The following is a 56,631-nucleotide window of genomic DNA, read 5'->3' on the forward strand; positions in this document are numbered from 1 at the left end:
CTGCGAATACCGAGGTTGAGATCCATTCACTCGATGGCACGGTGGGTGGCGGTGTTCCATACAGCCTGGTGGGCAACAAGCCTTCGCGCTGGATCATCGACACTAGCCGGCTCGCTGGAGGCAACATCCAGTCCTGCGGGATCGGGTGGTGATCGTGGGGTCAGTGTTCTACTGGATCCGGCCACGAATGGACGGGTACTGCTGGCCAATGGCAAGGGCGAAGTGCGCGAAGTCGATTTCACCGACCTGAGTGCTCGCGTGGTGTCCGAGGATGCGAGCAAGTGGCAAGCTCCCGGCCAGGGAATAGAAAAACATCTGAAGGATCTGGCCAGCGCGCATCAGTTACATGGGCAGTACGTGGTAGTCGATAACTACCAGCACAACGGGCGCAATCTTGGACGCGCTTACTACGACGTAGCCAAGGACCGCATGATGTTCACCGACACCTCCGAAGTGAAGGCCGGGAAGGCTCAGCTCGGCGCGGTGATAGGTGACTACGCCTACTTCCACGATGACGAGAGCGCAGCGGCATGGCGCGTCGATATCGCCAGTGGCAAGGTCGACGCGCAGTACACGCCATGGTTCAACGACAGCGTGGGCAAGATCAGTCGATTGTGGGCGGAGGGCGGAGAGGTCTATCTGGCGCGTCGGTATCAGATGAAAGACGGCGAGGGCGAACTCGGTTACCGCCTCGTTGGTGATCGTATGGAACTGGTCAGCGCTGTCGGCGACGATGCTCTGCTCAAACTGTTGGCGCGTACCCGTCAGCATGGCGATGCATTCGTGAACTTGCTGCCAAGGCTACGAAAGCTTCAGCACGCAGCGCGAAACTCCGGTTACAAGGTCGGTGGGCGGCTGATTCATCCGGTTCCCGCCGCCTTGTCACGGTGTATGGAACCGATGCGGCGGGCGTGGCGCATCGTTATGGATACGCACCGCCGATGGCACGCTGATCAAGCCGAATCTGGCACCGCCGGCTGATCATGTTCTGCGTTTTGAAGCGCACGAGAGCACCCGCAGTGCCTGGACAATTCCGGCCGATCTGTATTGGCGGGCAGTATTCCCCAGCCCGGCGGGCAGGAAGTGTTTTTCTTCTACAGCAGTCGCAAAAGGTCCTGTTCCGCCAGAACGGAGCAGGCCAGGCGATTCTCGATGCCACTCATCCAACGGCCTTGCGCATGGATATCCCGGAGCTGGCGAACGTGTTGGCGCTGGAGGGCCAACTGCTTGTGGTCACTGTGGACGGGCGTGTGGCCCGGCTTGATGCGCAGGGCTCGCTGAGCTACGAGGCGTCAATGAGCATTGGCTAAAAGGGCGTCCGACGTGGTGGCTGGACTTGCCCAAGGTCACCGCACTGACGCCACCCTGGCCGTGTTCGGGGTCAAGGATCGCGACGGCCAAGGCGCGCTGTCGGTGTGGTACCACAGTGGTCGTGTGGTGGTTGCTGCGTCGTCATTGCAGGGCAAGCCATTGCAATTTGTCGGCTTTGAAGACGATGGGTCACGGCACGGCTGTTCGAATCCGGCAGCGGCAAACTTTATCTCCAGCCCTCCATGGCTGCGGATGCGTTGGCCACGGCATTCGGCAACGATGCAGTGCTGGATGCAGCGGCGAAAATTCCTGTCGTGAGCGAACTGACACCGACGATGCAACTCAAGTCAGTGCTGCAAGTCGAGAGTGGATTGCGTCTGACAACGCACAGCGGCGAGATTTTGTTGCGCACCAACAAGGGCAACTTACAGCTGGTGGCAGTCGATGAAAAATGGCAGCAGGACAACCTGACGCGCTTGCCAAAAGCCCTTGCCGAGTTGGCCGGGCAGTGGCGGGCGAAGGGTGTGCTGACCTTGCAGGCAAAGCAAGTCGAGGCTGGTTCGATATCGACAGTGGCCAGATGTTCTCCGGCAAAGGCATCGCTGCCACGGACAACCTTGATTTTGTCGGGGTAGGCGAAGGCGAGCAGGCGGCCTATGTGTACAGTTCGACAGCCCAGGTTCTTTATCGGGTCAACAGCGAGGGCGCGCAGGCCTGGAATCACTTCACCGGGGTCGACCGTACCGATTCCTCCCTGTTGCTTCAGGGCACGGGGGGGGCAAGCGGCACAGACGAACTGGCACCACCGCTGCTCACCGGGATCGCTACGCTGGTGCTCCATGGTGGCGGTGGTCACGATACTTACCGTCTGAGCGAGAAGGCTTGGGGCACTACCGAACCATCGTCATCGACAATGAAGATTCAGGCCTGGCACTGGACCGCCTGATTCTGCCGCCGACCGTTTCGCCAGACATGCTGGTCAGCCGGCATGGCGACGACCTGATTCTGACTGACTCAGCGACGGGCACCGCACTGATGATCCGTAAGGTGCTCGGCGAGCAGGCAGCGGTGCATCGTCACCTGCTGATTTCACTGAAAAGCAACTGGGACGTGATCGACATCAATCACCTGGTCAAGCACTTCGCTGAAAAGGAAAGTCTTCAGGACGGACTTGTCCAATTGTCCTGGAGCAAGCAGCAGTCCGCCAAGCCGTTAGATGAGGGGGGTGTTTTCGCACACACGAAGAGTCCAAATCTGGCCAAGTTAAACGGTGTCATGGCGGCTTTCCCTGATGAGGGCGGTAGCCGCGAGAAACTGCCGATGAACCGCCAGAGTGTACCAAGCGTTCTGGTGCCTTCCATGTCTTGATGGCGCAGAGGAGTTGACAGGAGGAGCGCAATGCTCCTTCTGTCGCTGGCGTACTTTCGATCCTTTTTTTGCGGAACAACCCAGCATCATGAACCGATCAATAATTTTCTCACGGCAAGCCGTTGCCGGCTGGCTGCTGGTCGCTTGGCTGCCCGCCGCGCCAGCCATCGCTGCCACCAGCGATCTCTGGCAGGTCTACCAGGATGCTCAACAGAACAACTCCGAACTGGCCGCCGCCCGTTTTGACCAGGCTGCCCGGGCCGAGGCTGTGCCCCAGGCAAGGGCCGCATTGTTGCCGACGTTTTCGGCGGGTGCGGAGATCAATAACAATGAGACCACACTGCAACAGCCTGCGCAGCAGACCGGCGCAGCCGGTACCAGTTATCAAGCGACGTTGAATCAACCACTGTTTCGCATCGATCGCTGGTTCAGCCTCAAGGCTGCCGAGGCGCAAAGTGAACAGGCATTGCTGGAGTTATCAGCGGCCGAGCAGAAGCTGATGCTCGACAGCGCTCAGGCTTATTTTGGCCTGCTCAAGGCGCAGGATGGTCTTGCCGCGAGCAAAGCCGAGGAGGCGGCGTTCAAGCGTCAGCTCGAACAGGCTGACAGAGGGCTGCAATTGGGGGTGTCTGATCGCACCGATGTGCTGCAGGCCCAGGCCAGCCATGACACGGCACGGGCCAGTCGAATCGTCGCGCAGAAACAACTGGACGATGCCTTCGAAGCCCTCGATACCCTGAGCCATCAGCAATATCCGGCAATCCAGGGCGTGCGCCACGATATGCCAGTGTTGCTGCCCACACCCAACGATGCACCCGCCTGGGTCAACACCGCCATGCAACAAAACCTGACACTGCTGGCGAGCCGGCAGGCCCTGGAAGCCGCGCAGCAAACCCTGAGCGCGCGCAAGGGCGGGCATGCGCCTACCCTGGATGCGGTGCTGCGTTATCAGACCGGCGACAACGATAACCTCGGCTACGGTAACAGCAGCCTCAGAGGTGGCGGTTATGGCGGTGATGTCGAGCAACGCTCGATCGGGCTGCAACTCAATATCCCGCTGTTCAGCGGTGGCCAGGTGAGTTCTCAGGTGCGCGAAGCGCATCACCGGCTGAACCAGCGCGATGCTCTCAACGATAACCTGCGTCGCCAGGTGGTCGAGCAGACCCGAAATCTGCACCGCGGTCTCAACAGCAGCGTCGAACAGATTCAGGCACGTCGCCAATCGATCATTTCCAACCAGGGCGCGGTGCTGGCCTCGCAGAAGGGTTTCCAGGTCGGTACGCGCAATATCGTCGATGTGCTGGAGGCCCAGCGTCAGCTCTACAGCGCTGTGCGCGAGTACAACAACAGCCGGTATGACTACATTCTCGATACACTGCGCCTAAAGCAGTCGGTCGGAACCCTGGCCCCTGAGGATCTTCGAGCGCTCTGCGACTTCCTCAAGCCGGACTACGATCCGGATCGTGATTTCCTGCCGCCGGAGTTCCCCCGCCAATTGGCGAGACGCTGATCGAGGCGCAGCAGGTGGTGGAGGGTTACAGTGACGGGCAGGGTGATCAGCGGGGGATCCGATGTTGCATAGATTAATGACGTTCTTTGATCGCCATAAAGTGTTTTGCTACGCATTGGGCATAATCCTTTCCGTCGGTGGTGGGCTGCTGCTGGGCAATCTCTACCGCGCACAGGCCGAGCAGCGTTACCGGATCGATACCCAGGCCATGACTGAGGACTATGCCGCGCGCCTTGGCACCTGGAACGCTGACGGTTTCGCCATTGGCGCACTGTCGATGCTCGGGCGGCATGCGCAGTCGCTTAAACAGGTGATCAGCGAGCCTGCGCCTTCGACCGCTTTGAAAGTAGAGGCCGCCACTCCATTGAAAAGCCTCGCCTTGGTGGTTGGCGCAGGTCATGCCTATGTCGTCAATCAGCAGGGTGTGATTGTGGCGGCGTACGATAGCCTTGGACGTTCGGTGGAAGGTTTGAACATAGGCTTTCGCCCCTATTTCAAGACCGCGATGCAGGGCAAGCCGACTGTCTACGGTGCCATCAGCCGCACACTGGGCCAGCGCATGTTTTTTATGGCGGCGCCGGTGTATGCCTCCAGCACCAGCCAGGATAAAGCTATCGGCGTGGTGGTGGCGGGCTTTGATGCACGGGTTCTGGACGCTGAGCTGAACAAAACCTCCCGCCACCATCTGCAGATGATTCTCTCGCCTGGTGGGGTCGTGCTGTCCTCCAATCTTTCCTCGCTCTTGCTCAAGTCTGATCGGTCGTGGTCACCTGAGACATTTACCGGTGATGTGCGCCAGCAATTTGGCAACTACCCATTCACCAACGGCGTACCTGAACGGCTGCCGTTCGATGTCGAGCAACCGGTGGTGTCATTCGAGGGGCAGCGCTACGCCGTGTCCCGGACCAGTTTCGACTGGAACGACCCGAATGGTTCCTGGGCCGTTATCAGGCTGGACAGCCTGGATGCAGTCCTTTCCGAAGGTCAGTTTCTGTTGATCGAAGGCGCCAGTGCGCTGTTGTTATTCCTGATGTTTTGGGCTGGCCTGCGGCGGCTGACCGATGCTGTGCAACACAAGCGTGATATGCAACGTATCGAACAGAGTGAGCGGCGCCTGGACCTGGCGCTGCAAAGTGGCGCGTTGGGCTTGTGGGACTGGAATGTCAGCCTGGGCACTATCATCAACAACGATGTCTGGATGCGGATGCTCGGCTACAGTCAGCCGGAGCTTGATCGGACATTTGGCAATGGTCTGGAACGCTGGACCTGCCTGGTTCATCCCGAAGACCGTGAACCGACCATGACGAGGCTGATGGACCACCTCAATCATCGCGTCGGCGAGTATCGCGCCGAATACCGGATGCGTCACAAGAGCGGGCGCTGGTTATGGGTACTGGACATCGGCAAGGTCATGGAACGCGACGCTCGGGGAGAGGCCATTCGTGTGACCGGGGTGCTGCAGGACATCACCCAGTCAATCGAAGTGCAGCGATCCATCGTGGACAGTCAGACCAAACTGCAGTCGATGATTGCGAACATTCCCGGCGTTGTGTTTCGCAGTCTGCCCAGTCGTGAGCGCGAGATGGTATTTCTCAGCGATGCCATAGAAACGCTCAGCGGCTACCCCGCGCACCATTTCCAGTCCGGGCATGCCTATCGGGAAATCGTTCACCCTGATGACCTGGAGATTTTCAACCGCAGCCTGGACAGCACCAGCTATATCCTCGAATACCGGATCATTATGGCCAGCAACGAAGTGCGTTGGGTCTATGACAAGGGCCAGATCATCCAGAACAATGGCTTGCCGCAGTACCTGGACGGGGTTATTTTCGATATCAGCGAGCGCAAGGCAGTGGAGGCGCAAGTACAGCAGTCACGCCAGGAGGCGGAGCTGGCGACCCAGGCCAAGTCCGAGTTTCTCGACAACATGTCCCATGAAATCCGCACGCCGTTGAACGCCATCATCGGCATGGCTCATCTGGTTCTGGGCATGCCATTGGAGAGGGCGCAACGACAATACATCGAGAAGATGGATCGCGCGGCCAAGGGGTTGGTGAGTGTCGTCAACAGCGTGCTGGACCTGTCCAAGATCGAGGCCGGCAAGTTAAGTATCGAACAGGTCAGCTTCGATCTTCATGAGATGGTTCAGGATGTGCTCGGCCTCATGAGTCAGCGCGCCCGTGAGCGGAACATCGAGCTGCGGCTGGATATCCCTTCACACTTGAGTCGCGTCTATATTGGCGATCCATTTCGCCTCACTCAGGTGCTGATCAATCTGGTGGACAACTCGATCAAGTTTACTGACGTCGGGCATGTGACCCTCGGTGTGCGCCAACTGAGTCAATGGAGCGACACCGCGATGCTGTGCTTCAGCGTCGCTGACACGGGACTGGGCATGAGTGAGGAGCAGCGCATCCGCTTGTTCAGCGCCTTTGTCCAGGCCGACCCGTCCATCAGCAGACGGTACGGCGGCACGGGGCTGGGATTGACGATTTCCAGGCGCATTGTGCGTCTGATGCAGGGCGATATCTGGGTCAACAGCATCGAGGGGCAGGGCAGTGAGTTCAAGTTCACGGCCCAGTTGAAGTTGGCGCACCCTGCGTCGACCAAAGAACTGTCGCCCAGACCGGTTTGCTGGGCGGGTAATACCGGTGGTGTTACCACGCTCACTGATTCGGGAATGTCCACCTGCGACTATGCGCAGCTATTAGCCGGTGCGCGAATCCTCGTGGTGGAGGACAACCTGTTGAACCAGGAAGTGGTGGACGGGTTACTGCAACACGCCAAGGTCCACGTGGTGATGACGGAGAGTGGCGAAGAGGCGCTTAACCTCTTGATGCGCGACACACAGTTCGATGCTGTGCTGATGGACTGCCAGCTTCCCGTCATGGATGGCTACGAAACGGCCAGGCAGATTCGCCTTCATGCTCATTTGCAGAGGCTGCCGATCATCGCGGTCACGGCCAACATCCTGGCGGATGTGAAGGGCCGAGCCTTATCTGCCGGAATGAACGATTGCATTACCAAGCCGTTGGAGATCAAGGCTTTCTACCGGACTCTGGTGTGCTGGATCAAAACGCGGGAATTGCAGGTGCTGCCGTCGGTCATTGAGTCACCGTCGGCGGCAATGGTGTCCCCCCCGGAGTCATTGCTGGCCCTCGACGGCTCGTCGATCAACACCGCACTTGGCCTTGCGGTGGTCAATCAGGACGAAGCGCTCTACGCGCATCTACTAAGGATTTTTTATGCGGATAATCAGCAACTGCTTGAGCATCTCTGGCTTGCTCATGAAGCTTTGGACACGACCGCCATCGGCCGTCTGGCCCACAGTCTGAGGGGGTGTGCCGGGCATATCGGGGCGACGGCGCTGCAAGAGGCTGCAGGATTGCTGGAAGAAGGCTGCACGCGCGAGGTTGATACCGCGTCGTTGATTCACCGCGTGGCTGACTGTCTACGGCCGGTGCTCGCCGATCTTGCCGATTTTACCGCCGAGGCGGTGCCCCCAACGGCTGTCAGTCGGCCTCTGATAAATGACGAAAAAGATCTGCAACTGGATCGACTTGCTCGTTTGCTGGTGGAGGACAATGCCGAAGCCCTGAGCCTGATTGATCGACTGTGCCAGCAAGACGACGGCGCCGGTTTGTGGGTTATCCAGGAACTGATCTATGACCTGGAGTTTGCCCAGGCCCACGCTTTACTGGTGCACTACCGCCAGTCGGTCACCGACCGCATGCAGTGAGGAGCGCCTGACAGGCCGCCACACGCTCCTCACATACTTGCACCAGTCGACGGTGCAGGGCCCGCAACGGTTCGCAGATCTGCGAACGGTGCGACACCACCAGGTTCAGCGGGGCCGGATCCCCCAGCCAGCCGCCCAATAATGGCAGCAGGCGGCCGGCGGCCAAGTCGTCGGCGACAGTCAACAGCGGCAGGTAGATCACGCCATGGCCGGCCAGGGCCCAACGGCGGGCGGCGTCGCCATCGTCGCAGTGGAAGAGTCCCTGCACCCGCACCTCTTCGACCTCGCCCTGGGCATGGAAACGCCAGCGCGATTCCGGCCGGCCGATGCTATGACTGATGATGCAGTCGTGTTCGCCAAGTTGCGCCGGGGTGACGGGTGCCGGGTTTGCGGCCAGATAAGCCGGGGCGGCACAGACAATGAAATGGTGGTGCTTGAGTACCGGCAGTTCCACCAGATCCAATGACAGGCTGCGGCCAAAGCGCAAGGCTGCGTCGAACTTTCCTTTGAGCAGGTCTTCTTCCTTGTCGCTCAGAGACAGCTTGATGTGCAGTTTCGGTTTCTCCTGCTTCAGTTGGGCCAGCAGGTCGAGCAACAGATGACGCCCCAGGTCTGAAGACACGGTGAGTTCGAGCATGCCGTCATCATGAGTCAACGAGCGCTTGCCCATTGCGAGGATCTTCAGAGCATGCTGCGCGCTTTCCAGATAGCGTGCGCCCTCGGAGGTGAGTTTCATGGTGCGGGTGGAGCGGGTAAACAACCGCACGCCCAAGCGGTTTTCCAGACGCTTGAGCGCCATGCTGGCAGCGGCGGGGGTGATGGACATGGCACGAGCAGCAGCCGACAGGCCTTCCAACTCGGCGATGAGTACAAACAGCTCTAGATCTTCCAGGTTGGCCATAGTGAATACTCGCTGTTTGCTCAGAGGCCGGGAAAGTTAGAGGAGGCGGTGAGCATCGCCGCTGACAGTGCCTGCTGGTCACTGGGCAGGCATGACATCAGTTGCTGGTGATCGAGCATCTGCCTGAAGGCGTGGGCATGCCGTTGGGGTAGATCGATGCCGGGTTGCAGAAGCGCCAAGTGATAGATCAAGGCCAGGGTGAACAGGCGTGTCGACAGTGGCGTGGACTCGAGATCTTTAGCGCTTGCCCGACTATCGAGCAGAACGCTGGCGTGGCTGATGCTCCAGGCCTGGTTGAGCAAACGGTCTTCCGGGTCGACATGGTTGAGTATTTCCTCAATCAGCAACCGGCTATTGACGAGCGCCTGGGAAAGACTGGCATAGGGCTGATTGAGGCCGATCAACGCCAGGCAGGCAGCGCTGCGAAACTCCGCCGGGTCGCTTTCGACGACGCTGTTGTCGAGCAGGATCGTCAGGGTATCGAGGAGCGCATCCAGGCGAATGTGCGGGTTTTGCGCCAGCTGCAGCGCCAGTGCGCAGGTAAAACCGTCACGCATATTGCTGCCCGCTGACGGCTCGGCGGCCGGCTGCGGGCTATGTAGCGGTTTGTCCCGGTACCCCAATTGCGCCGCCACCCGGGCCAGCACGACTGGCGGCGAAATCGGCTTGGCGATGTAGTCCGCAGCGCCAAGCAGCAAGCCAAGACGCTCGTCCTCAATGCTGCTGCGCGAGGTCAGGAAAATCACCGGAATGGTCGCCGTGGCCGGATGGTTCTTCAACTCACTGAGCACCTGGAAACCGTCCATGCCCGGCATGGTGATATCGAGAATGATCAGGTCAGGTCTGGAACTATGAGCCAGCTCGATCCCGCGTTCGCTGTTCTTGGCCAGCAGCACCTCATATTCAGTGGTCAGCGTCTTTGACAGCACGATCAGCGATTGCGGATCGTCGTCGATGGCCAGAACTGTATAGGAATTGGAGAGGCGCGCAGAGTGCATGGTATGTTGGCCTGTGCAAGGTAGGAGCGCAGTCTAGCCTATTTAACTTGAATCAATGAATCGCCCCGGATTTTCTAGACACCTTGCGAGCTCATTGCATAACGTTTTTCAAACTCCATCGGTGACAGCTGATTGTTGAAATATTCCTGGGCAGTAGAACGTTCGCAACTGAGCTGGAGAAAATTGAGCTCGTGGAAGCACTCGATCAGTAAGCGCTCAACGAGTGCTTGTAGCGCAATACATGATTTAACAAGTGGGCGATGTCAGATGTTCATAAGCAGCTCACGAGCCTGAGATTACTGGCTCAATGCTCTCGAAATTAACGCGCCTGTTCATCGATTGATGTTCATAGAGCCAGTATTCCCACCCGCTTTAGCCTCACTGTCCCAACCAATGACGATCCAATCAGGGAATGAGGGATGCTGTTTTTCAGAAAACACACTTTGGGTTCAGGATTGGAAAACAATGTTGCAGGGCGCACGGCGTAGCTAGGTAAGCTGCGCGCACGAAATTCAAATGCGCCCCTGCCCCCGGAGTGGTAGCGTGACCGGCTATTTCCAGCGGCGCAAGGAGGCATGGGGTGGATACGGCACGTCTCATTCATGATCTCGAGAAGAAACTCGACTTTTACGAACGTCAGAATCAGGGCGAGCCCGACCTCATCACACCCCTGCATGGCTATATCGCTGAGTTGCTGGCGGCCAGCACTGTTTATCCTCGCATACTGAACCGCACCACGGTGTTCGGCCTTTTGCAAGAGCAGGCAACTTGGTTGCATGACCTGGAGGGCTGGCAGGCGCTGAAAGACCCTGTGCCGCTGGCCGAACTTGAACAGCAGCGCGTGGTGACCTTCAAAAGTGGGCTGCTGGAGGTGGTCAGGCCGGTTCCCGTCGCCGACGACATGCCGCAAAAGTTGAAGCAACAGCTTGCGACAGTGGCGTCTCTTTATAACATCAGACACGGAGTCGACGGCTGGGTGGCGCCGCATGTTCGTGTCGATGAGGACCGTGTTACTGACGTGGGCTACCTGCAAGCACGCGACAAGTTGTCTGCGTCACACGGTGGGTATGAGGTTTCCTTCGAAGACGACGACCTTGTCGGGGTCGGCACGCTGCTGTGGGAACAATTGCGGGCCTCGAGGGAAACCCCGGAAGTGGCGTTCGAGGAATGGTGGTTGAAAATGGTACTGGCTTACAGGCGGCCGTATGTTTTTCACCTGAAGTTCCGCTCTTCAGAGGCGCGCGAGGATTTTCTAGCCGGTGCATTCCAGTACGTGATGGCCGATGACTCTCTGCGGGATAGTTGGGAGCAATGCGCGGCCGATATCGCACTGGCCGCGAATCGCATGAATGCCATCGTGCGACCTGCACGGCGGGATTCAGCTGAGGTGCTTACCGGCTCCGAGCAGGAGGCCTATTGCCCAGCACTGGACCTGTCCCAACTGGGCGACGTGATCGAGCGTTTTCGGCGCCTGCGGAGCGCGCGCTTTTTTGATTGTTTCCAGTGGTGGAAAGGGGCGGGGAACTATTACGACTACGAGACGACCCATCATCTCGTGGCCGGCATCGTGAAGTACGAATGCGAAGACGGCGTACGGCGCGACAGTTTTCCTTACACGCGCCGTTTGTTGCAGCACTCGGCGCAGGCGCCGCACCTGGCAGAGATACTGTTCAGGAAAATTCACCTTTCACCCTATTTATGCTTGCTGCTGTCTGACAGGGCAACCAGTCATATCGGCTTGATCAAGGTCCACCAGCGCCTTAATGGTGCCTCCCAGCGCTTGTCGGACCGTTACGACTACGACAGGGCGTGGCAGCAATTGGTATTCGCCCAGGCGCTGGAGGTGTATGCCATCGCCCACGATGAGCCGATTGACGCCGAGGCTGCGCGCGACACGGTGCTAGCGATTGCAGAAGTGTTCGCGTGGCTGGCGGAACGCGAGACCGCCCCTCATGCCGAGGGCAAAGGCCTGGTGCTGCTCCAGGGGCTGAAGCAGGCGGTCGAACGTATGGAGTATCACCGACCCGAAGGCGGCAGAGCTTTGCCTCTTTTCAAGGACCATTGCGCCTCGGCGGCTGATTTTCTGGTGGCTAGGCACAAGCAGTTGAATGACAGGCACGACGAGTTGCCGCTTGCGCAATGGATGTTTTCGTTCTGGTGCATCGAAGCGTTGTCGGCGGGTTTCATGGGCAAGGGTGCGCCGGAAACAGCGCCCGCCGGACACGTCGCCACGCTATTGGTGAACGACTATCTCTGGCTTCTGCAACAGCGCTTCACGAGCGTGCATGTCGATATAGACGACGGCCCGGTCTTCGACAGCTTTGACTGGAGTGGGCTGCTGCGCCTTTGCAACAAGCCCCTACGGCGAAAATTGATTCATGCGTTCGATGATTTGGTTGTTGACGAGCCTGAAGGCTCTGAAGCAGGCCGCAGAGGTTTTTTTGGCGCGGTGAGGACGCACTTGCGCCTTCTTCTAGCGCTGGTTGTCGATGCTGAATCAGGCTTCAAGAAGGATGTCGTCGAAGCCCTGCTGGCCTTGATTCGGGAATTCGGTTTTGCCAATGATCGCCTAGCGGGGGTGTTCGAGGTGCTCAAGGATGGAGCTGGGCACGGCAAGGTTCAGTTGTGGGCGCGGGTGTGCCAGGCCAGCAACCTGTTCGCGGAGGATGATTTCACGGCGTTCCTGAGCATACTGCGAGAGCGGCCAACACCCATTGGCGGCTTGCTTGAGCTGTTCGAAGCAACGCTATCGTCTGCCAGGAAAGCGCGCATCCTCGAGCACGTGATCACGCTGGACTTCGAGGCTGAAAGGATTGTCTGGATTCCAGAGATTTTCCGGGTGGCCATGATGGCGGCCAATGCCGGCCAGTTATCGCTTGCACGGCATCTGGCGAAATATGGCGCATCCGTTCGACGCAGCCACTCTTCTGTCTCGTTTGAGCCGCTGGCCGAGTTGATCGAGCTTAAAGCGATTGCGGAGGACGCGGCCCTCAACGATAAGCAACGGATTGACGAGCTGGAGCTGTTCCTTGACACCGCCACGCAGGCCAGTGACGAGGCCCACCAGTATGCTCGACAGCTAATAGCGAACTGCTGCTTGACGGTCGATGCCCAGCGTGCGCTTCACCTGTTCGATGCCCTGTTGAAAGAGCGTAAGCAGCTCACTTACGCGACGGGAAGACTCAAGGCGAGTCGGATCCTCGGCAAAAAGAAAAAGACGGGCGTAGACATCGATCCTTGGCAACTGTATGGGCAGTGGTACGAGGTCTATCGTGCTGTTGGGTTGAAGCAGGTGGATGCCAGGGATTTAGAGGAAGCACTGGGGCTTCTGGTCGAATGTAAGAGGTGGGAAGAACTGGATCGTGTCTGGCGTGAACTGCCCGATCGCTTCCAGCGGTCTTGCGAACTTGCGTCTATCCGTTGCTTGCACCTTCAAGAACAGGGGCGGGTGGACGATGCGCTGAAGCATTTGCATGAGGTCGAGAACCTTCATGGCGAATTCCCGGCCGTGCAGAAGGGGGCGTTCGAAACCCTGGAAAAGCGCCTGAGAAACAGCAACGTCGTGCGGTTGAAAAGTTCCCCTCATGTGACGGACCTGTACATCAAGCCTGACCATACCCACGCGAGAGTCATGTGGCGGGAGATCTGTGCATTGGCACCGCACGACCAGAGTCTGGTGTTCGGTCAGGCGACGGACGCAGATGCCTTGGAACAGTTTATCTCCAGCAATATCTACAGCGTTACCCTGGAACTTCTAACGCGTAAAAACAACCTGTACCGCCCTACGGACCCTGACGCACAAGCGCTGATAGATCAGGAAAACTTGATCAATGACTGGTTGACTTCGCTGCTGGGCCACCGCTTGGATTACCTGAACTGGACGGTGAAAGACCAGGCGAGGATAGGTAGCTCTGCTTCGAAAAAAGGGGTAGGGGAAATTGATGGTGGCATCTACGCACGCACGAACTGCATTTCGATTGTCGAGGCCTTCCGCCTGCACAATTTCAAACGCAAGACGATCGAGGACCATCTCAACAAGGTCGCGGGGTACAATTCGCCGGGTGTTAGGGAAACTCTGAAGAAGCCTTCCAAATCTGGTGAAATACCCGCCCGACCCGAACACGACGGTTGAGTCACGATGAAACAGATGTCCTTCGCCGATGCCGAGTACGCCGGCAAACGTAAGCAGACCCGCCGCGAGCGCTTTCTGATTGAGATGGATCAGGTCGTGCCTTGGAAGGGCTTGATTGCCTTGATCGAACCACACTATCCGAAGGGCGACGGCGGTCGTCCGGCTTACCCGCTGATGGCGATGTTGCGGGTTCATCTGATGCAGAACTGGTTCGGCTACAGTGATCCGGCGATGGAAGAAGCGCTCTATGAGACCACGATCCTGCGCCAGTTTTCGGGGTTGCACCTGGATCGGATTCCCGATGAGACCACGATCCTCAACTTCCGGCGTCTGTTGGAAAAACACGAGTTGGCCGGCGGAATTTTGCAGGTCATCAACGGTTATCTAGGCGACCGTGGCCTGATGTTGCGCCAGGGTACGGTGGTCGATGCAACGATCATTCATGCGCCGAGTTCGACCAAGAATGAAGACGGAAAACGTGATCCCGACATGCATCAGACGAAGAAGGGGAACCAGTATTTCTTCGGGATGAAAGCGCATATCGGCGTTGATGCCGAGTCGGGTTTGGTGCATAGCGTGGTGGGCACGGCGGCGAATGTCGCGGACGTGACGCAGGTTGCTCAGTTGCTGCATGGCGAAGAGTCGTACGTGTCTGGCGATGCCGGTTACACCGGCGTGGACAAGCGTCCCGAGCATCAGAACCGCAAAATGATCTGGTCAATTGCCGCACGGCCCAGCACGTATAAGAAGCACGGCAAGAAGAGTTTTATTGCTCAGGTGCGTCGCAAAATCGAATACGCCAAGGCCCAGGTACGCGCTAAGGTTGAACACCCGTTTCGGGTCATCAAGTGTCAGTTTGGGTATACGAAAGTGCGCTTTCGCGGCTTGATGAAAAACACCGCGCAACAGGTCACGCTATTTGCGCTGTCGAACGTGTGGATGATGCGAAAACGGCTGCTGGTTGCGGGAGAGGTACGTCTGTAATGCGCAAAAAGCGCCTTGAAAAGGCGCCGCGCAAGGGTGAAACGATGAGTGAGTAACAGGAAAGGTCTGTTTTCTGACCCTGCCAGCGTTTTTTTGATTGACCAATGAGGGCATCAAAAAATCGCTGACTACTTCAGACCTTCCTTAAGTCACGTTTAGTCCAGTCTTTGAGCATGGGATCATTTCGGCGGTAGCTGAGTTCAAACGGGATCTGTTGATCGAACGCACGAACGCTCGGCTGGCCCGTACGCGAGCCCAAGGGACAAAGCGGGCCAGGTGCTGCAATCCATCTCGACAGACCATTACCAGGATTCGTGAAAAAGCCAACCAAGCCCTACCACTCGGCCTAAGTGAATCGCCCCCAGTACTGGAGACACCATGAGTGCCGAAAAAACCGAACAACCCACGCCAAAGAAACTCCGCGATGCGCGCACCAAGGGCCAGGTAATCAAAAGCAAGAAAGTGGTGTCGGCCATACTGATACTGTCGTCGTTCGCCACGCTAACGAGCTTTTCCGAGTACTACATGGAACACTTGGAGTAGCCACGGCAGGCTTCCGACAGTGCTCAAACGCAGCGTATTGCGCCAGTTTTTCCAGGCAAGCCCCGCACACCTCTGGACCGCCCGCAAAGACTTGCTCGGGCCGAGCATTCGGCGGCTGCTTGAACAGGGCCTGCCGAGTGCCTTTGAGGAACACCAGCTCGAGATTTGGCTCTGGGCGCAAGCACCTGGATCAGGCCAGATCCAGGCCACGCAGCCTCAAGCGCGGGTCCTGATTCAGCGCATCACCTGCCTGCGCCTTCGGTCCGGCAGGTAAGTCCAACGCTTCTAGCAAACCCTTCTTACTTCCGCTGTCTGCGGACAACGCAGATTCCTCCAGCACGCGTTTGGTCACGCCCTGGCTGTCCGTTGTGCTGAATAGCACGGTCATCTCGGTATCCTTGTTGTAGAGGATCTCTTGTTCGTTTGCCTCGATCGAGACGTCGCTGACATCCAGCCCGGACTTGCCGAACACGGTCGACTGGGTGCCATAGCTACCAAAATCCTTGGCGGTTTGCGCATTCATGGACGTCGACAGGTAACCCGCGTCCTGGCCTTTCTGGCCCTCTGCAACTGCGCTGAACGCATCGCCACCGCGGGTGCCTCGGAAGGTCTTGACGACGGTCTCGTCAGCGTCGACCTTGTCGAAGGCCGAGCTTAACCCCTCAACAATTGCCGATTGACCCTGATTCAGCGCCTCGTCGGCCCGCAAAGCGCGGTTCAACGGCTGATATTCACCATTGGTGTAGAGCCCGATGGCCATCACTTCCCCATCGCTGAAGGCAGGCGTCTGGCCATTCTTGGGTTCATCCAGGTACTGTTCGGCCTCCAGACCGAAATGCTCGAGCAGCGTATCGGCCAATTTATCGGCGGGTGGCGGGGTCACGGGTTCGCCCCTCAACTCCCGACCGACCACCTGCTCCAAATGGCTGACATCGCTGGCCAATTGATTGAGTTGCTGCGCGGCTTCCGCCAACTGCGGCGCGGTCGCCTCTTGCAACCAAGCGCTGGCGTACCCGCCGACCGTGGCCCACTGCTGCAAGGAAATGCCTGCCACTTTCTGATCCAGCAGCGTGGTCGCCGCCAAACGATTGTCAGCACTCTGCGAGTGGTCCTTGACGGCTTTCAACGCGGTAGCCACGGAGCGCAAGGCGCCATTGCCGGTGGCAAGCGCGCTGCGTTTTTCAAGCAGATTCGCGGCAGTGACATTAGCCAATTGAACCGCCTTGGCCAAGCCATTGGGGGCTTCTTTGAGGGCAATCTGCTGCATCATCAATTTGAGTTCCGCCGTAGAAACGGGCGGCGCCTGGAGCCGGGATGCCACCTGCGGGGCACGAGGGGTGTTGTGACCCAGCAAGTTGCCGATCCACTCCCGCACCGCCGCAAACGGTCGGACGATCTGGGTTAGGATACGTGAGAGCAGGCCGCCTCCCTGAGGTGACTCATGGCGACCTGCGAGCAGTTTTGCAGCCGGGTCGGTGTCGACCGGACGAGCACTCAGGTTGCTGGACCGAACTTCCTGTATGCCAGGAGCGGGGGTTGGGAATGCGCCGTAGCTATGAGCGAACGAGTTGATCTGCAAGATGACTTCCTCCTGTATTGCCTTGACGAGAAGTCTAGGGATATTTACAGCGGCGACCTATCAGGATTGGTCGTAATTTTTTACAGAGGTGCCAGTTCGGCAAAACTCTTCATAAAAAGTTAAAAACTCCAACCGTGGTTGATAGTTAGCGATTTTTCGTACTGCTCTAATGCGTTCTTTTAGCCCTCGGAAATCATCATGACCGTGCACTTTCAAGCAGCGATCAAACAGCTCTATCTCTCACTGTCACTGCCGGCCCCCTCGACCATCGATCCGATTACCAGCCTGCAATTTGACAGGCATGTCTGCCATCTCACTGAGCACCCCGTCGGTTACCTGCTGATGTTCGTCAACGTGACGCCGGCCGAACACGCCCCGGTCGAAGAGCAAAACCTGTTCAGTCAGGACACCTGCAAACCCGTGCTGGGGCTTGATTCCGTAAGTCAGGACCGGGTGTTGTGGAATCGCCAGCCCCTGCTGCAAATGGACCGTGCCATGGTCTACCATCAACTGGAACAACTGGTGTGCGCGGCCCGTCAGCTGAGCAACATTGCCTGAGTGGGGTCGATAGAGAAAACGGACAAAACCGTACGGTAAGCATGCGAGCTGTCAGGTTGAAGCCATAGAGGCTGGCCGTGAGGTGTCAGAAAATGCCGAAGCCAGCTCTAGCTTGACGTTGTACAGGCTGCCAGCCTGACGCCGTGTTGAGGTGTAGCCCAAATTGACACGTAGCTGCACCTAAGAAGTCATGTGCATCTTTTGCAGAGTGGAGTAGGATTAAATCCTATCTTGTCCAGGAGGTTCGTTATGCGAAGCACTCAACAATTCAGTATCACTCTGCCCATCCAGATGGCCGACGTAGTGAAAGCCAAGGTCGCTGCCGGTGAATATGCCACTGAAAGCGAAGTGATCCGTGATGGCCTGCGGGCGCTGCTAGCCCGTGATCGCGCCTTGGAAAGCTGGCTCGTTGGCCAAGTAGCCCCGGCTTACGATGCCTTGAAAGCAGACCCTTCGCGTGCGATGAGCGTCGATCAGGTGCGTGCCCGGTTGTCGGCAGAACACCAGAACGCCACTGCAAAATCGTAATGGCGTATACCGTCGAGTTTGCACCGGAAGCCCTAGAACAGTTGGCTGCGCTCTATCGCTACATTGCCACGGCGGCGTCGCCGGAGACTGCCCAGCGTTATACCGATGCCATCGTGAGCCATTGCGAAGAGCTACGGACGTTCCCGCATCGAGGGAACCAAAGGGACGATATACGCCCAGGTCTGCGTATCACGAACTATCGCAAGCGGGCTGTAATTGCCTTTGCCGTTGATGCCAAGCAGGTTGCCATCCTGGGAATTTTTTATGGAGGGCAGAACTTCGAGGCTGCTTTGCAATTAGAGCTGGACGATTAGGTTTACGGCTGGGCACCGGGCTTAAGTGCACTTTCTGCTCCGTTGCTCCCTCATCCCTAATATTCACAACCCGAACGTGAGGCCGTGATTATGTTTCCGAAAGAGATCAAGGCAGATCGAGAACTTCTTGACGGCGGTCGCTTCGCTTTCAACGTTCAACACGACACGCTGGGCAAGCTGGGACGAATCATCCTGCAACCCGCTCAGCAGGGCGGCAGCCAAGTCACCTACGAGGTCATAGATCTGTCTGATGGTCGCTTTGATCAGCGAAAGGCATTGATGGAGTCGTTGGCTAAGATTGTCACCGCTGCGTTCGAAAATGCCCGGCGCTAGTGGGGTAAAAACCTTAGCGTACGATTTTTTCCGAATTCTCTAGGGAAACTCTGAAGAAGACTTCCTGATTTTGGCAAAATACCGGGACTCCACCCGCCGAGCTTTCCGATGAAACAGATGACCTTCGCTGACGCCGAGTACGCAGGCAAGCGTAAGCAGACCCGCAAAGAGTTGTTCTTGATCGACATGGATCAGGTGGTGCCGTGGAACGGCTTGATCAAACTGATCGAGCCGTTCTACCCGAAGGGTGAAGGCGGTCGTCCGGCTTATCCGTTGATGACGATGCTGCGTGTACATTTGATGCAGAACTGGTTCGGTTACAGCGATCCAGCGATGGAGGAAGCGCTGTACGAGACCACCATCCTGCGGCAGTTCGCCGGGCTGAATCTGGAGCGTATTCCCGACGAAACCACCATCCTCAACTTCCGCCGACTGCTGGAGAAACACGAGCTGGCTGCCGGCATCCTGGCCGTGATCAATGGCTATCTGGGTGACCGAGGGTTGTCGTTGCGCCAAGGCACCATTGTCGATGCCACGCTGATCAATGCGCCCAGCTCGACCAAGAACAAGGACGGTAAACGCGATCCAGAAATGCACCAAACCAAGAAGGGCAACCAGTACTATTTCGGCATGAAAGCGCACATCGGTGTGGATGACGAGTCAGGTCTGGTGCACCGCGTGGTGGGCACAGCCGCCAACGTGGCGGATGTCACTCAGGTGGACAAATTGCTGCACGGTGCGGAGAACGTGGTCTGCGCCGATGCCGGTTATACCGGCGTCGAGAAACGTACCGAGCATGATGGGCGCGAGGTGATCTGGCAGATCGCGGCACGCCGCAGTACTTACAAAAAGCTGGGTAAGCGTAGCGCTCTATACAAAGCCAAGCGCAAGATCGAGAAGGCCAAGGCCCAGGTGCGCGCCAAAGTCGAGCACCCGTTTCGGGTGGTCAAGCGCCAGTTCGGTTTTGTGAAAACGCGCTTCCGTGGCCTGGCCAAAAACACCGCGCAACTGGTGACGCTATTCGCGCTGTCGAATCTGTGGATGGCACGCCGACATTTACTGACGAGTACAGGAGAGGTGCGCCTGTAATGTGGGAAATGACCGTTGCGAGGTGCTCGCGGCGGCTAAAAGCGCAGAAATACGCGGATGATCTGATCGTTTTGGTCGATTCGCCGTTTTCAAAATCAGCGGAGGCTGAAGTCAGCCAGAAAAGCGTGACTACTTCAGACCATCCTTAAATAAATTTTGGCAATGAAAACGCAGTAGGCAGTCTCGACAATGTTTCTTTTAGCAGCTGCTTATTGTTTTTGAATATTTTGTAGTCAATAATGTTTTTGTGTTCTCGAACACTTTCAAATTGCTGGCTGATGAACTTGCACACCTCTCTATCCGCGAATCCTTGACCGTGTATCCAGATTTTGAATTCGTCTGATAGGCCGAGTTTCAGCTGATTCTGAAGTGATCTGGCATGGTTAAGCAATGTTTCATTCAAGGCCTTACCTTCGACAATATCGCCGATAGCTCCAATTATTAACATTCCATCGTAAGAGAGAGCGGAGCAGAAATCTACAATGTGCTCTTGAGTAATCGAATAATAAGTGCTTTTTGCCTTGACGGAAAAATTGTTTAGTTTGGCATAAGTTAAAATCTCTGCGTAACTGGTTTCATTGCACCATTGAGTGGCAATGTTTACCGCTTGCTCCTGCGGATAAATGTTAGAGGTGATTTTCTTTCTGGAAAATATCGTGATTAAGGGCCAGCATACTTCGAGTAGATCCTGAGGAGAATCACAAAATTCAAGCTCGAATATTTGAGATGCTATCCAGTGTTCGATGTGAATAAGCTGATCAAGCCCAAGCAGGGTCCTTCCATAATAGGAGAATTTTTCTACAGGTATCACGCTTAACCTTGTGTGGATGGCAGTAAATACTGCCACTAACTGATCTTTAGCGTCGTCGTTCGCAAGATGGTAGGCAAGAGTTTCGTAAGCTAGGTCTAGAAAGTATTCTGTTGATAATAAGGAGCTATCATCCTTCAAAATTGACATGAAATAGCTTTCAATAGAATGAAGGATTTGCTCCTTTTTATCCAAATCTTGCATCAGTTCAGTAAAGGTTTCCTCAGGGATTCCGCTTTCCTCGCACCATTCACGCCACAACGCTCTTTCCCTAAACGGGTTAGAGATAAAATTTAGAACGTCATTTTCACCTTTTATCAGAGGGAATGGCTGAACTATTTCCATCAAGCTACTCAGGCACTCTTCGGCGTTACTAAAGTTTAACAGTTTGAGAGTTCTCGCCCATTTGTCACGTCCTCTCCAGAGAAAACGGTTGTCGTATATTTTGGGGTCAGTGAAAATTATTCCACCTTCAGTGTGATAACCTGACCGTCCAGCGCGGCCAATCAGGTTTTGGAATTCCCTAGTGGAAATCCTTTTACCACCCTGCATCAAGTTTGAGATTAGCAGGTATTTAATTGGAAGATTTACACCCTGAGCGAGAGTCGAGGTGCATATGACGAGGTGTCCAGCACCCTTGTCCATGGCCCATTCAACCGCGATTCTGAGACCATTTGGAATGGCTGAACTGTGAGGCAAGACTCCTAGGGGAATAGCTTCAGAAAAAATGTGCTGATCGGAAAAGTGTAGATGTGATAGAAACGCAATTTTCTGAAGCTCATTAGTGTCTGAGACTGAGCTTGGCGTAGGAAGTGATAATCCTCGTTTGTACACATCTACAACGGTTGAACACAGACTGATGACTGTTCTCTTGTCCCCGCAAAATATAGCTGTTGGCCCCTGCTGGCACAGTCGAAGTCCCAAATAGCAGGAAATTGATTGCACTTCGGTCTTTGTTGGAAAAAACCGAGCTTTGCTTTCTCTCCCTCGCAGCTTAAGGCTTGACTGTTGGATGATCTTGGGGACATATAAGCCGCTGTCGCGTTTATTGTCTCGCCCTAGGTAACTCAGTTGACCCATATCGTGAAACCAGCTGAGAAAGGCTACGCTTTTGATAGATGGCAGCCAATTACTACCCTGGATGCTTAGGCTAGACTCTCCATTCAGCCAGTCGCCAATTGTTTCTGCATTGGACATAACCGCTGAAATCAACACCTTTTGCGCCTGCTCAGGTATTGTTTTCTTCAGCGAAGCAATCAAAAGCTCGTAGGTTACTCCCCTTTTTCCGCTATCAAATTGATGGCCTTCGTCAAATATCAGCAAGTCAATTTGTTTGGCTAGAGAAGGTTCATGCCTAAGTAAGTAAACTAATTTTTCTGGAGTTGAAACAATTACAGTATGATCATGTTTGCCTTTGAAATCTTCACCAAGCAAAAATTTTAGAAATTCCTGCTCATCCTCATCCACACTTGTAACATCTCTAAGCTCGTTGATGTTGACGGAGTCATGCTCAAAAGATGCCATGAAGCCCTGAGTTATTTCCCGGCACAATGCACGGAAGGGGGCGACAATCACAGCTAGTTTTGCACGACCTGAGAGAAATCCGCTCCGAATGATAAGCTCGGTAGACTTGGTCTTACCCGCACTAGTGGGCATTTGCATAACTGCTGACTCACCCTTCAGCACGCCTAGACTTCCCACCAAGCGCTGGGCAGGCCAGAACTCCTTCATAAACTTGTCGTTTGCAAGCGCTTGGTGCCAACGATTCTGTTCCAGGCCGGTGTATTTAGGTAGGCAGACCAATGACGAATTATTGATTTTTCTTTTAATTAGAGCATTGATAGTGTCGGCCAGCAGCACCTCACGATCTGAGCCGCTCGCATAGACGGTACTTCTGAACTCATGTAACTCGTCTTCTACGTCTGATAGATCCGCCTCCATATTCATAAACGCGCGATAAGCTATTGCTGTTTTGCGAATCTGGTCGTTATAGCTCCCCGATGAAGCGAGAGAAAAGTTTTCATTCAGTTCGGATTTTAGTAGCCACACTAACAATCTTTCGAGCCTACTTTCTGTCAGCTCTGCGGGAGTTTTTGAAACCGCTCTGGCTAGGACCAATGAACTGCCTGGCATGTCGGCAAGATAATAAGAAGCCGAACTCAAAATTTTTAGATATTCATCTATTTCGGTTGTTAGGCGAGACAGGCTTAAAGATTCAAAAAATTGTCCAGCTAGCACTAATTGTTGCTTCAGTACTTGTTTGTGTTCTTCGCGCTCATCTGAGGGGCGGGATTCAAGTGCAGCCAACTCTCCGAGCACTCCAATCGTGAACACTAGCAATCGCTTAGGGTCCTGAGGAAGCTCAACGTGATATTCCTCTTCGATTCCAAACTCATACTGTTTTGCTTTCGCACGTGTAATATCAAGGATTTCACGACCTTTGTTTTCAAGCCTCATCTGCGGCTCTCCGATAAAGCTCGTGAATCAGTGACATCAGTTCAACCCCACTCACCACGAGTAGTTCCAGGCTGTCGGCACTAGGGTGATTGCCAGCATGTGAGGTACATACCACGCTCTCGTGTAGCGATGACTCTGTGTAAACCGCAGCCGCGCCATACTTGCGTTTGCAAGGATAATCAGGTTCGCGCTGGAAGCGTTCTATCAAGTCGACTCCATCGAAATCTTGTCGATCATATAACCTCTGACGCATCGCGTTCAAAGATTCTGCAATCCGGATTTCATCTTTAATAGAGTCATCAATTGCATTCTGAAGGACGTTAATTTTTGTCTTTTCAGTTGCTTTTGCCTTTACTTCAAATATCAACAATTCATCTTTTTCACTGATTACATTCGGATTTTTTTTGAAAGCTATTACGTCTGACCCCTTGCTGGATTCATTCGCGATGATCTTTCGATCATAGCGCGTTCGAGGGACTGCGTAGTTTCTAATATATTGAAGGTAATCAGCTATTAGAATCTCTGCGAAATCCCCGGCCCGAATGCTCGGGCCTGGCGCGATCGATTCGCTAGGGAATTTTTCCGTGATCAGATATTCTGAATTAGTCTTTGTGGGATTTTTTAAGTAGCGCAGTTCTTGGTCGCTACAGTAGTGATTTCTAAAATGTCTCGCCCAGCCAGACATTATGGAAGTATCTAATGCATTGTGGTTGAATCGATAAACCGGGATTGAGCGCCCACAAGCTGAGGTATACGTGCCCTTGGGTTCAAGCCAGGAGAGATGGGCTGCCAGCGATGTCATTTCACGTCCTATGTGCGCGCCAGCATGAAGGCATTTCTCAACGACGCATGGCGTCATATTGCCATAACCCTTTCACCTGTACAGTGCTCGCTATCGCTCCTTCGACCGGCAAGCAATCAGTCGACACGAGTGATCCCTTTCCCTAATCATGTCCTTGGTTGCACGCGAGACAACACAGGCCCCTTGTGGCTTAGGGCGCGTTCCGTTAGCGATCTGGGTTGCACTTGCCAATGTTAATCACCAGATCATCGGGATGCAGGGCATCAGCTCCGTCACCTGAAGACAAAAGCGATTCGTACTGTTTTGGGTCTTCCCGCTTCAGTTGTTGCCAGTAGCCTTGGTCTACATACCCACCGTGATAAACGATCTCAAATCTGCGTGAATCCTTGTCAAAGCTGGCATCCGCCGTCACATGCCGACACACCGTGATGTTGAAAGCATTCTCGACACATGTCGCTATCGGCATCTCTCCGTCGAAAAAGGCCCAGTTTGATTTCGGGTCGCGATTTAAAAAACTACGGTATTTGTTGTTTTTTAGATCGTCTTCACTCAAGCGACGAAGCACATATTCATGACCGGGCTTGAACGTTGTGGGTGCCCATGTGGTTGTCTGGCTGTCGAAATGCAGGCCAACAGACTGCTCGACGGCACAAACATACGTGCTTGGCTCAGCGGAAACACCCTGTGCCATCGCCAGTAAAAGTGGTGCCAGCAGCCAACGAGTAATCATCCGATCACCGTGAATAAGTGGAGTCCGCAGAGTACGGGAAAAATCGTACCGTACGCATCTACGACAGGAGGTATGCCCTTATGTCGCCGGTGCGGTTTCTGGCTTCCCGCGCCATCCAGTCCACTATTGCAGGGGGCTAGGATTTCCAGTGACCTGATAGCATAGTGCCTTATCTGTAGAAAAACACAGCATGTACGGGCTGAATTTGAATAAGGGCAATTGGATGCGCGAAGCGATAAAAACAAACCTCGAAGCATGGGTAGAGAAACTGGAATCACAACAAAACATCGACGGGGATTATCTAGATCACGACTTTTTCCTGGACTACAAACTGCTGGGCGTAGCGACCTTTCTTAAGCAGATCGCTTTTGAAGGGGACGACATGGAGCTACTGGCCATTGCTTCAAAAGCAGAAATGCTGGTCACGAGGAAAATTCAAGCTGACGAGGAGGCAGAGGAGGAAGAGGATCTGCTGCGGCAGCAGCAGTACGAAGCGGACGAACGAATCAGGACAGCTTGTTATCACTACTTCTACACTGAACCTGCTTTCGCCGTGGACATGTCTAAATACGAGGCGCTGATCGAAGCGTCTGCTAAAAACTTCTCTGATCCCTACAAGCTGTCGAGCCTGCGCCGCTATGTCGAGCAGAGCCAAGTGCTAGCAAAGGTATACGACAAAGTGAAAGCTCGTCTGCGTCGCGGTTGCGACGGGCAAGCGACGCCGACATTTGAAGACGTTTCGCGAGCATTCGACGCGGAGCTCCCGGTAATCTATCGCCGCGCCGATGCACATGTCGAGCGGACGATTGCTCAATACGCGGCGTCACCTGCGTCAGCAAGCCTGAGCTGACGTACCTCCCCTGGGCTAAATACAGCGCTTCATGTCGACGTCGGTTTTGTTCGCTCGAAATGACACGTAGTTGGAATGCATTCTGTCTGCTGGCCAGATATGTTGCCTCGACGCGCCGAACATCAAGGTAGGCGTAACCAATCAATTTAAAGGATTTCGCTACATGCAAATTGGGTTTCGATTCGCTGCTTTGTGTGCCTTCGCGATGGTTGCTGGTTGTGCAGGTGAAAAATCTGTCCCGAGGGATTCGGCAGTTGTCACTGTTTCCGCTTATGGTCCGGATCTGTTCGGTCAGCATGCGCATGGTGTCGGAGGGCGCTTGGATGTCCGAGAGTCTTCCGGAGGGGCAACCAAACTCAGTTATCCACCTATGGATGTGCGTGCTTGCAACCAATCCAACACAAGCTGTTCACTGGGTATTGGGGTGGTTGATGGCACTGCTGAAATCATTTCGTCGAGCGCAACCGGCGCAACAGTGGCAATCGATCTGAACTACCAGGTGGGACGAAACTACTCGTTCAATGCTAACGGTCAGCAACTCAAGCTGGCGGTGCCGACTGATGTGCAGGCACTGCAGTCCAATCAGGCGATCTCGAAAAAGATCGAGGTAGCCTATGGGGAGGTCGTGCATCTGCCGCTTCCATTCGGGGTGGATATTGCTGTATGCGCCCAAAAGCACAATGCAGGCGAAATCATGCCTGATCGGAGCGTATGCCAAGGGTATTGATGGCACACCACGATGCGATGAGTTCAGACACAAATCCCTTGGTTCATCGATCCCTTGCTGTTGCGAAAAAGGCGTTAGGCAAGTTTCTTTGCGAGATCCTCTGTTTTTGGGTGGTAGTAACGCATCAGCATTCGGGTGTCTTGGTGTCCGGTGATCTTGGTTAGTTCGTGCAGCGGGAAAATGTCAGCTAGGCGTGATGTCGCCTCGTGGCGTAGATCGTGGAAGCGAAGGTTAACCAAGAAAGGGTCTTCGGCAATTCGCTTGTCGATCTTATCCTTGGGTAACTTCTTCTGTTTCATGTGGCGCTCCAATAATCCATGGTACGCCTGGCGAGCGTCCTCAATAGCGTCAGCGAATGCCTTGGTGATGGTGTCAGGTCTGCTCTTGAAGTAGGTATCCTCCCTATCTCGCTCGGGCAAGCTTTTAAGTACCTCTACTGCTTTGCTAGACAGTGGCACCCCTCGTGCAGATCCGTTTTTGGTCATCGGGAGCAGAGCGACTCGCTTATCCAAATTTACATTGGTTCGCAGAAGGCTACAGATTTCCCCCCGGCGCATGGCTGTCTCCACCGCGAAAGTTACAATCTGGGGCAGCTCAGTTGATCGAGAGTAGCGTCGAATCATCTCTAACTCGTCGATGTGTTCTTTTACGAGCTTTCCAGCTTCGAGTGTCCAGACATCAGCGCTGAGGATACGGCGATCGCGCGCGTCGTCGACGCTAGGTTGGCGTATCAGTTCGACGGGATTGCTTAGCGACTCCATGCGCCATTCTTTGCGGGCAATGGTAAAGACGTGAGAGATCAGAGCTAGCTCTCGGCGCACAGTTGCCGGAGCTAAGCCTTCAGCGAGCCGACTATCACGGTAGCTGGCCAGATCGGCACCACGAATGCTTGCCAGCGATCTCAGGGCTAGCGGATGTCGCTGCATGGCCTGAATCCGAGAAAGTTCCGAGGCGCTGCTCCTCTTCTTGCTGGTCACTTCGCTAGCATACGTCTCCAGAGCCGTAGAGAATGAGGTAGATTCGGCCTCATTTCGGCTGACGAACGCGCCCGCGTCCATCTCGCGCTCGATCATGGTCGCCCATGTCTTTGCTTCGGCCTGGGTATTGAATGTCTTGGTTTGCAGGGGCCATCCTTTTCGTCTGACCTGAACCTGCCACTGAGCCGGGCCACGCTTTCGAAGTGTCGCCATTTTTATTCTCGGTGTGACAAAATTGTGCCAATAATTATATAGGAACACCTATGGAAGCCGCAAAATATAAGCTTATACGCGAAACCTTCCCTGTAGGCCCTTTGCAGTGCAACTGCACGATCATCGGCGATCCGGTCACCAACAAAGCCATCGTCGTCGACCCTGGCGGCAACCCTGACCTGATCATGGCGCGCCTCGATGCGCATGGCCTTAAAGTCGTCAGCATCATCCACACCCACGCGCATCTCGACCACTTCCTCGCTTCCGGCCAGATGAAAGAAAAAACCGGTGCCACCCTGCATTTGCACAAGGAAGACCAGTTCCTCTGGGACAACCTCGAAATGCAGTGCCAGATGTTCGGTGTGCCCTACACCCCGGTGCCACCTCCGGATCGCTGGCTCAGTGACGACGAAGAACTCGCCTGCGGTTGCGGCGTTGCCCTGCACACGCCAGGACATACACCCGGTTCCATGAGTTTTTGGTTTTCCGAGGCTAAGCTGTTGATTGCCGGTGACACGCTGTTTCGTCGCGGCGTAGGGCGCACGGATTTGTGGGGCGGTGATCAGGCCACCATCGTGCGCTCGATCAAGCAGCGGCTGTACACCCTGGACGAGGACGCAATCGTCGTTGCCGGGCACGGTCCGGATACGCGTCTGGGCGATGAGATGCGCGAGAACCCGTTTGTACGGGCCTAAATATTTTGTCACGGGTGGCCGGCGGAATTTTTGTGCATTGTTATGATCCAACGCCCGCAGAGGTTTATTGCCAAACGACCGCTGCACCACCGAATGCAGAAAAGTAGGAGCTCTCCATGTTCACCACGCGTCGTTTGATTATTGTCGCTACTGCTGTAGCTGTGCTGTCCGGCTGCGCCTCGCCTAACCCCTATGACAATCAGGGTCAGGCCGACGGTGGCTCCCAAGGCATGAGCAAGACCGCCAAGTACGGTGGCCTCGGTGCTCTGGCCGGTGCACTGGCCGGTGCTGCTATCGGTCACGATAACCGTGGCAAGGGGGCCTTGATCGGTGCGGCCGTGGTCGGTGCTTCGGCGGCCGGTTACGGTTACTACGCCGACCAGCAGGAGAAGAAACTGCGCGCCAGCATGGCCAACACCGGCGTTGAAGTGCAGCGTCAAGGCGATCAGATCAAGCTGATCATGCCGGGCAACATCACCTTCGCCACCGATTCGGCGAACATCGCGTCGAGCTTCTACCAGCCACTGAATAATCTGGCCAACTCGTTGAAAGAGTTCAACCAGAACCAGATCGAAATCGTCGGCTACACCGACAGCACCGGCAGCCGCCAGCACAACATGGACCTGTCCCAGCGTCGTGCGCAGAGCGTGGCGACCTACCTGACCTCCCAAGGTGTCAGCGGTGCCAACCTGTCGGCCCGCGGCGCCGGTCCGGATAACCCGATTGCCAGCAACGGTGACGTGAATGGCCGCGCGCAGAACCGCCGCGTTGAAGTCAACCTGAAAGCGATTCCGGGTCAGCAGTACGGTGGTCAGCAACAGCAGCCGGGTACGGTTCAGCAGTATCCGTAACTGATTGCCTGAATAAATAAATGCCCGGTCCTGTGATCGGGCATTTTTTTGTCAGGGCAGTGCCGGCCTCTTCGCGGGCAAGCTCCCACAGGTATTGGCGGTGGCCACAAAACCTGTGTTCCACACCAGACCCCTGTGGGAGCAGTACGGTGGTCAGCAGCAGCCGGGTACGGTTCAGCAGTATCCGTAACCGATTGCCTGAATGAAGAGATGCCCGGTCCTGTGATCGGGTATTTTTTTGTCTGGGCAGTGCCGTCCTCTTCGCGGGCAAGCCCGCTCCCACAGGTATTGGCGGTGGCCACAAAATCTGTGTTCCACACCTGACCCCTGTGGGAGCAGTACGGTGGTCAGCAGCAGCCGGGTACGGTTCAGCAGTATCCGTAACTGATTGCCTGAATGAAAAAATGCCCGGTCCTGTGATCGGGCATTTTTTGTCTGGGCAGTGCCGGCCTCTTCGCGGGCAAGCTCCCACAGGTATTGGCGGTGGCCACAAAACCTGTGTTCCACACCTGACCCCTGTGGGAGCAGTACGGTGGTCAGCAGCAGCCGGGTACGGTTCAGCAGTATCCGTAACTGATTGCCTGAATGAAAAAATGCCCGGTCCTGTGATCGGGCATTTTTTGTCTGGGCAGTGCCGGCCTCTTCGCGGGCAAGCTCCCACAGGTATTGGCGGTGGCCACAAAACCTGTGTTCCACACCAGACCCCTGTGGGAGCAGTACGGTGGTCAGCAGCAGCCGGGTACGGTTCAGCAGTATCCGTAACCGATTGCCTGAATGAAGAAATGCCCGGTCCTGTGATCGGGCATTTTTTTGGTTCTTCACGGAATCCCGGGAAACACAGAAACAAGAACGCCGATTTGCTTGATGATGTTCGTGCGAGCAAACACATCTAACAAACCGGCGTTCTTATGCGCGATATTAATACTTTCCTTCCTTTTTGGGAGGGCTTTTCTGTCGTCACGATCAAGCCTGATGGTGATGCCCTCCAGATCGATCTTACACCCCACGCCACCCGATTCCCTTCCTGTGGTGGGTGCCAAAAACCCTGTTCAACCACGCATGAGTATTGCCAGCGAGTCATTCGTGATTTACCCATTCTCGGTCGCGCAGTACGCCTGAGCGTTTTGCTCCGACGCGTTGGTTGCCGCGACTGTGGCAAACGCATGGAGGCCGTCAGTTGGCTGGATCGCTATGCCCGTATGACACGGCGTCTGGCAGAGGCGGTCATTCAAGCCTGTGAACGCCTTCCCACGTTGCACGTAGCGCAGATGTTTGGGCTGCATTGGGAGACCGTTCGGGTGCTGGAGCGTCGAGCCTTGCAAGCAGCATTGAGCGTTTTGCCAAAGGCGCAACCGCGACGTTTGGTGATGGACGAGTTCGCATTGTTCAAAGGTCATCGTTATGCCAGCGTTGTTCTGGATGCGGATACGCGACGGGTGCTGTGGATCGGCGAAGGCCGCAGCCGGGCGGCGGTCAGGCCATTTTTCGAAGAGCTGGGGCCAGAGGGGTGCGCCCGAATCGAAGCGGTGGCAATGGACATGAACACCGCTTTTGATCTGGAGGTTCGTCAGCACTGCCCAAAAGCGCGAGTGGTCTACGATCTTTTCCATGTGGTGGCCAAATATGGCCGAGAGGTGATTGATCGGGTTCGCGTCGACGAAGCCAATCGACTGCGTCACGACAAGCCGGCCCGAAAGGTCATCAAGCAAGCGCGTTGGCTGCTCCTGCGCAACCCGCAGAACCTGAAAACACCGGAGCAACAGGTCCGCTTGGAGGATTTGCTGGCGGCCAACCAAGCGTTGATGACGGTCTACTTGATGAAAGCTGAACTCAAAACGCTCTGGACGCCAAGTACCGCCTGGGGCTGGAGATCAGCCTGGAAGCAATGGCTGCGCCACGCTGATGAAAGCGCGATACCGGCTCTGATCCTGTTCGCCAAACGGCTAAAGGGTTACTGGCGGGGAATCGTCAGCCGGGTTCGCTGGCCGATGCACACGGGGCAGTTGGAAGGCATAAACAATCGAATAAAGGTTATCAAACGGATGGCGTACGGTTACCGGGATAGCGAATTCTTTTTCATGAAAATCAAGAGCGTCTTTCCCGGTAATCCGTGAAGAACCATTTTTTTGTCCGGGCAGTGCCGGCCTCTTCGCGGGCAAGCCCGCTCCCACAGGTATTGGCGGTGGCCACAAAACCTGTGTTCCACACCAGACCCCTGTGGGAGCAGTAAGGTGGTCAGCAACAGCAACAGCAACCGGGTACGGTTCTGCAGTATCCGTAACTGATTGCCTGAATGAAGAAATGCCCGGTCCTGTGATCGGGCATTTTTTTGTCTGGGCAGTGCCGGCCTCTTCGCGGGCAAGCCCGCTCCCACAGGTATTGGCGGTGGCCACAAAACCTGTGTTCCACACCAGACCCCTGTGGGAGCGGGCTTGCCCGCGAAGAGGCCCGTGTTGTCACCGCAAAATCAGCAGATACAAAAAAGCCCCCGGACAACAGCATTGTCCGGGGGCTTTTTGTTGGGCGCGAAACCCGATTACTTCTTCAGACCATAATGCTCATCGAGCATGCCCGGCGAGTTCGGGGTCTTCGGTGCGTAGTCGCGCGGTGGCTCCTGATCGCGCGGTGGCGTCAGGCGTTCGCGCGGTGCCTGCGCAGCGTCAGCGTGCAGGGCAGCGATCAAGCGCTGGCGGGTCTGCTCGTCCAGGGCCAGACGATTGGCGCCCTCGGCGAGATGATCCTGCACTTCCTGATAGCTCTGGGTCAGCTTCTTTACCAGCATCGCGGTGCTGTTGAAGTGGGTGACCACCTCGTTTTGATAACTGTCGAAACGCTCCTGGATATCATCCAGTTGACGCTGCGTACGGCTCGGCGCCGCGTTCGGCGCAACACGCGCGATCAGGAATCCAATGGCGACACCCACAACCAGGGCAAGAGTCGGTAACAACCAAACTAAGAGCGAGTGTTCCACGAGTCCTTCCTCTATAAACGGCTTTGCTTTACGTTAACGGCTCGAACCTGCGCTGTATACCGCGATTCACTCGCAATAGATTGGCACAGACAATTTGCTAGACGAGTCGACCCGATTCGAGGTCACGGAGTTCCTTCCTTGCTGATGCGTGAAACCCCTGTAGTGATTGATGGCCCAGTCGGTCAACTGGAAGCTTTGTATCTGGATAACGAGCAGCCGCGCGGCATCGCGCTGATCTGCCATCCGAACCCGGTGCAGGGCGGCACCATGCTCAACAAGGTCGTCTCGACCCTGCAGCGCACCGCGCGCGACGCCGGCCTGATTACCTTGCGTTTCAACTATCGCGGCGTTGGTGCCAGCGAAGGGACGCACGATATGGGTACTGGCGAAGTCGATGACGCTCAGGCCGCTGCTGCATGGCTGCGAGAAAAACACCCGGATCTGTCACTGACTCTGTTCGGTTTTTCCTTCGGCGGATTTGTTGCAGCAAGTCTCGGTGGTCGTCTCGAAGCCCAAGGCGTGCAGCTCAACCATCTGTTCATGGTCGCTCCAGCGGTAATGCGCCTGAGCGATCAGGATCAACTGCCAGAGCATGGCGAGTTGACCGTGATTCAGCCGGAAACCGACGAAGTGATCGATCCGCAACGGGTTTACCAATGGTCTGAAAAACTCCAGCGCCCCCATGAGCTGCTGAAAGTGGCAGAATGCGGACACTTTTTTCATGGCAAGTTGACCGATCTCAAGGATCTGATCCTGCCGCGTCTCTCGAATTGATTGCAGTCTGACAAGCGATTACCCATGACGAACCGTACCCGTATCCTTACCGGCATCACCACCACCGGCACGCCGCACCTGGGCAACTACGCCGGCGCCATTCGCCCGGCGATCCTCGCCAGCCGCGACAGCAATGCCGATTCGTTCTACTTTCTGGCCGACTACCACGCCCTGATCAAATGCGACGACCCGCTGCGCATCCAGCGCTCGCGTCTGGAAATCGCTGCGACCTGGCTGGCCGGTGGCCTGGATGTCGATCGTGTGACCTTCTACCGCCAGTCCGATATTCCGGAAATCCCCGAGCTGACCTGGTTGCTGACCTGCGTCGCGGCCAAGGGCCTGCTCAACCGCGCCCACGCCTACAAGGCCTCGGTGGACAAGAACGTCGAGACCGGCGAAGACCCGGATGCCGGCATCACCATGGGCCTCTACAGCTATCCGGTGCTGATGGCCGCGGACATCCTGATGTTCAACGCGCACAAGGTGCCGGTCGGTCGCGATCAGATTCAGCACGTGGAAATGGCCCGCGACATCGGCCAGCGTTTCAACCACCTGTTCGGTCAGGGCAAAGAGTTCTTCACCATGCCCGAAGCGCTGATCGAGGAAAGCGTGGCGACGTTGCCAGGCCTCGACGGTCGCAAGATGTCGAAGAGCTACGACAACACCATCCCGTTGTTCTCCAGCGCCAAGGAAATGAAGGACGCGATCTCGCGGATCGTCACCGACTCCAAAGCGCCGGGCGAAGCCAAGGATCCGGACAACTCGCATCTGTTCACCCTGTTCCAGGCATTCGCCACGCCAGCGCAGGCTGACGAATTCCGCAGCGAACTGCTCGGCGGTCTGGGCTGGGGTGAGGCGAAGAACCGTCTGTTCCAGCTGCTCGACAATGATTTGGGCGAGGCGCGCGACAAGTATCACCAGTTGATCGAGCGTCCGGCGGATCTGGAAGACATCCTGCAGATCGGCGCCAAAAAGGCCCGCGCCGTGGCCACGCCGTTCCTCAACGAACTGCGTGAAGCGGTTGGCCTGCGTTCGTTCGTCAATCAGGTTCAAGTGGCTGCGACCACCAAGAAGAAAGCCGCGAAAGCAGCACGCTTCGTCAGTTTCCGTGAGGACGACGGCAGCTTCCGTTTCCGTCTGCTGGCGGCCGATGGCGAGCAACTGCTGCTGTCGCGCAACTTCGCCGATGGCAAAACCGCAGGGCAGGTGACCAAGCAACTGCAATCCGGCCAACCACTGGACGTGCGCAGCGAAGACCTGAGCTTCAGCGTGTGGCTGGAAGGCGAGTGCGTCGGCGACAGCCCGGCGTTCGCTGACAGCGCGGCACGCGAGGCGGCCGTAGAGGCTCTGCGCGTTGCTCTGACACCGGTTCAGGAATAATCCGCGGCTCGGCCCGACCAAGGGCTGATTGCCATTCCCACGGGCCGTCGCTACAGTGACGGCCCGTTTTTGTTGCCTTGCTAACGAATTATGACGCCCCTAGAACGATACCAAGCTGATCTGAAACGCCCGGACTTCTTCCATGACGCCGCGCAGGAAACTGCTGTGCGTCATTTGCAGCGCCTGTACGAGGATCTGATCGCCGCCGATCAGAACAAGCCGGGCCTGCTGAGCAAACTGTTTGGCAAAAAGGATCAGACGCCGGTCAAGGGTCTGTATTTCTGGGGCGGCGTGGGTCGCGGCAAGACGTACCTGGTCGACACCTTTTTCGAAGCGCTGCCGTTCAAGGAAAAGACCCGCACGCACTTCCACCGCTTCATGAAGCGTGTGCACGAAGAGATGAAAACCCTCGGCGGCGAGAAAAACCCGCTGACCATCATCGCCAAACGTTTTGCGACTGAATCGCGGGTTATCTGCTTCGATGAGTTCTTCGTTTCTGACATCACCGACGCGATGATTCTCGGCACGCTGATGGAAGAGCTGTTCAAGAACGGCGTAACCCTGGTCGCAACATCGAACATCGTTCCGGACGGCCTGTACAAGGACGGCCTGCAACGCGCGCGCTTCCTGCCAGCCATTGCGCTGATCAAGCAGAACACCGAGATCGTCAACGTCGACAGCGGCGTCGACTATCGTCTGCGTCACCTCGAACAAGCGGAACTGTTCCACTATCCGCTCGACGAAGCCGCTCACGAGAGCTTGCGCAAGAGCTTCAAGGCGCTGACGCCGGAATGCACAGCAGCCGTCGAGAACGACGTGTTGATGATCGAGAACCGTGAAATTCGTGCATTACGCACTTGCGATGACGTGGCCTGGTTCGACTTCCGCGAACTGTGCGACGGCCCGCGTAGCCAGAACGATTACATCGAACTGGGCAAAATCTTCCACGCCGTGCTGCTCAGCGGTGTCGAGCAGATGAGCGTCACTACCGATGACATCGCCCGACGCTTCATCAACATGGTCGACGAGTTCTACGACCGTAACGTGAAGCTGATCATTTCTGCCGAAGTCGAGCTGAAAGACCTGTACACCGGCGGGCGCCTGAATTTCGAGTTCCAGCGCACGCTGAGCCGTCTGCTGGAGATGCAATCGCACGAGTTTCTGTCGCGGGCGCACAAGCCTTGAACAGATTCGGCGAATAAAAAAGGGCCTGCAATTGCAGGCCCTTTTTTTGCGCTCTGTCCCGTCCTGAATAAGGTTTACACCTTCTGACCCATTCTCAGGAGGGAGTAATGAATACGGGAGAAAGGCGCAGTCAGCGTGATTACACGCTGACCTTTAAATTGTCGGTCGTCGATCAAGTCGAAAAAGGTGAGTTGAGTTATAAAGAGGCTCAAGAGCGTTATGGCATTCAGGGTAAAACGACCGTACTGAACTGGTTACGCAGGCATGGTCGGCAGGACTGGAGTCAAGGCGCGTCCATTCGCTCCAAGAGACCCCGTTCCATGGATAAGCCCGATAAACCGCTGACACCCGAACAGCGAATCAAAGAGCTTGAAGAAAAGCTTGCCCAAGCCAACCAGAAAGCTCAGTTTTTCGAAGCCGTCGTTGATGTTTTGAAGAACGACTTCGGTGTTTCTGTCGTAAAAAAGCGATCCGGCAAGTCCTCTCCCAAGAGCAGATCCAAGGCCTGAGCATTAGTCGGGCTTGCCAATTCATGGGGATTTCCCGTCAGGCTTATTACAAGCGCAACCGGGCGTGTGATGCCCGGGCCCGTCATGCCCAGGAAGTGATGGGATTCGTGAGGGAAAAGCGACTCAGGCAACCGCGCCTTGGCACCCGAAAACTTCACAATCTAATGCGCACTGAGCCAGAAATGTCCGTAAAGGTTGGTCGAGACCGTTTATTCAATATCTTGCGAGATCGGCGCGAACTGGTTCCTCGCAGGCGGGCCTATCACAAAACAACAGACAGTCATCATCGCTTTCGCCGGCATCCAAACCTGCTCAAAGATGGGCCGATTCAGGTAGTCGCCAAGGCACCAGAGCAAGTATGGGTTGCGGACATCACCTACTTACCAACGCAAACGGGTGTGGCTTATCTGAGTTTGATCACCGATGCGTACTCTCGAAAAATCGTGGGTCACCATGTCCATGAAAGCTTGCACACCGAATCGGTGATCCAGGCGTTCAACAAAGCCCTGAAGCAGCGGACAACGGAACAACACTTGGTGCACCACTCGGACAGAGGCGTTCAATACTGCTCCGAGCTTTATCAGCGGCTGCATGCCAAGTACGGCATCACCTGCTCAATGACCGATGGCTACGACTGCTACCAAAATGCATTGGCTGAGCGTGTGAATGGAATTTTGAAAAACGAGTTAATGCTGCATCGGCCCAAAGATTTTGCAGATGCCATCCGGATGGTGGACGAGTCGGTGCAGATCTATAACAACGAGCGGCCTCATCTGTCGCTGAAATACAAAACGCCCGATGCGGTGCATCGGGCGTTTTGAGGTTGAAACAGGTGTAAACCTATTTCAGGACTAGACACTCGGATTAATCAAGCGAGAAAGTTCGATACGTTGTTTTGTTGCTGGCAACCGACCAGCAGCCACAACAGGATCCTCGCTTTACGCGGACAGACAAAACCGGCCATCACCGCGCCGCGCCGGATCAAATCCATCTCACTGCCCTTGAATCCATAGGTAGATTTAGCCGTGGACCCGGAGCCTGTGCGAGTCGCAATGATCACCGGTATTTTTCCGGCAACGCTTTCGATGACGTCGGCCCATTGCTCGGAAACATGTCCTGCACCAAAGGCAGCAATGACCAAACCGTCATAGCCGAGCGTGATGACATTTTCCAGAAACAGGCTATCGGCCGACAACGAGGCCTCCAGCAAGGCAATTTTCTGGCCCGTGTGCCCAGGCAGCGGTAGAACCGTGCGCTTGTGGGGTGGGCGTAGATAGTGAACCGTGTCTTCTACCAGTAATCCGGCGGGCCCGACGATGGGGGAGGAGAACGCCTGCAACGCCAGAGAATCAGCTTTGCGTACGGCATTGGCCGAATGAATCTGCCCATGGATGACCACTTGAACGCCACGCTGACGGCTGCTTGCCGCTAATGCCACCTGGCAGGCATTCAGCAGATTGGCTGGGCCGTCGGCGCCGGGATGTGCAGCCGAACGCATGGCGCCGGTCAGGACCAGCGGTTCGTCGTGATCCCATAGATGATCGAGGAATGTGGCTGTTTCCTCCAGAGTGTCGGTGCCCTGGGTAATCACCACCCCAATCGCCCCTTGCCTGACCTGGTCGCTCGCCCAGGCAAGAACACTCAACAGGAAGTCGAAATCCAGCGATGCGCTGGGCAACAGCCCAAGGGTTTCAACGGTCATGCGTGCTTGCGTCTGCAATTGCGGCACCGAAGCCAGAAGGGTGTGTGCGTCAACCGTCGGGATGACGCCCTCGCCGACAGACTTTGCTTGCATGCTTACGGTGCCACCTACCGCCGCGATTGCTAGTTTTGGCAACGCCATTTGATACCTCGCACGGTTGTGATGAGAGAGTGCTGTATCTGGAACTCAAGGCCAGATACAGCTGAACACGGCAGGCTTCAGTCAGCGATCAGCCATCCGATCAACGGAATGATGACGGCCGTGCTCACGGCCATCGACAATACATTGCCGATAAAACCATGCATGTCCGGCGGCAACCGCTTGGCCAGCGCACAGGCCAGCGGTGGAGCCATCAACGCGCCAAGTAGCGCACTGAGTGCGATCACCGACCAGCTGCCACCATACGTCAGGACCGCCGCCGGAACGACCGACACCAGTGGCACGTAAGTGGGATACCAGCCGCGTTGTATCCATTGCCGCCGCCAGATCACCACGCCCAGCGCCGACGTCAGTGCTTGTGCAGCGATCAGTTGCGGTAAAACTGCGGAGCCGTAAACCGGACTCAGCGGGTTCAAGGTGAATGCCAGCAAAGCGCCCAGTATCAGGCCGAGGCTGGCCCATTCGTTGCCATAGAACGGTGCCTCGGAAAAGTCTGCAAGTACACGACGCAAGCTCCATACGACGCCGTAGTCAGGTTTCTTTTCGGGTAACGGCGCGGGCGTGGATTTTTTTGCTTCGTCGGTGTGAGCGGATTTCACCAGGCTTGGCAGATACCGGCAGAGCAGGAACGCGAGGACGCTGGCCACCGCCATGCCCGAGACGTTACCGATGACAACAGGCAATTGGAGCGGGTTGACCACATAGTTGACGAACAACAGGCTCATCGGGGTAACCAGCAGGGCACCCATGATTGCGCCATTGATCGTGACCTTCCAGCCGCCGCCGAACATCAACACCATGGCCGCCGGCAGAGAGACGAAGGCGGCAAAGGTCGGTTGCCAACTGGTTGAAGTGACCGTCCAGCCCCACAGCAGATTGCTCAACAGCAAGCCAAGCAAAGAGCTGGTGACGAGCCACGGCCAGAGTCCGCTGCCGTAACAAATGGCGAAGCCTTGCCACGCCTTGCCCGTTCGATTCGCCCAGTAAGCCAGATAAGCACCGGCCAGCAGCCCGATTGAGGCGAATTCATGTTTGTAGAATGCGACCTCGCTGATGTCTCCCAACACCCAGCGCACCCAGGCGCTTGCGTCAGGCAGGCTAGACACCATGTGGTTGTAGTCCGGCCAAGAAGCCGCCCAGGACGTGCGGTAAGTGAATGACAGCCAGATGATCGACAGGATCGTGCCAAGCATCAGCAGGACGATCGAGGTGTCCATCGGCGTTCTGGAGAGCGGGCGGATGGCCAGTTTTGCTTCTGTAGTGTTTCCCATGGTCAGGCCCCTTGTCAGCGTGGAAGGCAAGGGTGGTGGCGGTAACCCAGCATCGAGTCGTAGAGGTCGCCGCGACGATCACGATGCAGGTCGTTCAAACTGTTCCAGATGGGCGCACTGCGTGAGCTGGTCAGGTCGATATCAGCAAACAGGATTTCCTGTTTATCTGCCGATGCCACTGCGCCAATCGGCCAGCCATTGGTGCCGGCAATCAATGAGCAGCCGAGATAGCGCGCACCGCGTTCCTCGCCGATGCGACTGGCTGCGGCGATGAACACATTGTTGACGTGTGCGGCTGTCATGGTCAGATACGACGCCATGCATTTGCCGGCCTCGTCAAAAAGAGGAGGAGGGGTCCAGACCCAATTGTTCAAGCTGCAGATAATGTCCGCGCCTTGCTGAGTGAGGATCCTCGGTACCTCGGGGAACCAGATATCCCAGCAGATCAACAAGCCTATTCGGCCAATGGGCGTTTCGAATACCGGGAAACCCAGGTCGCCTGGCGTGAACCACAGCTTTTCCAGATTCCACAGATGTGCCTTGCGATATTTGCCAATGAAGCCGTCGGGCCCTACCAGCACGGCGGTATTGAACAACCGCATGCCATCTCGCTCGGTCAAACCCGCTGCCAGATAAACGTTGTGCTCGCGGGCGAAGTTCATCCACGCCTGAACACTGGGGCCATCGGGAATCAACTCCGAGTGATCGAAGGCATCCTGCCGATTGCTGAAGAAATACCCGGTGCTGGACAGCTCGGGCAGGACGATCAGATTGGCGCCGCCATTGGCGGCTTCTTGAGCCAGAATCAAGCTCTGGCGAAGGTTCTCGCGCTGGTTTTCGATACCGACCTGAGGGTCGAACTGGATAACTGCTAGACGAACTGGGCTGACTGACTCGCTCATTTCAAATGACCCTTTCTTATTGTTATTCACGTTGTGGAGTTGCGTGGTCATAAGAAATGAAAAGCCAGTGCGAGTAAGTCAGCCACTTCCGTTTAGGCAGTAGTCCATTTCCCGCGCTTGCTGGACTCGGGAGCGGGAATACGCATGGCAGGCCTGCAATCAGGCGCGTAGTAGAGGGGCTGGAGGGCCGAAAGGGGCGCTCAGGTTGCGATTTTGTAGTGCGGGTAATCGCTCATCGAAAAACCGCCATTGAAGGTCGCCGCGGTTTTGTCACAGATGTGAATGACTGCGTCGATAGCGCCTCTGAAGCACGGTTCTGTCCAGCCGGCATCCACCGAAAACGATTCGCCACACAGATACAGTCCCGAGGCGTGGGCGAAATCGCGGTTGTATTTCATCAGGCTGACAGCATCGTAGTAGCCACCGGGTCGATAAAGCTTTGCGCATCCCAGCGCATTTTTGTCGGTGATCCAGCGATGTACCACGGCTTTATCGAGCCCTATATACGGAGAAATACGTTCCTGGATATTGGCTGATTTCATCAGGATTCGATCCAGCTCCTTGGCGCATCGGGTCACCAACTCCTTGTCGGTGAACAGACCGAGCTTGGTGGCGTCATCTTCCCAGGTATAACTCAGGAGAATGCAGTCGTAGCTGTAGTTGTCGTTGTAGCGATAGGTATAAACATCGTGGATGAAACTGTCGGTGACGATGGCCTGGGGGATTTTGCTCTTGCCTGACAAGAATGATTTTTTCAGGGGGGCGAAGACCTTGCAGCTGGTTTCCCAATGCGCCGTCTTGTAAGCGTTGATGATCTCGAAGGGCAGCATTTGCGGCGTGAAATTTTCGAGTTTTACCCGGGTTTCAAGTAGCCAGGAAGGCAGTGTGATGATGACCGAGTCAAAGTCATCGAATTGCTCCTGGGTATATTGGGGCATGCTGTGCCTGACGTTGAAATACACTCGCGACTTCAAGTTGCCGAGTTTCTCGATGCGGGTAACAGAGGTATCCATGAGCAAACCGTCAGGTCGTTTCAGGCAATGCTCGTAGAAGGAGTCGGCGGCTTCATCGGGTTTCATGAACAGCAGGCATTCAGCGAGCGCTGCGAGCCCGATGTAGCGGGGTTTTTCGAAGCTTTGTCCGGTGGAGTCAAATATCGCATTACTGTGCAGAAGGGGGGAGTCGGCTAACGGATCACCCGCCGCGTTGACGCGACCCTGGATCAGTTGCAACTGGCTGCTGAAACCAAAAATGGCGGTGCGTAACGGGTAGAGTGAACACACGTCATAAAAAGCCCCCCAACTGCCATCGCCGATACCGATGGCATAGAACAGCGCCGATTCCTTCGCATTCATTCCCATACCGCCAAAGTCACCAGGCGCATTTGTGTCCCAGGTATCGAGCACCGCCATGCTGACCAGATCTCGAAAGGACACGCTTTCGTATTTTTCGACAATGGCGGCCCACATCGCTTCCCATTCATTGCTTGCGTAAGCGCGCGCAACGTGGCGTGTCATGCGATCGGCGAATGCCTTCCATTTGGCATGAACCGCCTGCAGGTCTGCTCCGGGTGGGGCTGTGTCACCGTCTGCATTTTTCCAGATGAGCATTTGCGGCGTCCGTTCATCGCTCATGCTGCCTTCACGCAGGAAGATGCCGGTAGAAGTGACCCATTGGCTGCCTGGATTGGCGAAGTCCGAAAAGGCCAGGTCAAACGCTTTGGTGTAATAAGCCATCAGCGAGCGCCCCTCTGTTGGCGATTCGCCCGCTCGATTGAAAAAGGGCATGCGCATCGCGCCCATTTCAAACGGCGTATGGCTGGCCGACGAGCGCGGGCTGCCTGGCACGGTCAGGTGTCTGCCGCCCACGCGGGTGGATTGTTCGATCAATGTGATGTCGGTAAAACCGCAGCGGTGCAATTCCCTCGCCGCAGTGAGGCCTGTGATGCCGGCGCCGATGATGCAGATTTTGTGTTGCGGTGCAGTCGCTTGTGCGACGCCGTTTGCCTGTTCGACCAGTGCTCGATAGTCGAAACACAAGTCAGGAGGGTTGGGGAAACGGCCAGCCCAGGGTGAGTGCTTCGAGCGCTTGGCGCGTGTGGTGTCGCCGTTCGCTTGCGACGGGTAGTTATAGCTTGATCCAATAGTCACGACTGATCTTCCCTGATGGTTTTGACAGGAAAGATATTGAACAGCCTGGTCTGCACCGAACAGTCGGCAATCAGGTTGCGCAGGGGCTGTAAATTCGGTTTGTTGCGTGGGAAAAGTACGTTGGCAGGGTTTTCATGTGGGTGCGATGACACCCACATGAAGGTGTTTGCTGCGGTTAAGCAGCCTGCTGAAACTGCTGCCGATACTGGTTCGGCGACAGTTCGGTGTGCTGGCGGAACAAGCGCGCAAAGAAGCTCGCGTCGTCGTAGCCGACCTCATAACTGATGGTCTTGATGCTCTTGCGACTGCCCGAGAGCAAGCCCTTGGCCGTCTCGATGCGCAGTCGTTGCAGGTAGTGCAACGGCTTGTCGCCGGTCGCGGTCTGGAAACGGCGCATGAAGTTGCGAATGCTCATGCCGTGCTCGCGGGCGACATCTTCGAAGCGGAACTTGTCGGCGAAATGTTCTTCGAGCCAGTGCTGGATCTGCAGGATGATCACGTCCTGATGCAGCTTCTGCCCGCCAAAACCGATGCGTCCCGGCGAGTAGCTGCGCTGCACTTCATAAAGAATGTCGCGTGCTACGGCTTGCGCCACATTGGCGCCGCAGAAACGTTCGATCAGGTAAATGTAGAGGTCGCAGGCCGACGTGGTGCCGCCGGCGCAGTAGAGGTTGTCGGCGTCGGTCAGATGCTTGTCCTGATTGAGGAACACCCTCGGGAAACGCTCGGCAAACGCGTTGAAGAAGCGCCAGTAGGTGGTCGCTTCCTTGCCGTTGAGCAGGCCCGCTTCGGCCAGCCAGAACACGCCGGTGGCTTCGCCGCACAACACGGCGCCGCGGGCGTGTTGCTCGCGCAACCACGGCAGCACTTGTGGGTATCGACTGCACAAGGTGTCGAAGTCGTCCCAAAATGCCGGGAGGATGATGACGTCGGCGTTCTCGAGCTCGCCGTCAACCGGCATGAGGACATCACTGAAGCTGTTCACCGGTTTGCCGTCGGGGCTGACCAGGCGCGTTTCGAACGCCGGGGTCAGGCCGTGGCCCAGTTGTTTACCGTACCGCAGGCTGGCCAGATGGAAGAAATCCTTGGCTTGCATGAGGGTGGAGGCGAAAACCCGGTCAATGGCCAGGATGCTGACGCGCCGCAAGGGCGTGGAGACTTGCTTGGACATAATTCAACTTTTTGTTTTGTTTTTATAAGGGAAAGTGGTCACCAGACGGCTGGATCGTCTTATTTTTTGTCGGATGTGTCCAGTGTCCTGTATCTCAGGTGAGGCTTAGTCTCTGAAGGTCATATCCCACCCACAAGAAGAAAGGTGCCGCATGATCCCCAGAACCTTGTTCAGCTCCGAGCACGAATTGTTCCGCGACAGCGTACGAACCTTCCTCGAAAAAGAGGCGGTGCCGTTTCATGCGCAGTGGGAAAAACAAGGCTATATCGACCGCCAGCTGTGGAACAAGGCAGGGGAGGCGGGAATGCTCTGCTCGCACCTGCCGGAAGAGTACGGTGGTCTGGGGGCGGACTTTCTTTACAGCGCGGTGGTGATCGAGGAGGTTGGCCGGTTGGGCCTGACCGGTATTGGTTTTTCACTGCATTCGGACATCGTCGCACCGTACATCCTGCATTACGGCAGCGAGGCGCTGAAACACAAATACCTGCCGAAACTGGTGTCGGGCGAGATGGTCACGGCGATTGCCATGACTGAGCCGGGCGCGGGCTCCGACTTGCAAGGCGTCAAGACCACAGCAGTACTGGACGGTGACGAATACGTGATCAACGGTTCGAAAACCTTCATCACCAACGGCTTCCTCGCCGATCTGGTGATCGTTGTTGCCAAGACCGATCCGAAAGCCGGAGCGAAGGGCACCAGCCTGTTTCTGGTCGAGGCGAATACGCCGGGTTTCGACAAGGGCAAACGCCTGGAGAAGGTCGGTATGAAGGCGCAGGACACCTCGGAACTGTTCTTCCAGGATGTACGCGTGCCGAAAGAAAACCTGTTGGGTCAGGCCGGGGCGGGGTTTGCCTATCTGATGCAGGAGCTGCCCCAGGAGCGTCTGACCGTGGCGATTGGTGGTCTGGCCTCGGCGGAAGCGGCGCTGCAATGGACACTCGATTACACCCGTGATCGCAAGGCGTTCGGCAAGGCGATTGCCGATTTCCAGAACACTCGCTTCAAGCTGGCGGAAATGGCCACGGAGATTCAGATCGGTCGGGTTTTTGTCGATAAGTGCCTGGAACTGCACCTGCAAGGCAAACTCGACGTACCGACCGCAGCGATGGCCAAATACTGGGGCACCGACCTGCAATGCAAGGTGCTCGACGAATGCGTGCAGTTGCATGGCGGTTACGGCTTCATGTGGGAATACCCGGTGGCGCGTGCCTGGGCGGACGCGCGAGTGCAGCGGATTTATGCCGGCACCAATGAAATCATGAAGGAGATTATTGCGCGGTCACTTTGATGATCGTTCCCACGCTCTGCGTGGGAACGCCGCCGGGGACGCTCCGATTGGCCTCTTCACGAGCTCGCTCCCACAGGGGATCACCGTACCTGTGGGAGCGAGCCTGCTCGCGAAGCTTTTAGCGGCTGATCAAGGCGCCGGGTTCGGATGATCCTTGTGAATCGCCTCGATCCCCGCCAGCACTTCATCGGATAGCTTCAGATCAAAACTGGCAATGTTGCTGTCCAGTTGCGCAAGCGTCGTCGCACCAATGATGTTGCTGGTGACGAACGGTTGCTGAGTCACGAACGCCAGCGCCATTTGCGCTGGGTCCAGGCCATGTTCACGCGCCAGCGCCACGTAACGGCTGCACGCTGCTTCCGATTGTGGATTGAAGTAGCGGCTGAAGCGGCTGTAGAGACTCAGGCGGCCCTTCGGTGGGCGCGCGCCACCTTCGTACTTGCCCGAGAGGAAACCGAACGCCAGTGGCGAATAGGCGAGCAGGCCGCACTGTTCGCGGATGGCGATTTCCGCCAGACCGACTTCAAAGCTGCGGTTGAGCAGGTTGTAGGGGTTCTGGATCGACACCGCACGCGGCCAGCCACGGGCTTCGGCCAGGGCGAGGAAGCGCATGGTGCCCCACGGTGTTTCGTTGGACAGGCCGATGTGGCGGATCTTGCCGGCCTTCACCTGCTCATCGAGCGCTTCGAGGGTGTCTTCGAGCGGCGTGAGGTTGGCTTCGATCTTGTGTTTGTAGCCCAGCTGTCCGAAAAAGTTGGTGCTGCGCTCCGGCCAGTGCAACTGGTAGAGGTCGATGTAGTCGGTTTGCAGGCGCTTGAGGCTGGCATCTAGCGCTTCGGTGATGTGCTGGCGATTGTGGCGCAGGTTTTTGTCGCGGATGTAGTCGATGGTGTTGCCGGGGCCGGCGATTTTGCTGGCAAGGATCCAGTCGGCGCGATCGCCACGGCTTTTGAAATAATTGCCGATGTAGCGCTCTGTGGTGGCGTAGGTGTCAGCTTTCGGTGGCACCGGATACATCTCGGCAGTGTCGATGAAATTGATCCCGGCCTCTTTGGCCCGTTCTATCTGCGCGAAGGCTTCAGCTTCAGTGTTTTGCTCGCCCCAGGTCATGGTGCCGAGGCAGATTGCACTCACGTTCAGGTCGGTACGGCCTAGCTGGCGATAGTCCATCAGGTGCTCCTTGGGCAAAACAATCATAAAAGCAGGTTGAATTATTTTTCGCAATCTGCATAATTGCCGACCTCTTTCTGCAGTGGAAGTGATGCGCCGCCGCCGAAGAATCTTGCCGTTGAACGGACGCGCCGACCCGAGCCCCCGAAAGCGTCTGTATCCGGCTGCCTTTGACTTGTCAAAGTACGCACTATTCAGTAAGATCCGCCGTCTAATTTACAGGGCGGCCCCTGAGGCTATAAAGAATGAAAACTTTTACTGCTAAACCGGAAACAGTAAAGCGCGACTGGTTTGTCGTCGACGCTGCTGGTCAGACCCTGGGTCGTCTGGCCACCGAAATCGCGAGCCGTCTGCGTGGCAAGCACAAGCCTGAGTACACTCCTCACGTTGACACCGGCGACTACATCGTCGTAATCAACGCTGAGCAGATCCGTGTTACCGGCGCTAAAACCACTGACAAAATGTACTACTCCCACTCCGGTTTCCCGGGCGGCATCAAGTCGATCAACTTTGAAAAGCTGATCGCTAAAGCCCCTGAGCGCGTGATCGAGACCGCGGTTAAAGGCATGCTGCCTAAAAACCCACTGGGTCGCGACATGTACCGTAAGCTGAAAGTCTATGCGGGCGCTGCACACCCACATACTGCTCAGCAGCCCCAAGAACTGAAGTTTTAACGGAATAGTACATTATGTCGGCGACTCAAAATTACGGCACTGGCCGTCGCAAGACCGCAACCGCACGCGTTTTCCTGCGTCCGGGTACTGGTAAGATCTCCATCAACAACCGTTCGCTGGATAACTTCTTCGGCCGCGAAACTGCCCGCATGGTAGTTCGTCAGCCGCTGGAGCTGACCGAGACTGTCGAGAAGTTCGACATCTACGTCACCGTGATCGGTGGTGGTGTAAGTGGTCAAGCTGGCGCAATCCGCCACGGCATCACTCGCGCTCTGATGGACTACGACGAAACCCTGCGTGGCGCTCTGCGCAAAGCTGGCTTCGTTACTCGCGACGCCCGTGAAGTTGAACGTAAGAAAGTTGGTCTGCGTAAAGCGCGTAAGCGTCCGCAGTACTCGAAGCGTTAATTTCGCTTCCACGTTCAAAAAGAACGCCCGATTCCTCACGGAACCGGGCGTTTTTTTATGTCTGCGATTTATCAAAAGAATTGCGCTGTGACAACTTGCCACATTCGTAGACCCCCTATACTGCAAGGCTTGAGGGTAAGAGCTCCGGGTAATTCCCTTGTCAGAATTGGGGCTTTTCATTACCATCTCGGCAAAATTTTTATAAGTAACATTGATTTATTTAGTAGATGCCTGATTTAACAGGCCACAAAAGCTGATGGGAGAGGACTGAATGAGCAATGACGGCGTGAATGCAGGCCGGCGTCGCTTCTTGGTAGCAGCCACATCCGTGGTGGGTGCTGCAGGAGCGGTGGGGGCTGCGGTCCCGTTCGTGGGGTCATGGTTTCCCAGTGCCAAGGCGAAAGCCGCCGGTGCACCGGTGAAAGTGAATGTCAGCAAGATCGAGCCAGGACAGCAGATGATTGCTGAGTGGCGCGGCCAGCCGGTGTTCATTGTCCGCCGTACTGCGGAAATCCTGGGGAATCTCAAGAAGATCGAGGGCCAGCTCTCCGATCCAACCTCCAAAAACTCCACGCAACCCACCTATGTCGACCCTGAAGTGCGATCGATCAAGCCGGAAATTCTCCTGCTGATCGGGATCTGCACGCACTTGGGTTGCTCACCGACCTTCCGTCCCGAGGTGGCACCTGCGGATCTGGGTAAAGACTGGGTAGGTGGTTATTTCTGCCCTTGCCACGGTTCCCACTACGATCTGGCTGGCCGCGTCTACAAGTCGCAACCTGCGCCTTTGAACCTGCCAGTTCCCCCGCATTCCTATGAGACCGATGACCTGATTGTCATTGGCGTCGATACGGAGAAAGCGTGATGAGCAAGTTCATGGATTGGGTGGATGCGCGCTTCCCTGCGACCAAAATGTGGGAAGACCATCTCAGCAAGTATTACGCTCCAAAAAACTTCAACTTCTTCTATTTCTTCGGCTCGCTGGCGCTGCTGGTCCTGGTTAACCAGATCGTCACCGGTGTCTGGCTGACGATGAGCTACACACCGTCGGCAGAAGAAGCGTTCGCTTCCGTCGAATACATCATGCGCGACGTCGAGTACGGCTCGATCCTGCGTCTGTTGCACTCAACCGGCGCTTCGGCGTTCTTCATCGTGGTCTATCTGCACATGTTCCGTGGCTTGCTCTACGGTTCGTACCAGAAGCCGCGTGAGCTGGTCTGGGTATTCGGCATGCTGATTTATCTGGCGCTGATGGCCGAAGCATTCATGGGGTATCTGCTGCCGTGGGGCCAGATGTCCTACTGGGGCGCCCAGGTGATCATCTCGCTGTTTGGCGCGATTCCAGTCATCGGCAACGACCTGACGCAGTGGATTCGTGGTGACTACCTGATCTCGGGGATCACCCTGAACCGCTTCTTTGCCTTGCACGTCGTGGCCCTGCCGATCGTGATTCTCGGTCTGGTGGTGTTGCACATTCTGGCACTGCACGAAGTCGGCTCGAACAACCCTGACGGCGTCGATATCAAGAAGCACAAAGACGAAAACGGCATCCCGCTGGATGGCATTGCCTTCCACCCTTACTACACCGTGAAAGACATTGTCGGTGTCGTGGTGTTCCTGTTCATCTTCTGTTTTATTGTGTTCTTCTTCCCGGAAATGGGCGGCTACTTCCTCGAAAAACCAAACTTTGAACCGGCCAACCCGTTCAAGACACCTGAGCACATTGCGCCGGTTTGGTATTTCACACCGTTCTACGCGATTCTGCGGGCGATCCCGGACAAACTTATGGGCGTTATCGCCATGGGCGCGGCGATTGCGGTGCTGTTTGTCCTGCCATGGCTCGACCGCAGCCCGGTCAAATCGATGCGCTACAAAGGCTGGATGAGCAAAATCTGGCTGCTGGTGTTCTGCGTTTCGTTCGTCATCCTCGGCATTCTGGGTGTGTTAGCCCCGACGCCGGAGCGAACCTTGTTGTCGCAGGTCTGCACCTTCCTGTACTTCGCCTACTTCATTCTGATGCCGTTCTACACCAGGCTCGAGAAGACCAAACCGGTTCCGGAAAGGGTGACTGGCTGATGAAAAAGTTATTTTTTGCTCTGATTTTTGCTGCGCTGCCTGTGCTGTCCTTCGCCGCTGAACATGGTGGTCCAGAGCTGGAAAAGGTCGACATCGACGTTTCCGACAAGGCTGCCCTGCAAGATGGTGCGCGCACTTTTGCCAACTACTGCATGGGTTGCCACAGTGCCAAGTTCCAGCGTTACGAGCGGGTTGCCGATGATCTCGGTGTGCCGCATGAGCTGATGCTGGAGAAGCTTGTGTTCACGGGGGCCAAGATCGGTGATCACATGAACATCGGCATGCAACCGGCCGACGCCAAGACCTGGTTTGGCGCTGCGCCACCGGATCTGACGCTGGTGGCACGCGTGCGTGGCACTGACTGGCTGTACGGTTACCTGAAGTCGTTCTACGAAGATCCGGCGCGTCCGTGGGGCGTGAACAACAAGGTTTTCCCGAACGTCGGTATGCCTAACGTGCTGGTCGGCCTGCAAGGTCGACAGGTGGTGGGTTGCAAGCAGGTGCAGATCGTCGAAGACGGCAAGAAGCAATATGATCCGCTGACCGGTACGCCGTTGACACATGAAGCGTGCGATCAGTTGACCATCGTGCCGAAAACCGGTGCTCTTAACGAAGAGCAGTTCGATGAGAAGGTCAAGAATCTGGTAACCTTCCTGGCTTACTCGGCTAACCCGGTTAAGCTGCAACATCAGCGCATCGGTACTTACGTCTTGCTGTACCTGGCGTTCTTCTTTGTGTTCGCCTACCTGCTCAAGCGTGAATACTGGAAAGACGTGCACTGATACGCTTCAAGCATTGCTGTTAATCGCGCGCGCCCAAGGGCGTCTCCAATAGCGCAACGTCTGGCCAGCCAGGTGTTGCGGGAGGCGCCCTCTGGGCGCGCGCGTTTTTCCGGTTCCGATAATTTCAACAAGCGAGGAGGATCGCCATGGGCGTGACCAATCGGTTGGCCTGTTACTCCGACCCCGCCGACCACTATTCCCACCGAGTGCGCATCGTGCTTGCAGAGAAGGGTGTCAGCGCCGAAATCATTTACGTGGAAGCTGGTCGCCAGCCGCCTAAACTGATTGAGGTGAACCCTTACGGAAGCCTGCCCACGCTGGTCGATCGCGACTTGGCGTTGTGGGAGTCGACCGTGGTGATGGAATATCTGGATGAGCGTTACCCGCACCCGCCGTTGATGCCGGTTTATCCGGTGGCGCGTGCCAACAGTCGTCTGCTGATTCACCGTATTCAGCGCGACTGGTGTGGTCTGGTGGATCTGATTCTTGATCCGAAGTCCAAAGAGGCCGCGCGAGTCGTGGCGCGCAAGGAATTGCGTGAAAGCCTGACGGGCGTGTCGCCGCTGTTTGCCGACAAGCCGTTTTTCCTCAGTGAGGAACAAAGTCTGGTGGATTGCTGCCTATTGCCAATACTCTGGCGTTTGCCGATTCTGGGTATTGAACTGCCGCGGCCGGCCAAGCCGCTGCTTGATTATATGGAGCGCCAGTTTGCGCGTGAGGCTTTCCAGGCGAGTCTGTCTGGTGTCGAACGCGATATGCGCTAAGGCTTAAGGAGCCGCTATGAACTCCAGTCGACCTTATCTGGTCCGCGCGCTCTACGAGTGGATTGTGGATAACGATTGCACCCCGCACATGCTGGTCAATTCCGAATACCCGGCGGTGCAAGTGCCACAGGGTTTTGCCAGCGACGGGCAGATTGTCCTGAACATCTCGCCTAGTGCCGTGCGCCACTTGCATATGGACAACGACGTGGTGACCTTCGAAGGTCGCTTCGGTGGTGTTCCGCACAGTCTGTACGTGCCGATCAGCGCGATCCTGGGTATTTATGCCCGGGAGAACGGTCAGGGCATGGTGTTCGATATCGAGTCGCCGATGGATGACGAAGACGATATCGAACCGGATGATGATCTGCCGCCACCGGACAGCGAGCCACCGCGCCCAAGCGGCCGGCCAAGTCTGAAAGTGGTGAAATAAAAAAAAGGCGATCCTGATGGATCGCCTTTTTTATTGCCTTATCCTGCATGGGTGTCGTCAGTCGATGTATTCGAACAGCTTCACAATCTTCTGCACACCAGAAATGCCCTGAACCAGGTTGGTTGCCTGAGTGGCTTCCTGCTTGGTCAGCAGGCCCAGCAGATAGACAATACCGTTCTCGGTCACGACCTTGATGCGCGAGCCGGGAATGCTGGCGTCGGTGAGCATCTGGGTCTTGATCTTGGTGGTCAGCCACGCGTCGTTCTGGCGGGCCAGCAGGGAGGAGGGCTGCAGCACTTGCAGTTCGTTGTGTACCTTCTTCACGCGCTGAACGTTGGCAGCGGCCTGTTCGGCCTTGGCCTTGAGGTCTTCACGGGGCGTCTGGCCAGCCAGTAGGACGACACCGTTGAAGCTGGTGACGACGATGTGCGAATCATTGTCCAGCGCCGGGTCGGCTTTGGCCACGTTCACGCCCACTTTGGTTTCGATCAGCGAGTCGTCGATCTTGCTGCCGAAGGTGCGGGTGCCGCGGTCGTCTTCAATCGGCGCTTCGCGGCTGGCATTTACCACCGAGGTGCAGCCGCTGATACCAAGGCACAGGGTCAAGGCCAGAAGGCCTAGGCGATTAGAGGTCATTCTTCACTCCCGAACAGTTGGCTGTCGATCAGATCGCAGAGGCAATGGATCACCAGCAAGTGGACTTCCTGAATACGTGCAGTGACGTTGGCCGGTACGCGAATTTCGACGTCCTCGGGCAACAGCAGCGACGCCATGCCGCCGCCATCGCGTCCAGTCAAAGCTACGACAATCATTTCGCGATCATGTGCGGCCTGGATCGCTTGAATAATGTTCGCCGAGTTACCGCTGGTCGAAATCGCCAGCAATACATCGCCCGGCTGGCCGAGCGCGCGTATCTGCTTGGAGAACACTTCGTTGTAGCTGTAGTCATTGGCGATCGAGGTGATCGTCGAGGTGTCGGTGGTCAGGGCGAGAGCGGGCAGGCTTGGGCGCTCGCGCTCAAAACGATTGAGCAGCTCGGAGGAAAAGTGCTGGGCGTCGCCGGCCGAGCCGCCGTTGCCGCACGAAAGCATTTTGCCTTCGTTGAGCAGGGCATTGACCATGATCTGGCTGGCTTGCTCGATGTGCGGTGCAAGTACGTCCATCGCCTGTTGCTTGGTGTCGATACTGGCCTGGAAAAGCTGGCGAATTCGGGATTGCATGTCCATCTGTGTGACCTTAAGTAGCGCGGCTGTTCGGCACGTGAATGTGCAGCCCGCAAAGCAAAGAGCAAAATTTGTCGGATGAAAAAGTCCGGATTGGCAGCAGATCAACTGTCGAAAGCATTCTGCAACCAGTTCAGCTGACTCGGGTGGCTGTCGATGGCCACCACGTCGAAGCGGCAGGGGGAATTGGCCCAACGCGACTCGCGCTGAAGAAAATACTGCGCAGCGAAAATCAGTTTCTGCTGCTTGCGCTCATTGATGCTAGCGAGCGCGCCACCCCATTGAGTGTTTTTTCTGTAGCGAACTTCAACGAATACTACTGTATCGCCATCAAGCATGACCAGATCAAGCTCGCCGCGTTTGCATAACCAGTTCTGCGCCAGCAGGCGCAGACCTTGTTTCTGCAGATGCTCGAGCGCTTGGCGCTCGGCATCTTTACCGCTTTGCGAGCGTGACCTGTCGGGCATCAGCGCGGGGTATCCGGCAGACGCTGAATCTGACCGCTGACAAACTGCGCCCAAGGCAACTGGCGTACAACACGCTGGGTCTGGGTCATGCCGAGGCTACCCGACTGACCTTCGATGCGGCTGTCCGGCAGGGCTTTGAGTTGGCCCAGACGCGGTGCCAGACGGTAAGCGTCGACGCCCATGGCGTACAGGCGGCCAAGGCTGCCGGCAGCTTGTGGCCACTGTGCCGTGACTTGCTGGCGCAACGGATCATTGGCTTCCAGCAACCACGGGGTTTCGCAGAAGCGGATGCCGTTCATGTCGTTGTACTGGTTCACGTCGCCGCTGGCGCTGTAAACGTGCGAGGTCGCATAAACGGGTACGTCGCCGGCGTACTGGAAGTTCAGAGTCGGCTTGATCTGCTGTGCTTGTTGTGGCGTTGCAGCAAGGAAGATGAATTCGATGTCCTGGCGACGCGAAGGCTGTGCGGCGACATTGGTGCCGGCAGCGTTTTGCAGGCTCTTGGCGCGGGCTTCACTCTGGCGCAGCTGGAACATGTCGGCGATTTGTTGCGCCAGTTGCACGGGCTGATCAACACGTTCGGTGGCAACGATGCTGCCGCCATTGGCTTGCCAGTCCTGGCTGAAGGCGCGCAGCACGCGGTCGCCCCATTCGCCTTTCGGCACCATGATGGCTGCGCGGTGCAGGCCATCGGCGCGGGCGCGACGGGAGACTTCACGGGCTTCGTCTTCAGCTGCCAGGCCAAACTGGAACAACTGCGCCGGGCCTTGATCGCCTTCGCTGTAGTTCAGCGCCAGCGTGGTGATCGGCAGTTGCGGGCGGGTGCTCAATTGCTTGACCAGGGGTTTTTCCAGTGGGCCGACAACCAGTTGCACACCGTCAGCCTGGGCCTTGCGGTAGAGCTCGTCCATCGAAGTCAGTTTCGAGCTGTCATAGAACACGATGGCTGGCGGCTTTTGCCCAGCCTGTTGGGCCTGATAGTGCGCAGCCATGAAGCCTTCACGCAGCGCTTTACCGACCGCAGCCAGCTGGCCGTCTTGTGGCAGCAGCAAGGCGATTTTGCTCAGCGGCTGGCTGGCCAGTTCCTTGAGTTTGGTCAGCGGTAGCGGCAGGTTGATGGCGGCCGGGTGTTTTGGGTTCTGCGCGCGCCAGGTATCGATCGCGGCTTGCTGTTGTTCCAGCGTGCCAGCGGTTTTCACGGCTTGTGCCAAAGCCATCCAGCCGCCGAGGTCGTCGGTGGTGTTTGGTTGCAATTGGTCAGTTGGCAGGGAGGCGATCAAGGTCCAGATCGCTTCATGGTTCTTGCTCGCGGCTTCGCCTTGCAGCATCGGCGCAATGAAGATGCGCTCGCGGGCTGCCGCCAGCGTCTGGCCATCGGCTTCCAGGGCACGGGCGTGCACGGTGCCGGTGCGAACCTGTTGCTCTTGCGGCATCTCACCCAGTTTTTGCAGGCTTGGGTGGCTCAGGGCGGTCAGCGCGGCTTTCGGCTGATTGCGGGTCATGGCCAGTTCGGCGGCCAGGGTGTTGGCGAAAATCTGCTGCCCCGGCTTGAGTTGCTCGATGGGCACCTGTTGCAGGATTTGCGCGGACTGCCCGGCATTGCCCTGGCGATAAGCCAGATCTGCTGCGCTCAAGCGCAACAGGGCGGCTTTTTCCGGGGTTTTAGCCTGGCTAGCCTGTTCGAGCAGTTGCTCGATGCTGGCATCCGGAGTCCGTGGAAGTTCGCCAAGGCTGGAGGAAGGGGAGCTGGCGCAAGCCGCCAACAAGGCAGCGAGGCAGAGGGCAGTGAACAGCCGCAGGCAAGCGATCATGTAAGTGTTCCTGATACTCGATCAAATTAGCGTGGAATTGTACCCAAGCACTGGCCGGGGCGCGATGTTACTGGCGTGAATCGGTCAATTTAGCTGGAGTAAATGTTGCGGAGCCGCACAACTGCGCGCAAAACCATGGGCGGGCAGAGCGCATCGCAAGCCTCGTGACGCGTTACAATGCTGGCTTTTACCGATCATGAGGTGTGCGCTTTGACTGCTCCAGGTCCTTTGAATTCCGCTGCTGGCTCGCTTTATGTGGTGGCGACGCCCATCGGCAACCTGGACGACATCAGTGCCCGGGCACTGAAAATCCTTCGGGAGGTGGCGCTGATCGCTGCCGAAGACACGCGTCACTCCCAGCGACTGATGCAGCACTTCGGTATTTCCACGCCGTTGGCTGCTTGCCATGAGCATAACGAAAGAGATGAAGGTAGCCGTTTTATTACCCGTTTGCTGGCGGGTGACAACGTCGCACTGATTTCCGATGCCGGTACGCCGCTGATTTCCGATCCGGGCTATCACCTGGTCCGTCAGGCCCGTGCCGCCGGAATCAACGTGGTGCCGGTGCCTGGCGCCTGTGCCTTGATCGCCGCGTTGTCGGCGGCGGGGCTGCCTTCTGATCGCTTTATCTTTGAAGGTTTCCTGCCGGCCAAGTCGGTCGGGCGCAAGGCGCGCCTGGAAGCGGTCAAAGAAGAACCGCGCACGCTGATCTTCTACGAAGCGCCGCATCGAATTCTTGAATGCCTGCAGGATATGGAGGCGGTATTCGGTGGTGAGCGCCAGGCTTTGCTGGCTCGGGAGATAACCAAAACCTTCGAAACGCTCAAGGGCCTGCCCTTGGCCGAACTGCGTGCGTTCGTCGAGTCCGACAGCAATCAACAGCGCGGTGAGTGCGTGGTATTGGTCGCAGGCTGGACGGCGCCTGAGTCCGAAGACGCCGTCAGCAGCGAGGCGATGCGCATCCTCAATCTGTTGCTTGAAGAGATGCCGCTCAAGCGTGCCGCAGCGCTCGCAGCGCAGATTACCGGTGAGCGCAAAAACGTGCTGTATCAGGTCGCGCTGGATAAGCAGAAAGACGTGTAAGCCGTCGCCCATAGCGGTCTTGAGGCTTTTAGCGCTTGTTCTTCGGCCGCTCTGCCGTTAACCTTCGCGGCGGAGAGTCGATCGGACAGTCGCTGCCCTCTATGAAAATTAGGGGGGGGAGGAAAGTCCGGGCTCCATAGGGCGAAGTGCCAGGTAATGCCTGGGAGGCGTGAGCCTACGGAAAGTGCCACAGAAAATAACCGCCTAAGCGCTTCGGCGCCGGTAAGGGTGAAAAGGTGCGGTAAGAGCGCACCGCACGTCTGGCAACAGTTCGTGGCTAGGTAAACCCCACTTGGAGCAAGACCAAATAGGGTCCCAAGGCGTGGCCCGCGCTGGGACCGGGTAGGTTGCTAAAGATGTCCAGTGATGGCCATCGTAGACGAATGACTGTTCAAGACAGAACCCGGCTTACAGATCGACTCTCCACCTTTTTCTTTCCCTGCTGGAATCTGTGGCACCAGGGCTGTGTATGATCAGCAGGCCTGCGCTGAAAGTTCGGCAGCGGCAAATGCAGTAATAGCCATTTCCCACCTTGCTTCAATCAACAGCAGAAGCGCTTTTGTAATACCGAAAAAATCTTACTCTTAACAAATTACTTTAACTTTCGAGCGCAGCTTTCAGTGCTGCATCAAGTTATTGGTCAGTTGGCACCGCCAGATTCTCGTTACACCTCCTTTTATGCTCCTAAATCTCCGTTCTGTAAGGGTTTTCCTTTAATCCGCGCCTTGACGGTGTGGTGGGCGCATTCCTATAGTGTGCGCAAGTGGCGGAAAGTGGCACGAAGTGGGTTTTTTGAGCTCAAAACGATAAAAATTGGAGAAACGCTGAAGTGTTTCGCGGAGCTAACGCTATCAGTCTCGATGCAAAGGGCCGTCTCGCTATGCCGAGCCGGTACCGTGACGAGCTCGATTCGCGTAGTTCCGGCCAATTGATCGTCACCATTGATGCCGTTGATCCTTGTCTTTGTGTTTATCCGCTCGACGAGTGGGAAATTATTGAAACCAAGTTGCGCGCGCTTCCTTCGCTTCGCGAAGAGAACCGTCGCCTGCAGCGTTTATTGATTGGTAATGCCGTCGACCTCGAACTCGATGGCAGTGGTCGTTTTCTGGTTCCACCGCGTCTGCGCGAATACGCCAAGCTTGATAAGAAAGCGATGCTGGTGGGCCAACTGAACAAGTTCCAATTGTGGGACGAGGATGCATGGAACGCGGTATCTGCCGCTGACCTTGCTGCCATTCAACAACCGGGCGCGATGCCTGATGAACTGCGTGATTTGATCCTGTGA

At 56.3% G+C, this 56,631-nt stretch carries 55 protein-coding genes and 1 other RNA gene (1 of these 56 only partly in view); 37 read left to right on the plus strand and 19 right to left on the minus strand.

Features of this window, described 5'->3' with window-relative positions; all coding sequences use genetic code 11:
* Window positions 1-33 precede the first annotated feature (33 nt).
* The 8 genes from ATI02_RS32460 (at window position 34) to ATI02_RS00015 (ending at window position 7,928) form a co-directional block, all read left to right on the plus strand.
* Window positions 34-981 carry a TcdA/TcdB pore-forming domain-containing protein gene (locus ATI02_RS32460; RefSeq protein WP_244196538.1) on the plus strand — a complete coding sequence of 316 codons (948 nt, stop codon included), beginning with the start codon at window positions 34-36 and terminating at the stop codon, window positions 979-981.
* Between the two features lie 38 nt (window positions 982-1,019).
* Window positions 1,020-1,310 carry a hypothetical protein gene (locus ATI02_RS32465; protein WP_244196539.1) on the plus strand — a complete coding sequence of 97 codons (291 nt, stop codon included), beginning with the start codon at window positions 1,020-1,022 and terminating at the stop codon, window positions 1,308-1,310.
* A gap of 13 nt (window positions 1,311-1,323) precedes the next feature.
* The gene (locus ATI02_RS32470; RefSeq protein ID WP_244196540.1) at window positions 1,324-1,629 is read left to right on the plus strand and encodes a hypothetical protein; all 306 of its coding nucleotides are present in this window, start codon (window positions 1,324-1,326) and stop codon (window positions 1,627-1,629) included.
* Window positions 1,554-1,946, plus strand: coding sequence for a hypothetical protein (locus ATI02_RS32475; RefSeq protein WP_244196541.1), 393 nt, complete (start codon window positions 1,554-1,556; stop codon window positions 1,944-1,946). Before ATI02_RS32470 ends, ATI02_RS32475 begins: the two co-directional genes overlap by 76 nt.
* Before the next feature lie 23 nt (window positions 1,947-1,969).
* Window positions 1,970-2,257 carry a hypothetical protein gene (locus tag ATI02_RS32480; RefSeq protein ID WP_244196542.1) on the plus strand — a complete coding sequence of 96 codons (288 nt, stop codon included), beginning with the start codon at window positions 1,970-1,972 and terminating at the stop codon, window positions 2,255-2,257.
* The gene (locus tag ATI02_RS32485) at window positions 2,194-2,679 is read left to right on the plus strand and encodes a hypothetical protein (protein WP_244196543.1); all 486 of its coding nucleotides are present in this window, start codon (window positions 2,194-2,196) and stop codon (window positions 2,677-2,679) included. Before ATI02_RS32480 ends, ATI02_RS32485 begins: the two co-directional genes overlap by 64 nt.
* A gap of 88 nt (window positions 2,680-2,767) precedes the next feature.
* Window positions 2,768-4,189, plus strand: a complete 1,422-nt coding sequence (locus tag ATI02_RS00010; protein ID WP_100845103.1) for a TolC family outer membrane protein — start codon at window positions 2,768-2,770, stop codon at window positions 4,187-4,189.
* A 61-nt stretch (window positions 4,190-4,250) separates the two neighbouring features.
* Complete coding sequence (locus tag ATI02_RS00015) at window positions 4,251-7,928, plus strand: PAS domain-containing protein (RefSeq protein WP_100845104.1); 3,678 nt, start codon at window positions 4,251-4,253, stop codon at window positions 7,926-7,928.
* On the opposite strand, the gene ATI02_RS00020 is transcribed toward ATI02_RS00015, so the two are convergent.
* Together ATI02_RS00020 and ATI02_RS00025 are read right to left on the minus strand one after the other, a co-directional pair.
* Entirely contained in the window at window positions 7,909-8,829 is a 921-nt protein-coding gene (locus tag ATI02_RS00020; protein ID WP_095190779.1) for a LysR family transcriptional regulator, read from the minus strand. The genes ATI02_RS00015 and ATI02_RS00020 overlap by 20 nt on opposite strands.
* 20 nt (window positions 8,830-8,849) lie before the next feature.
* Window positions 8,850-9,827, minus strand: a complete 978-nt coding sequence (locus ATI02_RS00025; RefSeq protein WP_095190778.1) for a response regulator — start codon at window positions 9,825-9,827, stop codon at window positions 8,850-8,852.
* Between the two features lie 580 nt (window positions 9,828-10,407).
* Between ATI02_RS00025 and ATI02_RS00030 the strand changes: the two genes are divergently transcribed.
* From ATI02_RS00030 to ATI02_RS00045, 3 genes are all read left to right on the plus strand, one after another.
* Window positions 10,408-13,959 (plus strand): hypothetical protein, encoded by a 3,552-nt coding sequence (locus ATI02_RS00030; RefSeq protein ID WP_100845105.1) that lies wholly within the window; start codon window positions 10,408-10,410, stop codon window positions 13,957-13,959.
* Between the two features lie 6 nt (window positions 13,960-13,965).
* Window positions 13,966-14,943, plus strand: a complete 978-nt coding sequence (locus ATI02_RS00035) for an IS5 family transposase (RefSeq protein ID WP_100845106.1) — start codon at window positions 13,966-13,968, stop codon at window positions 14,941-14,943.
* Window positions 14,944-15,321: 378 nt separating this feature from the next.
* Window positions 15,322-15,486, plus strand: coding sequence for an EscU/YscU/HrcU family type III secretion system export apparatus switch protein (locus ATI02_RS00045; RefSeq protein WP_100845107.1), 165 nt, complete (start codon window positions 15,322-15,324; stop codon window positions 15,484-15,486).
* Between the two features lie 190 nt (window positions 15,487-15,676).
* Here ATI02_RS00045 and ATI02_RS00050 read toward each other — a convergent pair whose 3' ends face one another.
* The gene (locus ATI02_RS00050) at window positions 15,677-17,065 is read right to left on the minus strand and encodes an ADP-ribosyltransferase (protein WP_146166118.1); all 1,389 of its coding nucleotides are present in this window, start codon (window positions 17,063-17,065) and stop codon (window positions 15,677-15,679) included.
* A 198-nt stretch (window positions 17,066-17,263) separates the two neighbouring features.
* On the opposite strand from ATI02_RS00050, the gene ATI02_RS00060 reads away from it, so the two are divergent.
* The 5 genes from ATI02_RS00060 to ATI02_RS00080 all read left to right on the plus strand — a co-directional run bounded on the left by ATI02_RS00060 (window position 17,264) and on the right by ATI02_RS00080 (window position 19,887).
* Window positions 17,264-17,623 carry a CesT family type III secretion system chaperone gene (locus tag ATI02_RS00060; protein ID WP_100845110.1) on the plus strand — a complete coding sequence of 120 codons (360 nt, stop codon included), beginning with the start codon at window positions 17,264-17,266 and terminating at the stop codon, window positions 17,621-17,623.
* A gap of 249 nt (window positions 17,624-17,872) precedes the next feature.
* Window positions 17,873-18,151: a ribbon-helix-helix domain-containing protein gene (locus ATI02_RS00065; protein ID WP_100845111.1), complete on the plus strand. Its 279-nt coding sequence runs from the start codon at window positions 17,873-17,875 to the stop codon at window positions 18,149-18,151.
* Window positions 18,151-18,465, plus strand: a complete 315-nt coding sequence (locus ATI02_RS00070; protein ID WP_100845112.1) for a type II toxin-antitoxin system RelE/ParE family toxin — start codon at window positions 18,151-18,153, stop codon at window positions 18,463-18,465. The genes ATI02_RS00065 and ATI02_RS00070 overlap by 1 nt, the downstream gene beginning before the upstream one ends.
* 84 nt (window positions 18,466-18,549) lie before the next feature.
* A complete protein-coding gene (locus ATI02_RS00075) occupies window positions 18,550-18,798 on the plus strand; it encodes a hypothetical protein (protein WP_157815116.1) in 249 nt (82 codons plus the stop codon).
* A gap of 108 nt (window positions 18,799-18,906) precedes the next feature.
* The gene (locus ATI02_RS00080; RefSeq protein WP_100845114.1) at window positions 18,907-19,887 is read left to right on the plus strand and encodes an IS5 family transposase; all 981 of its coding nucleotides are present in this window, start codon (window positions 18,907-18,909) and stop codon (window positions 19,885-19,887) included.
* Between the two features lie 145 nt (window positions 19,888-20,032).
* Here ATI02_RS00080 and ATI02_RS00085 read toward each other — a convergent pair whose 3' ends face one another.
* The 3 genes from ATI02_RS00085 to ATI02_RS00095 all read right to left on the minus strand — a co-directional run bounded on the left by ATI02_RS00085 (window position 20,033) and on the right by ATI02_RS00095 (window position 24,684).
* Window positions 20,033-23,152 carry a DEAD/DEAH box helicase gene (locus tag ATI02_RS00085; protein ID WP_100845115.1) on the minus strand — a complete coding sequence of 1,040 codons (3,120 nt, stop codon included), beginning with the start codon at window positions 23,150-23,152 and terminating at the stop codon, window positions 20,033-20,035.
* Window positions 23,142-23,954 (minus strand): Hachiman antiphage defense system protein HamA, encoded by an 813-nt coding sequence (locus ATI02_RS00090; protein ID WP_090202121.1) that lies wholly within the window; start codon window positions 23,952-23,954, stop codon window positions 23,142-23,144. The genes ATI02_RS00085 and ATI02_RS00090 overlap by 11 nt, the downstream gene beginning before the upstream one ends.
* A 205-nt stretch (window positions 23,955-24,159) precedes the next feature.
* The gene (locus ATI02_RS00095) at window positions 24,160-24,684 is read right to left on the minus strand and encodes a hypothetical protein (RefSeq protein WP_100845116.1); all 525 of its coding nucleotides are present in this window, start codon (window positions 24,682-24,684) and stop codon (window positions 24,160-24,162) included.
* 190 nt (window positions 24,685-24,874) lie between these two features.
* On the opposite strand from ATI02_RS00095, the gene ATI02_RS00100 reads away from it, so the two are divergent.
* Together ATI02_RS00100 and ATI02_RS00105 are read left to right on the plus strand one after the other, a co-directional pair.
* A complete protein-coding gene (locus ATI02_RS00100; RefSeq protein WP_100845117.1) occupies window positions 24,875-25,534 on the plus strand; it encodes a hypothetical protein in 660 nt (219 codons plus the stop codon).
* Window positions 25,535-25,604: 70 nt separating this feature from the next.
* Window positions 25,605-26,261 (plus strand): hypothetical protein, encoded by a 657-nt coding sequence (locus ATI02_RS00105; RefSeq protein ID WP_238156276.1) that lies wholly within the window; start codon window positions 25,605-25,607, stop codon window positions 26,259-26,261.
* Between the two features lie 74 nt (window positions 26,262-26,335).
* On the opposite strand, the gene ATI02_RS00110 is transcribed toward ATI02_RS00105, so the two are convergent.
* Window positions 26,336-27,451 carry a tyrosine-type recombinase/integrase gene (locus ATI02_RS00110; RefSeq protein WP_100845119.1) on the minus strand — a complete coding sequence of 372 codons (1,116 nt, stop codon included), beginning with the start codon at window positions 27,449-27,451 and terminating at the stop codon, window positions 26,336-26,338.
* A 50-nt stretch (window positions 27,452-27,501) separates the two neighbouring features.
* On the opposite strand from ATI02_RS00110, the gene ATI02_RS00115 reads away from it, so the two are divergent.
* Both ATI02_RS00115 and ATI02_RS00120 read left to right on the plus strand, forming a co-directional pair.
* Window positions 27,502-28,146, plus strand: coding sequence for an MBL fold metallo-hydrolase (locus ATI02_RS00115; protein WP_100845120.1), 645 nt, complete (start codon window positions 27,502-27,504; stop codon window positions 28,144-28,146).
* A gap of 116 nt (window positions 28,147-28,262) precedes the next feature.
* Entirely contained in the window at window positions 28,263-28,997 is a 735-nt protein-coding gene (locus ATI02_RS00120) for a YiaD family glycine zipper/OmpA-like lipoprotein (protein ID WP_016773250.1), read from the plus strand.
* Between the two features lie 818 nt (window positions 28,998-29,815).
* On the opposite strand, the gene ATI02_RS32490 is transcribed toward ATI02_RS00120, so the two are convergent.
* A complete protein-coding gene (locus ATI02_RS32490; RefSeq protein ID WP_238156161.1) occupies window positions 29,816-30,037 on the minus strand; it encodes a hypothetical protein in 222 nt (73 codons plus the stop codon).
* Between ATI02_RS32490 and ATI02_RS00125 the strand changes: the two genes are divergently transcribed.
* Window positions 29,960-31,111 (plus strand): ISL3 family transposase, encoded by a 1,152-nt coding sequence (locus tag ATI02_RS00125; RefSeq protein WP_238156162.1) that lies wholly within the window; start codon window positions 29,960-29,962, stop codon window positions 31,109-31,111. The genes ATI02_RS32490 and ATI02_RS00125 overlap by 78 nt on opposite strands.
* A 422-nt stretch (window positions 31,112-31,533) precedes the next feature.
* On the opposite strand, the gene ATI02_RS00130 is transcribed toward ATI02_RS00125, so the two are convergent.
* On the minus strand, window positions 31,534-31,968 hold the full coding sequence (locus tag ATI02_RS00130; protein ID WP_064392879.1) for a Z-ring associated ZapG family protein: 435 nt from the start codon (window positions 31,966-31,968) through the stop codon (window positions 31,534-31,536).
* Between the two features lie 144 nt (window positions 31,969-32,112).
* Between ATI02_RS00130 and ATI02_RS00135 the strand changes: the two genes are divergently transcribed.
* The 4 genes from ATI02_RS00135 (at window position 32,113) to ATI02_RS00150 (ending at window position 36,637) form a co-directional block, all read left to right on the plus strand.
* Window positions 32,113-32,742: an alpha/beta hydrolase gene (locus ATI02_RS00135; protein ID WP_095190833.1), complete on the plus strand. Its 630-nt coding sequence runs from the start codon at window positions 32,113-32,115 to the stop codon at window positions 32,740-32,742.
* 24 nt (window positions 32,743-32,766) lie between these two features.
* Complete coding sequence (locus ATI02_RS00140; protein WP_100845122.1) at window positions 32,767-34,122, plus strand: tryptophan--tRNA ligase; 1,356 nt, start codon at window positions 32,767-32,769, stop codon at window positions 34,120-34,122.
* Window positions 34,123-34,212: 90 nt separating this feature from the next.
* On the plus strand, window positions 34,213-35,307 hold the full coding sequence (zapE, locus tag ATI02_RS00145; RefSeq protein ID WP_034156483.1) for a cell division protein ZapE: 1,095 nt from the start codon (window positions 34,213-34,215) through the stop codon (window positions 35,305-35,307).
* Between the two features lie 107 nt (window positions 35,308-35,414).
* Window positions 35,415-36,637, plus strand: a protein-coding gene (locus ATI02_RS00150; protein WP_095190254.1) for an IS3 family transposase whose coding sequence is annotated in 2 segments (ribosomal slippage) — window positions 35,415-35,766 and window positions 35,766-36,637 — 1,224 coding nt in all. Because the reading frame shifts where the segments join, the coding sequence is not laid out codon by codon here.
* Between the two features lie 47 nt (window positions 36,638-36,684).
* On the opposite strand, the gene ATI02_RS00155 is transcribed toward ATI02_RS00150, so the two are convergent.
* From ATI02_RS00155 to ATI02_RS00175, 5 genes are all read right to left on the minus strand, one after another.
* The gene (locus tag ATI02_RS00155; protein WP_100845123.1) at window positions 36,685-37,659 is read right to left on the minus strand and encodes an asparaginase; all 975 of its coding nucleotides are present in this window, start codon (window positions 37,657-37,659) and stop codon (window positions 36,685-36,687) included.
* Between the two features lie 77 nt (window positions 37,660-37,736).
* Window positions 37,737-38,948 carry a threonine/serine exporter family protein gene (locus ATI02_RS00160; RefSeq protein ID WP_095190829.1) on the minus strand — a complete coding sequence of 404 codons (1,212 nt, stop codon included), beginning with the start codon at window positions 38,946-38,948 and terminating at the stop codon, window positions 37,737-37,739.
* A 14-nt stretch (window positions 38,949-38,962) separates the two neighbouring features.
* Window positions 38,963-39,850, minus strand: coding sequence for a nitrilase family protein (locus tag ATI02_RS00165; RefSeq protein WP_095190828.1), 888 nt, complete (start codon window positions 39,848-39,850; stop codon window positions 38,963-38,965).
* A 200-nt stretch (window positions 39,851-40,050) separates the two neighbouring features.
* Window positions 40,051-42,000, minus strand: a complete 1,950-nt coding sequence (locus tag ATI02_RS00170) for a flavin monoamine oxidase family protein (protein ID WP_095190827.1) — start codon at window positions 41,998-42,000, stop codon at window positions 40,051-40,053.
* A gap of 175 nt (window positions 42,001-42,175) precedes the next feature.
* Window positions 42,176-43,072, minus strand: a complete 897-nt coding sequence (locus ATI02_RS00175; protein WP_170947306.1) for a GlxA family transcriptional regulator — start codon at window positions 43,070-43,072, stop codon at window positions 42,176-42,178.
* Window positions 43,073-43,322: 250 nt separating this feature from the next.
* Between ATI02_RS00175 and ATI02_RS00180 the strand changes: the two genes are divergently transcribed.
* On the plus strand, window positions 43,323-44,459 hold the full coding sequence (locus ATI02_RS00180) for an acyl-CoA dehydrogenase family protein (protein WP_095190825.1): 1,137 nt from the start codon (window positions 43,323-43,325) through the stop codon (window positions 44,457-44,459).
* Between the two features lie 129 nt (window positions 44,460-44,588).
* Here the strand turns inward: ATI02_RS00180 and ATI02_RS00185 are convergent, their stop codons facing one another.
* Window positions 44,589-45,629 (minus strand): NADP(H)-dependent aldo-keto reductase, encoded by a 1,041-nt coding sequence (locus tag ATI02_RS00185; protein ID WP_100845124.1) that lies wholly within the window; start codon window positions 45,627-45,629, stop codon window positions 44,589-44,591.
* 245 nt (window positions 45,630-45,874) lie between these two features.
* Between ATI02_RS00185 and rplM the strand changes: the two genes are divergently transcribed.
* The 7 genes from rplM to ATI02_RS00220 all read left to right on the plus strand — a co-directional run bounded on the left by rplM (window position 45,875) and on the right by ATI02_RS00220 (window position 50,762).
* Window positions 45,875-46,303 (plus strand): 50S ribosomal protein L13, encoded by a 429-nt coding sequence (rplM, locus tag ATI02_RS00190; RefSeq protein ID WP_007917032.1) that lies wholly within the window; start codon window positions 45,875-45,877, stop codon window positions 46,301-46,303.
* 14 nt (window positions 46,304-46,317) lie between these two features.
* Window positions 46,318-46,710 carry a 30S ribosomal protein S9 gene (gene rpsI / locus ATI02_RS00195; protein WP_100845125.1) on the plus strand — a complete coding sequence of 131 codons (393 nt, stop codon included), beginning with the start codon at window positions 46,318-46,320 and terminating at the stop codon, window positions 46,708-46,710.
* A gap of 271 nt (window positions 46,711-46,981) precedes the next feature.
* Window positions 46,982-47,575, plus strand: a complete 594-nt coding sequence (gene petA, locus ATI02_RS00200) for a ubiquinol-cytochrome c reductase iron-sulfur subunit (protein ID WP_003228055.1) — start codon at window positions 46,982-46,984, stop codon at window positions 47,573-47,575.
* Window positions 47,575-48,786, plus strand: a complete 1,212-nt coding sequence (locus tag ATI02_RS00205; protein WP_095190823.1) for a cytochrome b — start codon at window positions 47,575-47,577, stop codon at window positions 48,784-48,786. Before petA ends, ATI02_RS00205 begins: the two co-directional genes overlap by 1 nt.
* Window positions 48,786-49,568, plus strand: a complete 783-nt coding sequence (locus tag ATI02_RS00210; protein WP_095190822.1) for a cytochrome c1 — start codon at window positions 48,786-48,788, stop codon at window positions 49,566-49,568. Before ATI02_RS00205 ends, ATI02_RS00210 begins: the two co-directional genes overlap by 1 nt.
* Window positions 49,569-49,714: 146 nt before the next feature.
* Window positions 49,715-50,332: a glutathione S-transferase N-terminal domain-containing protein gene (locus ATI02_RS00215; RefSeq protein WP_007961620.1), complete on the plus strand. Its 618-nt coding sequence runs from the start codon at window positions 49,715-49,717 to the stop codon at window positions 50,330-50,332.
* A gap of 16 nt (window positions 50,333-50,348) precedes the next feature.
* Window positions 50,349-50,762: a ClpXP protease specificity-enhancing factor gene (locus ATI02_RS00220; RefSeq protein ID WP_016985146.1), complete on the plus strand. Its 414-nt coding sequence runs from the start codon at window positions 50,349-50,351 to the stop codon at window positions 50,760-50,762.
* Between the two features lie 57 nt (window positions 50,763-50,819).
* Here the strand turns inward: ATI02_RS00220 and ATI02_RS00225 are convergent, their stop codons facing one another.
* The 4 genes from ATI02_RS00225 to ATI02_RS00240 form a co-directional block, all read right to left on the minus strand.
* Entirely contained in the window at window positions 50,820-51,398 is a 579-nt protein-coding gene (locus tag ATI02_RS00225) for a BON domain-containing protein (RefSeq protein ID WP_100845126.1), read from the minus strand.
* Window positions 51,395-51,988, minus strand: coding sequence for a phosphoheptose isomerase (locus ATI02_RS00230; RefSeq protein WP_095190820.1), 594 nt, complete (start codon window positions 51,986-51,988; stop codon window positions 51,395-51,397). Before ATI02_RS00230 ends, ATI02_RS00225 begins: the two co-directional genes overlap by 4 nt.
* Window positions 51,989-52,089: 101 nt before the next feature.
* Window positions 52,090-52,452 (minus strand): YraN family protein, encoded by a 363-nt coding sequence (locus tag ATI02_RS00235; RefSeq protein WP_095190819.1) that lies wholly within the window; start codon window positions 52,450-52,452, stop codon window positions 52,090-52,092.
* Complete coding sequence (locus ATI02_RS00240) at window positions 52,452-54,263, minus strand: penicillin-binding protein activator (protein WP_100845127.1); 1,812 nt, start codon at window positions 54,261-54,263, stop codon at window positions 52,452-52,454. Before ATI02_RS00240 ends, ATI02_RS00235 begins: the two co-directional genes overlap by 1 nt.
* 177 nt (window positions 54,264-54,440) lie before the next feature.
* On the opposite strand from ATI02_RS00240, the gene rsmI reads away from it, so the two are divergent.
* Window positions 54,441-55,346, plus strand: a complete 906-nt coding sequence (rsmI, locus tag ATI02_RS00245; RefSeq protein WP_095190817.1) for a 16S rRNA (cytidine(1402)-2'-O)-methyltransferase — start codon at window positions 54,441-54,443, stop codon at window positions 55,344-55,346.
* Between the two features lie 73 nt (window positions 55,347-55,419).
* Window positions 55,420-55,773, plus strand: an RNA gene (gene rnpB, locus ATI02_RS00250) — RNase P RNA component class A.
* 402 nt (window positions 55,774-56,175) lie between these two features.
* Window positions 56,176-56,631 carry a division/cell wall cluster transcriptional repressor MraZ gene (gene mraZ, locus ATI02_RS00255; RefSeq protein ID WP_042560992.1) on the plus strand — a complete coding sequence of 152 codons (456 nt, stop codon included), beginning with the start codon at window positions 56,176-56,178 and terminating at the stop codon, window positions 56,629-56,631.
* Window positions 56,628-56,631, plus strand: the start of a protein-coding gene (rsmH, locus tag ATI02_RS00260) for a 16S rRNA (cytosine(1402)-N(4))-methyltransferase RsmH (RefSeq protein ID WP_167394859.1). 944 nt of this gene lie beyond the right edge of the window; 4 of the gene's 948 nt are visible here — the first part of the coding sequence; its start codon is at window positions 56,628-56,630; the stop codon falls past the right edge of the window. Before mraZ ends, rsmH begins: the two co-directional genes overlap by 4 nt.

The sequence above is a fragment of the Pseudomonas baetica genome, from assembly GCF_002813455.1.
Lineage (GTDB): Bacteria > Pseudomonadota > Gammaproteobacteria > Pseudomonadales > Pseudomonadaceae > Aquipseudomonas > Aquipseudomonas baetica.

Excerpts from the sequence above, each read along its gene's own strand:
- ATI02_RS32460 (WP_244196538.1), top strand. The coding sequence starts at position 34 with ATGGCACGGTGGGTGGCGGTGTTCCATACAGCCTGGTGGGCAACAAGC.
- ATI02_RS32475 (WP_244196541.1), top strand. The coding sequence starts at position 1,554 with ATGGCTGCGGATGCGTTGGCCACGGCATTCGGCAACGATGCAGTGCTG.
- ATI02_RS00010 (WP_100845103.1), top strand. The coding sequence starts at position 2,768 with ATGAACCGATCAATAATTTTCTCACGGCAAGCCGTTGCCGGCTGGCTG.
- ATI02_RS00015 (WP_100845104.1), top strand. The coding sequence starts at position 4,251 with ATGTTGCATAGATTAATGACGTTCTTTGATCGCCATAAAGTGTTTTGC.
- ATI02_RS00020 (WP_095190779.1), bottom strand. The coding sequence starts at position 8,829 with ATGGCCAACCTGGAAGATCTAGAGCTGTTTGTACTCATCGCCGAGTTG.
- ATI02_RS00025 (WP_095190778.1), bottom strand. The coding sequence starts at position 9,827 with ATGCACTCTGCGCGCCTCTCCAATTCCTATACAGTTCTGGCCATCGAC.
- ATI02_RS00035 (WP_100845106.1), top strand. The coding sequence starts at position 13,966 with ATGAAACAGATGTCCTTCGCCGATGCCGAGTACGCCGGCAAACGTAAG.
- ATI02_RS00045 (WP_100845107.1), top strand. The coding sequence starts at position 15,322 with ATGAGTGCCGAAAAAACCGAACAACCCACGCCAAAGAAACTCCGCGAT.
- ATI02_RS00060 (WP_100845110.1), top strand. The coding sequence starts at position 17,264 with ATGACCGTGCACTTTCAAGCAGCGATCAAACAGCTCTATCTCTCACTG.
- ATI02_RS00065 (WP_100845111.1), top strand. The coding sequence starts at position 17,873 with ATGCGAAGCACTCAACAATTCAGTATCACTCTGCCCATCCAGATGGCC.
- ATI02_RS00070 (WP_100845112.1), top strand. The coding sequence starts at position 18,151 with ATGGCGTATACCGTCGAGTTTGCACCGGAAGCCCTAGAACAGTTGGCT.
- ATI02_RS00080 (WP_100845114.1), top strand. The coding sequence starts at position 18,907 with ATGAAACAGATGACCTTCGCTGACGCCGAGTACGCAGGCAAGCGTAAG.
- ATI02_RS00085 (WP_100845115.1), bottom strand. The coding sequence starts at position 23,152 with ATGAGGCTTGAAAACAAAGGTCGTGAAATCCTTGATATTACACGTGCG.
- ATI02_RS00090 (WP_090202121.1), bottom strand. The coding sequence starts at position 23,954 with ATGACATCGCTGGCAGCCCATCTCTCCTGGCTTGAACCCAAGGGCACG.
- ATI02_RS00095 (WP_100845116.1), bottom strand. The coding sequence starts at position 24,684 with ATGATTACTCGTTGGCTGCTGGCACCACTTTTACTGGCGATGGCACAG.
- ATI02_RS00100 (WP_100845117.1), top strand. The coding sequence starts at position 24,875 with ATGTACGGGCTGAATTTGAATAAGGGCAATTGGATGCGCGAAGCGATA.
- ATI02_RS00110 (WP_100845119.1), bottom strand. The coding sequence starts at position 27,451 with ATGGCGACACTTCGAAAGCGTGGCCCGGCTCAGTGGCAGGTTCAGGTC.
- ATI02_RS00115 (WP_100845120.1), top strand. The coding sequence starts at position 27,502 with ATGGAAGCCGCAAAATATAAGCTTATACGCGAAACCTTCCCTGTAGGC.
- ATI02_RS00120 (WP_016773250.1), top strand. The coding sequence starts at position 28,263 with ATGTTCACCACGCGTCGTTTGATTATTGTCGCTACTGCTGTAGCTGTG.
- ATI02_RS00135 (WP_095190833.1), top strand. The coding sequence starts at position 32,113 with ATGCGTGAAACCCCTGTAGTGATTGATGGCCCAGTCGGTCAACTGGAA.
- ATI02_RS00140 (WP_100845122.1), top strand. The coding sequence starts at position 32,767 with ATGACGAACCGTACCCGTATCCTTACCGGCATCACCACCACCGGCACG.
- zapE (WP_034156483.1), top strand. The coding sequence starts at position 34,213 with ATGACGCCCCTAGAACGATACCAAGCTGATCTGAAACGCCCGGACTTC.
- ATI02_RS00155 (WP_100845123.1), bottom strand. The coding sequence starts at position 37,659 with ATGGCGTTGCCAAAACTAGCAATCGCGGCGGTAGGTGGCACCGTAAGC.
- ATI02_RS00160 (WP_095190829.1), bottom strand. The coding sequence starts at position 38,948 with ATGGGAAACACTACAGAAGCAAAACTGGCCATCCGCCCGCTCTCCAGA.
- ATI02_RS00165 (WP_095190828.1), bottom strand. The coding sequence starts at position 39,850 with ATGAGCGAGTCAGTCAGCCCAGTTCGTCTAGCAGTTATCCAGTTCGAC.
- ATI02_RS00180 (WP_095190825.1), top strand. The coding sequence starts at position 43,323 with ATGATCCCCAGAACCTTGTTCAGCTCCGAGCACGAATTGTTCCGCGAC.
- ATI02_RS00185 (WP_100845124.1), bottom strand. The coding sequence starts at position 45,629 with ATGGACTATCGCCAGCTAGGCCGTACCGACCTGAACGTGAGTGCAATC.
- rplM (WP_007917032.1), top strand. The coding sequence starts at position 45,875 with ATGAAAACTTTTACTGCTAAACCGGAAACAGTAAAGCGCGACTGGTTT.
- rpsI (WP_100845125.1), top strand. The coding sequence starts at position 46,318 with ATGTCGGCGACTCAAAATTACGGCACTGGCCGTCGCAAGACCGCAACC.
- petA (WP_003228055.1), top strand. The coding sequence starts at position 46,982 with ATGAGCAATGACGGCGTGAATGCAGGCCGGCGTCGCTTCTTGGTAGCA.
- ATI02_RS00205 (WP_095190823.1), top strand. The coding sequence starts at position 47,575 with ATGAGCAAGTTCATGGATTGGGTGGATGCGCGCTTCCCTGCGACCAAA.
- ATI02_RS00210 (WP_095190822.1), top strand. The coding sequence starts at position 48,786 with ATGAAAAAGTTATTTTTTGCTCTGATTTTTGCTGCGCTGCCTGTGCTG.
- ATI02_RS00215 (WP_007961620.1), top strand. The coding sequence starts at position 49,715 with ATGGGCGTGACCAATCGGTTGGCCTGTTACTCCGACCCCGCCGACCAC.
- ATI02_RS00220 (WP_016985146.1), top strand. The coding sequence starts at position 50,349 with ATGAACTCCAGTCGACCTTATCTGGTCCGCGCGCTCTACGAGTGGATT.
- ATI02_RS00225 (WP_100845126.1), bottom strand. The coding sequence starts at position 51,398 with ATGACCTCTAATCGCCTAGGCCTTCTGGCCTTGACCCTGTGCCTTGGT.
- ATI02_RS00230 (WP_095190820.1), bottom strand. The coding sequence starts at position 51,988 with ATGGACATGCAATCCCGAATTCGCCAGCTTTTCCAGGCCAGTATCGAC.
- ATI02_RS00235 (WP_095190819.1), bottom strand. The coding sequence starts at position 52,452 with ATGCCCGACAGGTCACGCTCGCAAAGCGGTAAAGATGCCGAGCGCCAA.
- ATI02_RS00240 (WP_100845127.1), bottom strand. The coding sequence starts at position 54,263 with ATGATCGCTTGCCTGCGGCTGTTCACTGCCCTCTGCCTCGCTGCCTTG.
- rsmI (WP_095190817.1), top strand. The coding sequence starts at position 54,441 with ATGCTGGCTTTTACCGATCATGAGGTGTGCGCTTTGACTGCTCCAGGT.